Raw genomic sequence first — 56,049 nt, forward strand, 5'->3', positions numbered from 1 at the left:
TCTCAGCGGCGGTGTCGTGGGATATGTAGAAGAGACAAGCGAGGCACACCAGAACGAGCTGTGCACTGCGCGCCTGGTGGGGGTGCTGCGTAGCGAGCCGGGAGGTCCTGCCCCCCCCTCCTGCGGACCCGGTGCCGGTCGTCGTACGTCGGCGCCGGGCCCGCCGCGGCGAATTCCGGCCAGTGCGCGGCGACCGGGGCGGCGAGGCCCGCGAGGCCCCGGCCGGCGAGGACGGGTGGCGTCGAGCGGTCGCCGTTGTTCGCTCACCGGACGCTGACCAGGGCCGTCCGCTCCCGGGGCCGGACGGGGGCGCCGTCCGGCCGACCGCCCCGAAGGCAGACCACGGAACCGCCGATAGGTACGGCGACCGCCGCGCCCGGTTCCCCGTACTCCCGGAAATTCGCCGGAAAGTTCTCCAGGAACTTCAGCGGACTCCAGCTTCGAGCCTGAGACTCCAGCGGCCCGGCACACCGGTGAGCGTGACCGTGGAGAGCGGCCCGACGTCCACACTCCAGTACGACGACGGCGGGGCCTTGAGCGCGTAGACGAGCGCGGCCCGGACGACCGCCGGTTCGGCGACGGCGACGATGGCGCCCTCGCATGCGGGGCGGGTGTCCAGCCAGCCCCCTATCCGCGAAATGAACGCGAGCAGCGGTTCACCGCCGTGCGGGGCGGAGCGCGGGTCCGCGAACCAGGCGTCGACCGCCGCGGGCTCGCATGCCGTGACGTCGGCGAGGGTGCAGCCGCGCCAGCGGCCCATGTCGCAGTCGCGCAGGGCGGGTTGGACGAGCGGGGCGAAGCCGAGCGCGTCGCCGGTCGCGCGGCTGCGCGGGGTCGGCGAGCAGTAGCGCAGCTCGGCGGCGCCCAGAGGCATGAGGGCGGGCGCGGCGAGCCGGACCTCGTACAGACCGGTGTGGTCCAGCGGCCGGTCGTCGTCGAACCGCTCGGCGAACACGGCGGAGCTGCGTGCCGCGGCGACCAACGAGACTCTGGAAGTCATGGCGGTGATCGTGGATCCGAACACCCTTCCGGTCAAGAGGGCCTTCACGAGTCCTGCCGTCCCGTCCCGGCCCGGGGCGGATCCCGCGGCGCCTGCCCCCGATTGGCTTGAAGCGGCCTTCTCAGGGACCGCGCGGGCAGCCCGGGTCAGGGCCGGAGGCCGCCCCCGGAACCGGTCAGGACTTCGTCGCAGGCGGTGCGCAGCCGACGGATCCCCTCGGCGATCTCGGCCGACCCGGCGACCGCGGAGTAGCTCAACCGGATCTGCGGGGCCGGGGGTTCCGCGCAGAAGTACGGGCGGCCGGGTGCGATGGCGACACCCGCGCGCAGGGCGGCCGAGACCACCGCGGACTCGTCCGTACCGGCCTCCGCTTCGGGCAGGCGCAACCACAGACTGCCGCCGCCGACGGGGATGTGCGGGACCGTGAGGGCGGGCAGTTCCAGGCTCAGGGCCGTCGTCATGGCGGTGCGGCGGTTCCTCAGCCCGGTCGACACCGACCGCAGATGGCGGCCCCAGGCCGGGGATCCGACGAGTTCGAGCGCGGACTCCTGGAGCGGCCGGGGAACGAAGAAGCTGTCGACGACCTGGATGGCCCGCAGCCGGCCCAGTACCGGCCCGCGGGCGGCGAGCGCCCCCACCCGCAGGCTCGGCGAGGCGATCTTGGTGAGGGAGCAGACGTGGACGACCACCCCGTCCGGATCGTCGGCCGCCAGGGGTGCGGGCAGCGGCCCGGCGTCGTCGTGGACCAGCCGGCGCGCGAAGTCGTCCTCGATGACGAAGGCGCCCGCCGCACGGGCGATCCGGACGACCTCGGCGCGGCGTTCGGGGGCGAGGACCGCGCCGGTCGGGTTCTGGAAGAGCGGCTGGCAGACGAAGACGCGGGCGCCGGTCGCGCGGAAGGCCGCGTCGAGCAGCTCCGGCCGTACGCCGTCGGCATCCATGGGCACCGGCACGGGCCGCAGTCCGGCGGCACGGGCGACCGCCAGCATGCCGGGGTAGGTGGGTGACTCGACCAGCAGCGGGGCGCCGGGCGGGGCGAGGGCGCGCAGTGCGGTGGCCAGGGCGCTCTGGCCGCCCGCGGTGATCAGCACGTCGGCGGCGGTGAACGCGGGCCCGATCTCCCGGGCGAACCAGGACCGCAGTTCGGTCAGGCCGTCGGTGGGTGGCCGGCCCCAGGCACCGGGGCGGCGGCCGGCCCGCGCGAGGGCGGCGGCGAGCGCCCGCTCCGGTTGGAGCGAGGGGTGGAGGTAGCCGCCGTTCAGCTCGATGACGCCGGGCGGCGGTGCGGCGAGCGTGACCAGGACCCCGGAGGCGTCGACGGTGCGCGGCACCACTTCAGGGCCGCCGTCGCCGCTGAGGGAGACCTCCTGCCAGGAGGTGTCGCCCGGCGGGGGCACATCGGCGCGGGGTTGCGCCCGGAAGGCCCCGGAGCCGGGCCTGGTGACCACCAGACCCTCGGCGACGAGCTGGGCGATGGCCCGGGAGACGGTGACGGGGCTGACCCGGAAGCGCTCCACGAGGGCTCGACTCGATGGCAGCTTTCCACCGGGTGAGTAGCGGTTCACCTCACTCCGGAGCGATCCGACGAGGTCGGCGACACTGCTACGCTCTTGCATGAGAGCCAAGGATAGCGCTACCAACAACGGCACGATAGCGGTCGGATCCTCCGTCGGCATCGACAGCGGGGCCGGCAGTGCGGCCGGGAGCGGGACGGGCCACGGCACCGGCCGCGAGGGGAACCGCGGCGCCGTTCTCGCCGGGCTCGGTGTCCTCGCCTTCTCCCTGACCTTTCCTTCCACGGCCTGGGGCCTGGAGAGCTTCGGCCCCTGGTCGCTGGTGGCGCTGCGCACCCTGCTCGCCGCGGTGATCGCGGGCAGTGCGCTGCTGCTGGGACGCGTCGCGCTGCCGGACCGACGGCACCGGGCCGGGCTCGTCGTCGTCGCCGCGGGTGTGGTGATCGGCTTCCCGCTGCTGACCACGCTGGCGCTGCAGACCTCGACGACCTCGCACGCAGCCGTGGTCGTGGGGCTGCTGCCGCTGACCACCGCGGTGTTCTCCTCGCTGCGTACGGGAGCGCGACCGCCCCGCGCCTTCTGGGTCGCGGCGCTGGCCGGCGCCGCCGTGGTGATCGTGTTCACCGTGCAACAGAGCGGGGGTGAGCTGTCCGGCGGCGATCTGTACCTGTTCGGCGCGCTGCTGGTGTGCGCGGCGGGGTACACGGAGGGCGGCAGGCTGGCCCGGGTCATGCCGGGCTGGCAGGTGGTCGGCTGGGCGCTGGTGCTCTGTCTGCCGCTCGCGGTGGCGGGAGCGGCGGTCGCGTTGCCGGCCGAGCCGGTGCGGCTGACCGCGCACGGGGTGATCGGTCTGATCTGGGTGGCGGCCGGCTCGACCTTCCTCGGCCTGTACGTCTGGTACCGCGGGATGGCGGAGATCGGGGTGCCGCGGGCCAGCCAGCTCCAGCTCGCGCAGCCGTTGCTGACCCTGGTCTGGTCGTTCTTCCTGCTCGGCGAGACGGTCTCGGCCGCGGCGCCGGCGGCGGCACTCGCGGTGCTCGTCTGCATCGCGGCCACCCAGCGGGCGGGGCGTGCCCGGCGTCCGCGGTGAGGACCCGCCCGCTCCACCGGGCGAAGTCGCCTTTCGGTCATAGACTTGTCGACATGGACCGCCATCCGTGAGGAGGTCAGTCCCGATGGAGGCACACACGGGCGACCGGCTGGTGACGCACGGCAGGACCGTGGGCCAGCACGACAAGGTCGCAGAGATCGTCGAAGTGCTCGGGGCCGGGGGTGCTCCCCCGTACCGCGTGCGCTCCGACGACGGACACGAACACCTGATTGCACCCGGTCCCGACAGCGTCGTACAGCACACCGACATCCGGAAACAGCCCCCGACTCCGTAGCGGCCTCCGGCGGACGGCACTGCTCTTCGCCTCCGGGCCGCGGGCGGGCCGGCCGGTTCCCGGCAGCCCGCCCCCGACACCTCTCGCGCCCACTCCGCGTTCTTGACCCGGCGGGGTGGGCGCACCTTTCCGTGTCAGCGCGGTGGGCGCACCCGGTTGCGATAGTGGTCGCCCACCACCCGGTCCATGGCCCCGATCCGGTCCGTGACCACGTCCTTCCCGGAGAAGTAGACGTGACCGCGCACCTGGTCGTACCCGGCGGCGAAGTCGAGGTGCCGGGAGAGTTCGGCCGGGTCCTGCCAGGCGGCGGGCTGGGCGGGGTCACCGGCCTTGTAGAGCGCCTCCCCCACGAACAGGTCGACGCCCGTGCCGCGCACGGCCTCGCTCCACCAGGGCACGAGCTTGGCGTAGTCGGCGGCGGCGAAGCCGATGTTCCAGTAGACCTGCGGGCAGATGTAGTCGATCCAGCCCTTCCTGACCCAGCCGCGGGTGTCGGCGTACAGATCGTCGTAGGTCTGCACCCCCGCCTTGGTGTCGGAGCCGAGCGGGTCGGTCGCGGCGTTGCGCCACACCCCGAACGGGCTGATCCCGAACTGGACGTTCTTCTTGATCTTCTTGATCCGCTCGGCGGTCTCGCGCACCAGCTTGTCGGTGTTGTCGCGCCGCCAGGCGGCCTTGTCCGGGAAACCCGCGCCGTACTTGGCGTACGCGGCGTCGTCGTCGAAGACCTGCCCGGCCACCGGGTACGGGTAGAAGTAGTCGTCCCAGTGCACGGCGTCGATGTCGTAGCGGCGGACCGCGTCCAGCATCGCGTCCTGGACGAAGCGGCGGACCTCGGGGATCCCGGGGTTGTAGTAGAGCTTCCCGCCGTACGGCAGGACCCAGTCGGGGTGCAGTCGGGCCGGGTGGGTGGCGGCCAGCCGGGACGGGTCGGTGTGGTTGGCGACCCGGTACGGGTTGAACCAGGCGTGCAGCTCCAGGCCGCGACGGTGCGCCTCGCTCACCGCGGTGCCCAGCGGATCCCAGCCGGGGTCCTTGCCCTGGACGCCGGTGAGGTACTGGGACCACGGTTCGTAGGGCGAGGGCCACAGCGCGTCGGCGGTCGGCCGGACCTGGAGGATCACGGTGTTCAGCCGCCGGGCCACGGCCTCGTCGAGGTACGCGATCAGCTCGGCCCGCTGGGCGGCCGGCGTCAGGCCGGGCGCCGAGGGCCAGTCGACGTTGGCGACGGTGGCGACCCAGATGCCGCGCAGTTCGCGCCGTGCCACATGGCGAGCACCCGGGCGCGCCGGTGTGCCGGTCCGCCCGGCACCGGTCCGCCGGGGCGGAACCGCGGCCGCGTCACCGGCCGCGGTGACGGTGCTCACCACCCCCGCAACCACCCCGGCCGCACCCGCCACAAAGCCTCTTCGGGCCATTTGCCGCATTTCGCTGCACCTGCCGTCTCTCTGTCCACATCCGTCACCCCGGTATCCGGGCGTAACGCAGAGCATGCCCGCCCCGGCCCACGATGACCCGTAGGTCGCGGAGTAACGTCGGGGGGTCGGGGCGGGCACCGGAATCAGACGGGAACCTGCGACACGCAGAACAGCGAAAGGCACGAGGTGACGGACTCTATGGCCGACATTGCACGCGTCGGAGTGGTGGGCTGTGGCCAGATGGGCGCGGGCATCGCGGAGGTGTGCGCCCGCAGCGGTCTCGAGGTCATGGTGGCCGAGACCACCGGCGAGGCGTTGGAGATCGGCCGCACCCGGCTGCACAACTCCCTCTCGAAGGCCGCCGAGCGCGGCAAGATCACTCCCGAGGAGCGCGACGAGACACTCGCTCGGCTGAGCTTCACCACGGACCTGGGCGAATTCGCCGACCGCGATCTCGTCATCGAGGCCGTCGTGGAGAACGAGCAGGTCAAGACCGAGATCTTCCAGGTGCTCGACCAGGTAGTGACCCGGCAGGACGCGATCCTCGCCTCGAACACCTCCTCCATCCCGCTGGTGAAGCTGGCCGTGGCGACCTCCCGCCCGGACAGGGTCATCGGTATCCACTTCTTCAACCCCGCGCCGGTGCAGAAGCTCGTCGAGCTGATCCCCGCGCTGACGACGTCCGACGAGACGGTGAAGCGCGCCGAGGCCCTGGTGCAGGACGTGCTCGGCAAGCACCCGATCCGCGCCCAGGACCGCTCCGGCTTCGTCGTCAACGCGCTGCTGATTCCGTATCTGCTCTCCGCGATCCGGATGTTCGAGTCGGGGATCGCCAGCCGTGAGGACATCGACAACGGCATGGAGCTCGGCTGCGCCCACCCCATGGGCCCGCTCAAGCTCTCCGATCTGATCGGTCTCGACACGGTGGCCTCGGTCGCCGACTCGATGTACGCGGAGTTCAAGGAGCCGCTGTACGCCGCTCCCCCGCTGCTCCAGCGCATGGTGGACGCGGGCCGGCTCGGCCGCAAGACCGGCTCGGGCTTCTACCCGTACTCCTGATCCTTCCTTCGTGCCCGTACGGGGCCGGTCCGGGCGATCCCCGGACCGGCCCCGTACGCGGTTCGCGGTGCCTCACCCCAGCCGTAAGTGGCGGAGCATCATCAGCCCGGCGGCCATGCCGGCGGCCGGGACCTCGCCGCGGGCGATCATCTCGGGCACCAGCTTGAGCGGTATCCACTCGCGGCGTGAGGACTCGAAGGCGTCGCTGGGCGCGCCGGTCCAGGCGGCCTCCTCGGACCAGTAGAGGTGGTGCCGGGCATCGGTGAGGCCGTTCGACGGCTCCACGGTCAGCAGCGGGTGCAGCGGCCCGGGGCGCCAGCCGGTCTCCTCCTCCATCTCCCGGGCGGCGGCGGCCGCGATGTCCTCGCCGTCCTCGACGACGCCCGCGGCGAGCTCCCAGCCCCAGCTGTCCGTGATGAACCGGTGCCGCCAGAGCAGGAGCACCTCATCGGCCTCGTTGACGGCGGTGGCCGCCGCGACGGGGCGGAGCCGGATGAGGTAGTGGTCGAGATGGCGGCCGTCAGGGATGACCACGTCCGCCAGATTGACCCGGAACCAGCGGTTCTCGTACACAGTTTGTTCGTTCAGATTCGCCCATTGCACGTTTCTGCCACCTTCCGACAAGTAGGTGGCAACATCGCAGCAGGAGCGGGACCGGAACGGAACGCACCGGTCCTCCCGGGTACGCACTCACAGCGGTACGCGCAACGCTCCGTCGATCAGTTCTGCGGCCCGCCCCGCGTCGGCGCAGCCGCTCGCGACCAGATCCTCGCGCACGGCACGCAGCCGGTCGCGCAGCCGCCGCGACTCCATGCCCCTGGCCCGCTCCGCCATCTCCGCGGCCGTGGCCGCCGCCCGGTCCGCCTCGCCCTGGCGCAGCTCGACATGGGTCAGCATGGCCAGCCGGTGCACCCGGCCCCGGTCGTGCGCCGGGATCCGTACGGCCTTCACCGCGTGTTCCCTGGCCGCCGGCAGATCGCCGATGCCGAGCAGGGCCTCGGCCACCTGCACATCGACCAGGCCCGGCTGGACGTACCCCGTCTCGTCCGGTTCATGGCCCGGTCTGATGCGCTCGGCCTCCGACTCGGCGCGCCGGATGCACTCCCGGGCGCCGCCCGCGTCGCCGAGGCGGGCGTACGCCTTGGCCTGCATCGCGTACAGGTCGGCGGCGAGCGCGGGGCTGATGTGGCCTCCGGCGGCCCGCAGCGCCGCCTGGGCGAAGGCCACGGACTGCCGGTAGTCGGCGAGGAGGAGCGACTGGTTGACCAGCAGCGCGATCACATAGCCGCCGAACCCCCTGTCCCCGCTCGCCTTGGCCAGCCGCAGCGCCTGGTGGAAGTAGCGCTGGGCGAGCCCGTGCGCGTCGGAGTCGTAGGCGCAGATCCCCGCGACCGCCACCAGACCGCCCGCCGCCCGGTGCAGCCGGCGGCCCATCGCGTCGCTGTAGCCGCCGCGCAGCAACGGGGCGGTCTCGGCGTTGAGGAAGCCGACGATGCGGGATCGGGTCGCGATTCCGCCTGCCCGGCGGTACATCAGTTCGTAGTGGGCACGGGCCGCGCGCAGGGTCACTATGTCGGCCATGCAGACGCGGGTCGGTCCACCGCGCGAGACATCGGCGTCCTCCGGCGGGTTCTCCCACTCCCAGACGGGCATCACCGCCGCGGTGCCGGTGACGGCGGCCGGGACGAGGGTCTGCGGGCGCTGCCCTTCGTCGGAGCGCCACAGCGCGGTGGCCCGCTCGACGAAGCCGGTGAGCGAGGAGGCGGGCACGGGCGAGCCGGTGCCCGGGGTGGCCATGCCGATGTCGTCCAGCGAGAGGGGCCTGCTCAGCCGGTCGCCGAGCACTTCACAGATCAGGTCGGGCACCTGGCCTCGCGGACGCTGCCCCTTCAACCAGCGGGCCACCGCGGTGTGTTCGTACCGCAGGCACAGCCCGCGGGAGCGGCCGGCCCGGTTGATGTGCGCGGCAAGGCCCGCCCGGGAGACACCCGCCTCCTCGATCAGGGCAGCCAGCAGAATGTTGGGCTCCGTTGCCCCCATGCGCCCCTCCGGTGGTTCGGCACGCCGAGGCGTGTCGCACCAGTGGAGCACGATTCGCACGGGGTGTGAACGCAATGCCCGAACCGTCCCGCTGCGCACCCTGTTGCACCGGCGCGCGGATCGGTTGAATCAGTCGTCTCGCAAGAGGCGGACGGGTCGTCTGCTCCCCCTCGTACAGCACGACGACCCGCACCCGCGCCGTCCGCTCTGCCGACCTGCCCGACACTCCGTGGCAGCGCGGACGGCGCCGGATCGCACGACCCACTGCCCACGGATCGGAGGGTGGCTGCGGGGTCGGCTCGGAGCCGGGTTCACCCGGGCCGCGCCGGGGCCCGGGTGCGGTCCTCGCCGCTCGGCGAGCATGCGGGAGGGGCGCACCCGGTCACCGGATGCGCCCCTCCTCGCCGTGTTCCCGCGAAACGCTATGCGCCCCGCAGCACCGCGCCCGTCCGCTCCGCGGCGAGGGCCACCGCCGCGTCGCGCGCGGCCGAAGCCTCGTCGACGGTCAGCGTGCGGTCCGCCGCACGGAAGCGCAGCGCGTACGCCAGGGACTTGCGGCCCGCACCGATCTGCTCACCGGTGAAGACATCGAACAGCCGCACCGATTCGAGCAGTTCGCCCGCGCCCTCGCGCAGCGCCCGCTCCACATCGGCGGCCGGTACGTTCTCCGCGACGATCAGCGCGACGTCCTGGGTCGCCACCGGGAAGGTGGAGATCCGGGGCGCCTGGAGCGGACCGTCGACGGCCTGCTCCAGGACGTCGAGCTCGACCTCCATGGCACAGGTGCGCTCGGGCAGATGGAGGTCCTTGACGACCCGCGGGTGCAGCTCACCGGCGTGCCCGAAGAGGGTCTCCTCGCCGTTCACCGTGACGTACAGCGCGGCGCACCGGCCCGGGTGCCACGGCGCGTGCCGGTCGCTGCGGACGGTCACCTCGACACCGGCCTCACGGGCGATCGTGCGGGCGGCCTCGACGGAGTCCGCCCAGTCGGCCAGGCGGCCCTTGCCCCACCAGCCGGCCTGCTCGCGGGCGCCCGCGAGGACGACTGCGGCGCGGCGCGGCTGACGCGGCAGCGAGGCGTCGAGCCCGGCGATCTCCTCGTCGGTGGGACGGCGGTCGACGGGCAGCCGGACGGCCCTGGTCTCGGTGCCGGTCGGCCTGAAGACCAGGCCGGTCTCGAAGAGCGCGAGGTCGTGGCTGCCGCGGCCGTCGTTGCGCCGCAGTGCGCCGAGCAGGCCCGGCAGCAGCGTGGTGCGCAGCGCCGGCTCCTCGTCGGAGAGCGGGTTGACGAGCTTGACGGTACGGCGGCGGGCGTCGTCGGCGTCGAGCCCGAGCTGGTCGAGGACGGCGTCGCCGATGAACGGGTAGTTCAGCGCCTCGACGTAGCCGGCTCCGGCGAGCGCCCGGCCGACCCTGCGGTACAGCCGCTGGTGGTCGGTGAGCCCGCGGCCGGACGGCGGGGTCGGGAGCGTGGACGGGAGGTTCTCGTAACCCTCCAGCCGGATGACCTCTTCGGCGAGGTCGTTCGGCTCGCCGAGGTCGGGGCGCCAGGACGGCACGGTGACGATCAGCTCGTCCTGCCCGTAGACGTCGCAGCCGACCTCCTGGAGGCGGCGTACGACGGTCTCGCGGCCGTACGCGACACCGGCCACCCGGTCGGGGTGGTTCGCGGGCATCGCGATGGTGCGGGGCGCGGACGGTGCGCTGACCTCGGTGACCCCGGCCTCGGCGGTGCCGCCGGCGAGCAACACCAGCAGGTCGACGGTGCGCTGCGCGGCGGCTGCCGCGGCCTGCGGGTCGACGCCGCGCTCGAAGCGCTTGGAGGCCTCGGAGGACAGCTTGTGGCGGCGCGCGGTCCGGGCGATCGAGATCGCGTCGAAGTGCGCCGCCTCGATGACGACCTCGGTGGTGTGCGTGCCTTCGGCGGCGTCCGCGATCTCCGTGTTGGCACCGCCCATGACGCCCGCCAGGCCGATCGGCCCGCGGTTGTCGGTGATGACGAGGTCGGCGGCGTCCAGGACGCGGACCGTGCCGTCCAGCGTGGTGAGCTTCTCGCCCTGCTCGGCGCGGCGCACCCCGATCGGGCCGTCGATCCGGGTCCGGTCGTAGGCGTGCAGCGGCTGGCCGAGTTCGAGCATCACGTAGTTGGTGACGTCGACGGCGAGCGAGATCGGCCGCATCCCGGCCTTCTGGAGCCGGCGCTGCATCCAGATCGGGGACCGGGCCTCGGGCTGCAGACCGACGACGGTGCGCGCGGTGAAGCGGTCGCAGCCGAACGGGTCGGAGACCTTGACCGGGTAGCCGTACGCGTTCGGCGCGGGCACGTCCAGGAGCGCCGGGTCGCGCAGCGGCAGGCCGTACGCGATGGCGGTCTCGCGGGCGACGCCGCGCATGGAGAGGCAGTAGCCGCGGTCGGGCGTGACGGCGATGTCGAGGACCTCGTCGACGAGCTGGAGCAGCTCGATCGCGTCGGTACCGGCCTCGTGCTCCGGCGGCAGCACGATGATGCCGTGCGTGCCGTCGTCGCCCATGCCCAGCTCGTCGGTGGAGCAGATCATGCCGTGCGAGGTCCTGCCGTACGTCTTGCGTGCGGCGATCGCGAAGTCACCGGGCAGCACGGCGCCCGGGAGGACCACGACGACCTTGTCGCCGACGGCGAAGTTACGGGCGCCGCAGACGATTTCCTGCGGCTCGCCGGTGCCGTTGGCGTCGCCGACGTCGACTGTGCAGAAGCGGATGGGCTTCTTGAAGCCCTCCAGCTCCTCGATGGTCAGCACCTGTCCGACGACCAGCGGGCCCTTGAGGCCGGCGCCGATCTGCTCGACGGTCTCGACCTCCAGACCCACGTCGACGAGCTTGGCCTGTACGTCACGGCCGGTCTCCGTCGCCGGCAGGTCGACGTACTCCCGCAGCCAGGAAAGCGGGACGCGCATCAGATCTCCATCCCGAACGGCCGGGTGAACCGGACGTCACCCTCGACCATGTCTCGCATGTCTTCTACGTTGTGGCGGAACATCAGCATCCGTTCGATGCCGAACCCGAAGGCGAATCCGCTGTACTTCTGGGGGTCGACGCCGCAGGCGATGAGCACCTTGGGGTTGACCATGCCGCAGCCGCCGAGCTCGATCCAGCCCTCGCTGCCACAGGTGCGGCAGGGGCGGTCCGGGTTACCGACGGACGCGCCGCGGCAGACGAAGCAGACCATGTCCATCTCGGCGGACGGCTCGGTGAACGGGAAGAAGTTCGGCCGCAGCCGGGTCTTCATGTCCGGGCCGAAGAGCGCCTGGACCATGTGGTCGAGGGTGCCCTTGAGGTCGGCCATGGTGAGGCCCTCGTCGACGGCCAGCAGCTCGATCTGGTGGAAGACCGGGGTGTGCGTGGCGTCGAGCTCGTCGGTGCGGTAGACGCGGCCGGGGCAGACGACGTAGACCGGCGGCTCGCGGTCGAGCAGGGAGCGGGCCTGGACCGGCGAGGTGTGGGTACGCAGCACGACACCGGACTCGTCGTTCCTGGCACCGTCGGCGCCCTGGACGAAGAAGGTGTCCTGCATCTGCCGGGCCGGGTGGTCGGGCACGAAGTTCAGGGCGTCGAAGTTGAACCACTCCGCCTCGACCTCGGGGCCCTCGGCGACCTCGTAGCCCATGGCGACGAAGACGTCCGCGACGCGCTCCATGATGGTCGTCAGCGGGTGGCGGGCACCTGCCGGGGTGCGGTCGTAGGGCAGCGTGACGTCCACCGCCTCCTCGACCAGCACACGGGCGTCCCGCTCGGCCTCCAGCTCCGCCTGACGGGCGGCGAGGGCCTTGGAGACGGCGCCGCGGGCCTGGCCCACGCGCTTGCCGGCCTCGGCCTTGGCCTGCGGCGGCAGTGCGCCGATCTCGCGGTTGGCGAGCGACAGCGGCGAGGTACCACCGGTGTGCGCGGTCTTCGCCTGGGCGAGCGCGTCGAGGTCACCGGCGGCGGCGAAGGCGGCGAACGCCTCGTCCCGCATGCGCTCGATCTCTTCCGGTTTCAGTGCCTCGACCTCGACTGGGTCGTACGACTTGTTCGGTGCCGACATCTCTTCCCGTGCTTCCGATTGGCTGATACTGCGCTTACCGGGGAATGCCCCGGACCCCCATGGCCCCGATCGACGACTGGAGGACGCAAAGGTGCCAAAGGTCGAGTCTAAGGGCCACAGGATGTGTGGGAGGCCCGTGGGCCGCTCAGACCAGGTAGGCCGGCGCGCTCACGGGCAGAATAAATCGGAACTCCGCGCCGCCGCCGGGACCGCGGCCGACCGTGATCGTGCCGCCGTGCGCCTCGACGATGCCCTTGACGATGTAGAGGCCCAGGCCCGTACCGCCGCGCTTGCTTCCCCGCCAGAAGCGGGTGAAGACACGGCCCATCGACTCCTCGGGGATGCCGGGGCCCTCGTCGCTCACGGTGACGGCCGTTCCCTTCTCGTCGCTCTTCGCGGGTGCGGGTGCGACTTCAATGGTGACGGTTCCCTCGCCGTGGCGCACCGCGTTTTCCAGCAGGTTGCCCAGCACCTGGTCGACCTTGTCCGGGTCGGCCCAGACCGCGGGGAGCGGCTGGCAGGTGCGGACGAGGAAGCGGTCGGGGGTCTGGCCGCTCGCGGTGAGGGCCTGGATGTGACGTTCGACGGCGGCGGAGAGGTCCACGGGCTGGCGCCGCAGCTCCAGGCGTCCTGAGTCGATCCGGGAGATGTCGAGCAGCTCGGCGATGAGCCGGGTGACGCGGCCCGCGTCGGCGTCGACCGTCTCCAGCATCAGGCGCTTCTGGTCGTCGGTGAACCGCTCCCATTTGGCGAGGAGGGTCGCGGTGAAGCCCTTGACGGAGGTCAGCGGGGAGCGCAGCTCATGGGCGACCGTCGCGATCAGCTCGGCGTGGCTGCGCTCGTTGCGGCGGCGGGCCTCGGTGCCGCGCAGCGAGATCACCACGCGGCGCACCGGGCCGGTCGGGTGCTCGCGCACGTAGCGGGCGGAGACCAGGACCTCCCGGCCGCCGGGCAGCAGCAGATTGCGCTCGGGCTGGCCGACCCGGGTGGCGAGGCCGCCGTAGGGATCGGTCAAGGTCCACCAGCGGCGGCCCTTGAGGTCCTCCAACGGCAGCGCGTGCTCCAGGGAGCGGCCGAGGGCGGCGGCCCGGGGCACCGCGGTGATCCGGGCGGCGGCGGAGTTGAAGCAGATGACCCGACCGGTCTCGTCGGCGACGACCAGTCCGTCGGGCAGGTCGTCGGGATCGACACTCATGTCGACGGCACCGAGCTCCCCGCTCCCGTCCGGTCCACCGACCGTGCCGGAGGGTTCACGGGCGCGCACGACGGCCGCATGTGTCTCGCGCGGCCTGCTCATGCCGACAGCCATATCCCGTACCCCACCTCTCGAACCGGTGCAGTGGGCCCCCGAGTTCGCCACCCTACTAGTCGTCGGTGACGGAGCGACACCCTGCGGTGGCGCGGGGCCGCGGTCACCTCGGGCGCTGGGCCCTCGCGGAGGCGTACAGGCAGACGGCCGCCGCCGTCGCGAGGTTGAGGCTCTCCGCCTTGCCGTGGATGGGAACGCGTACGACGGCGTCGGCCAGCGCCCGGGTCTCCTCCGGCAGGCCCCAGGCCTCGTTGCCGAAGACCCAGGCGGTCGGACCGCCCATGGTGCCCGCGTCGAGCTCGTCGTCGAGGTCGTCGTCGCCCGCGCCGTCGGCGGCCAGGATCCGTACGCCCGCCGCCCGCAGCCCCCGCACGGCCTGCTCGACCGGGACGCCGACGGCGACCGGGAGGTGGAAGAGCGAACCGACCGAGGCCCGGACCGACTTGGGGTTGTAGAGGTCCACCGAGGCATCGGTGAGCACGACGGCGTCGGCGCCCGCCGCGTCGGCGCAGCGCAGCACCGTACCGGCGTTGCCGGGGTCGCGTACGTGGGCGAGGACGGCGACGAGCTTCGGCTTCGCGGCGAGGATCGCGTCGAACGGGGTGTCGAGGAAGCGGCAGACGCCGATCAGGCCCTGCGGGGTGACGGTCTGCGACACATCGGCGAGCACTTCGCCGTCGGCGAGGTGCACCCGGGCGCCGGCCGCGTGGGCGGCGGCGACGATGTCGGCGTACCGCTCGGCCGCCTCGACGGTGGCGAACAGCTCGATCAGTGTCGGCTCGCCGTCGCTGCCGCGGTGCTCGGCGGCCTCGCGCACGGCCTGCGGCCCCTCGGCGATGAACCTGCGCTCCTTGCCGCGGAAGTTGCGCTTGGCCAGCCGCCGGGCGGCGGTGACGCGCGGCGATCGCGGGGAGATCAGTTCGGGGGTGCCCATGGTCGGCGGCGAGCCTCTCTGCGTACGGAGGTGACGGACGTACGGAACATGTCGTGCAACGCACCGGACCCGCAGACGGCGAGCGCCTGCGGGTCCGGCTCAGAAGACAGGAAGTGCGACCTGGATCAGGCGGCCTTCGGGGCGTTGACGTCGCTCGGGAGGGCCTTCTGGGCAACCTCGACGAGGGCGGCGAACGCGTTGCTGTCGTTGACCGCGAGCTCGGCCAGGATCTTGCGGTCCACCTCGATGTTGGCGGCCTTCAGACCCTGGATGAGGCGGTTGTACGTCATGCCGTTCTGGCGGGCAGCGGCGTTGATGCGCTGGATCCACAGCTGACGGAAGTCGCCCTTGCGCTTCTTGCGGTCGTTGTAGTTGTAGACGAGGGAGTGGGTGACCTGCTCCTTCGCCTTGCGGTACAGGCGGGAGCGCTGGCCCCGGTAACCGCTGGCCTGCTCGAGGATTGCCCGGCGCTTCTTGTGAGCGTTTACTGCCCGCTTGACGCGTGCCACTTTTTAACTCCTTGTAGCGGGGCCGTGGTTGGACTCACACGGCCCGGAAACGAATTGGTCCCGGTCTGAGTCGAGTGCGCCGCCCACGGGTTCACCGCGGGCCGCGGACTCACTTGCCGAGAAGCTTCTTGATCTTCTTGGCGTCGGACGGAGCCACTACGACCGTGCCGGTCAGCGAGCGGGTCTTCTTGGACGACTTGTGCTCAAGAAGGTGGCGCTTGCCTGCACGCTCACGGAGCACCTTGCCGGAGCCGGTGATCTTGAAGCGCTTGCTGGCACCGCTGTGCGTCTTGTTCTTCGGCATCGCGCCGTTCTCTCCTCGTCAGTGGCGCCCCTCGCGGTGCGGGCACCGGGCAGCAGGGGCGTCAGATCTTGGTGGGAATTCCGGGGAGACCCGGGGCCGCCTGGATGGCGGCCCCCTGAGGTCACGCCTCGGAAGGTGTCTCGGCCGGAGCCTCGGGCTGCGCTTCAGCAGCCTCGTCCGCGGCCTCGGCGTCGGGGGTGGAACCCTGACGCCCCGCCTTGCGGGCGGCCTGGGCCTCGCGGGCCTCGGCCATGGCTTCGGTCTTCTTCTTGTGCGGGCCCAGAACCATGATCATGTTCCGGCCGTCCTGCTTCGGGTTGGACTCGATGAAGCCGAGTTCCTCCACGTCCGAAGCCAGACGCTGGAGCAGTCGGAAGCCCAGCTCCGGGCGGGACTGCTCACGACCACGGAACATGATCGTGATCTTGACCTTGTCGCCCTGCTTGAGGAACCGGACGACGTGACCCTTCTTGGTGTCATAGTCGTGCGGGTCGATCTTCGGCCGGAGCTTCATCTCCTTGATGACCGTGTGCGCCTGGTTCTTGCGCGCCTCACGGGCCTTCATGGCCGACTCGTACTTGAACTTCCCGTAGTCCATGAGCTTGCACACGGGCGGACGGGCGGTCGCCGCCACCTCGACCAGGTCGAGGTCGTACTCCTGTGCGAGTTCCAGGGCCTTGGCAAGCGGAACAATCCCGACCTGCTCGCCGCTGGGACCGACAAGTCGCACCTCGGGAACGCGAATCCGGTCGTTGATGCGGGGCTCGGCGCTGATGGATCCTCCTCGGTAGCACCACGCGGCCGCCTGGCGGGCAGCCACGTAACGTCTGTTTCGTGAGACCAACCGCACCAGTGCAATAAAAATGCCCCGGACGGGACACAGGCGGGGCTCCTGGAACAACCGGAACCACCGCGGTCAACCGCGGGGCGCATCGGGCGGTCCCATCGTCCGTACGGAACGATGGTCACCGCCTGACCGGATGACCCGCCGTCCTGAAGGACAGCCAGGTGGGAGATCGGAGCCTCCACTTGTGGGCCGGGCACATAGCTGCCCAGCCGGTCGTTACACAAGGTTAGCAGCTCCCCCGGGCGTATGCTAACCGGCTGTCCCCGCACCGCTCCCGCGGGCGGGGCGGCATCGGCGTGGGCCTATCGTATGGCGCATGAGTGACGCGACCCCCACCAGTGATTCCCCCGGCTTCGACGACATGGCCCGCGACATCGCGGAGGTGCCCGCGGTCGAGGTGATCGTGACGGTCGCGGTCAATCTGATGAGCGCCGCCGCCGTGAAGCTCGGGCTGACCGAGGACGGCGACGAGCACAAGGACCTCGACGAGGCCCGCAAGCTGGTGCACGCGCTGGCCGGTCTGCTGGACGGCAGCGCCACCGAGATCAGCTCCTTCCACGCGGCCCCGCTGCGGGACGGCCTGAAGTCGCTGCAGCTCGCGTTCCGCGAGGCGTCGCTGGTACCGGACGAGCCCGGTCAGGGCCCCGGCGAGAAGTACACCGGCCCGGTCTTCGGCTGAGAGGCTGTCGGGTGACCTCCGATCGGAAAGCGGACGCGGTCTGGTGCGTGCGATTCCAAGGCGCCGGGATGTCCTCTTAGCGGAGCTACTAGGATATTTCGGCAACGCGGGAAGCGTGCGTGCCAGACCGTGGCTGCCCGATTGGAGGTCACCCGACAGCCTCTGAGCCCCACCCGTCTGTTCCGTTCCCACGAGCGTGAGAGCCCCCCGCCCCGTCCCGGGCAGGGGGCTCTCGGCGTTCAGCGCGTGAACAGGGGCTCACCGGGCGCGGCGGCGTCGGCCGGCAGCAGTGCCAGGTCGAGGCCGCGTACCAGGCGGGCGCGCAGGACCTCGTCGGCTGCCAGCAGCTCCGCGACCCGGCGGGCCGCTTCGCCCTGGTCCGCGCCGGGTGCGAGGACCAGGGCGAGGGTGCCGTCGGCCCGGCCGGGGCCGAGGTGGGCCCGGAGCACCGCGGGCTCGGCGGCGACCGCGGTCCGTACCGCCGAGGTGACCGCGGGGTCGTCCAGCGGGTCGGCGCTGGTGCGGCCCTCGGCGAGGGCGAGCAGTGCGGAGCCGGTCAGCTCGAACGCGACCGGGCCTGCGAGATCGAGGACGACCGTGTCCGCCTTCTCGTGCGCGGCGGCCTGCAGCGCCTGGTGCAGGGGTACGGCGACGGGGCGTGCCTGCGGATCCCAGAGGGCCAGCGAGGCGGTCGAGGTGAAGGCGGGCAGGGCGCGGCGGTCCCCCGCCTGGAGGGTGGGGACGGCCATGTCGCTGGTCTTCTCGCGGCGCAGCCCGTTCTCGTCCTCCTCCACCTCCCCCAGTACCGCGACGACCGGGACCAGGAGCCGGGTGCCCTTGAGGGCTTCGAGTACCGGGCCGACGGCCTTGCGGTCCTCGGCCCAGGCGGCCAGCGCCTCGGTCAGTGCCGGGTCGGCCGTGCCGTCGTCGTCGGAGTATCCGGGGTCCGGAATGTTCTTCTGCGCCACAGGGCGAGCCTAGTGCCTGGGTTTTCCCGCCCTGCCGACAGGTCGGCGTCGGCCGGTCTCCGCGGCCGGGTCCGTATCGTCGGTCCCGGTGACGACGGGTGACGAAGAGCGAGGAGCCGCCGGTGGATCTCGACACGGCACTGGCCGCGGCGGTGGAGCCGCTGCCGCCTTACGCGGGTGGCGCGAGGGTGTCGGTCGCCGTGCTGGACACCGGGAACGGGGCTCGGGCGGTCTACGGGGACGGCGCGTTCGACACCGCCAGCGTCGTCAAGGTCGACATGGTCGCGGCACTGCTGCTCATCGCCCAGGACGAGCGGCGCGCGCTCACCGCCGTCGAGCGCGACCGTGCCACCGCCGTGATCGAGCGGAGCGACAACGCCTCCGCCACCGCGCTGTTGCGGGCCATCGGCGGTCCGGCGGCGCTCGACGCGGCCAATGCGCGCCTGGGCCTGACCGGGACGACGGCGGCGCACGCCTGGGGACTGACCCGGACCACGGCGGCTGACCGGCTGACGCTGCTGCGCGCGGTGTTCGGCACGGATTCGGAGCTGGGCGAGGACTCGCGTGCGTATCTGCGGGCGCTGATGGAGCGGGTCGAGGCCGGTCAGCGGTGGGGTGTGTCGGCGGCGGGCAGCGACTGTGCCCTGAAGAACGGGTGGATGCCACGGACGACGACCGGGCTGTGGGACATCAACAGCATCGGGCGGGTCCGGACCGGCGCGCGCACCTGTCTGCTGGCGGTGCTCTCGGACGGGCACGGGACGAAGGAGTCGGGGATCGCGCTGGTCGAGTCGGTGGCGAGGGCCGCGGTGGGTGTGCTCGGCGCCGCGCGGTGAGCCGGCGCCTTTCGTTCGGGTGAGGCCGGACCAGGGACCGGACCCCGCTCCCTGATCCGGACGAGAGCCCCTGGGGCCGCGTTCAGCCCCGTACGGCGGCCGGACCTCGGCCCCTGCCGCGCCAGAGCACCACGGCCAGGGCGAGCAGCACCGCTCCGAGGCCGCCCGCGCCTGCGGCGAGCCAGCCCGCCGGGCTGCTTTCGTGGCGCTCGGGGGTGGGGCCGGCGCCGAAGTACCGCTTCCGGTAGCCGGTCCCGGCGGATTCGGCACGCAGACCGGCGGGGCGGAGCGCGGCTCCGGCCTCGATCGCCGCGGCGGGGTCGACGATGCCGTACCCCCGGGCGTCGTCGCGGCCGACTGCCGGGGCGCTGCGGGCCGTGTCCGTGAGGAGCTTCTTGATCTGGGCGGGCGTCAGTCCGGGGTGCGCGGCGCGGACCAGCGCGACCGCGCCCGAGACGAACGCGGAGGCGGCGGAGGTGCCCCACTCCACGTAGTACTGGTGGTCGGGCGCGGCGACGACGATGTCGACCCCGGGGGCGCTGACGGTGGCGTACCAGCGGCGGGTGGAGAACGCGGCGTGGGTGCCGTACCGGTCGACGGCGGCGACCGCGATCACGCCGGGGTAGGCGGCGGGGTACGAGATGTGGTCGCCCTTCTCGCCGCCGTTGCCCGCGGAGGCCACGACGACGGCCCCCTTCTTCAGCGCGTACTGGATGGCGGCGTCCTCGCCGGGCTCGGGGTGCGCGGACTTGCTGTCGTCGCCGAGCGAGAGGTTGATGACATCGGCGCCGTGGTCGGCGGCCCAGCGGATGCCGTCGGCGAGGGCCGTGCCGCGTGACTCCCGGGCCTTGGCACGGGCCGGGTCGGAGGCTTCGAGGATCACCCGCACCGGGAGGATCTTCACCTCGGGCGCGATGCCGAGCACACCGTCGCCGCGCCCCGCCCCATGGCCTTGACCAGCGATGATACCCGCCATCGCGGTGCCGTGCCGGGCCCAGGAGCGGTCACCGCGGCGGGCCCCGAAGCCGATCATGTCCTTGCCGGGCAGTACCTGGCCGGCCAGATCGGGAAGGCTGCCGTCGACCCCGGTGTCGACGACGGCGACGGTGACTCCCCTGCCCTTGGTGGTCCGCCACGCCTTGTCGGTGTGGAGCGTCTGGAGGCCCCACTGCTGGTCCCGGATGGCGTCGGCCCCGGCCGGTGCCGCGGGCAGGAGCGTGAACGCGGTGGCGGCGCAGACCGCGCCCAGGGCACGGTGACGGCGGCTGCGGCGGCTCATTCCGGCTTCTCCGTGAGGTCGGTGACGGTCCGGCGCAGTCCGCGCTCGATCCGGTCGGCGATGCCCTTGGCCTCGTGGCCGAGCCCGGCCTGGGCGGCGGCCGTCGTGGCGTCCGCGGCCATGGCCCGGTCGACGGGCTGCGGGTCGGTGACGGTCCGTCCGTCGGCGAAGCCGGACACGGCGAAGACGACGACGGGCACCTCGGTCAGTACGTGGACGGTCCAGCTGGCGCGCTGCCGGTCGCCGAACCCGGCGGCGACCGTGCCCTTGGCGGGGTAGGTGCGGGGCATCAGGTCGGTGCGCCGGCCGAGGTGCTGGCCGGTGAAGCGGGTGCTCAGCGCCTTCATCGCCGCCGGGTCGCCCTCGGTGAAGATCACCCCGACCGTGGTGACGCTGCTGCTGGTGGCGTCGGTGTAGGTGGCACGGAGCAGGCGCTCGCAGCCGACCGGGCCGAGGGTCCTGGCCAGCAGCGGGTCCAGGGCCGCCCGGCAGCCGCCGTCCGGGGCGACGGCGATCCGGGTCCAGATCCGGTCGGCGCCGCCGGGGCCCGCTCCGTCACCGGTCAGCGTGCGGGGGAAGAGGGTGTCCACGGGGACGCTGTGCCAGGCGGAGCGGCCCACGGTGTAGGCGCTGTGGGCGGCGGCGTCGGCCGAGGAGTCGCTGGTGAGCCAGGCGCCGGTGGCCGCGCCGCCGATCAGTCCGAGCCCGAGCACGACACAGGCCGCGGCGGTCGCGGTCCTGGCGGGGTGACGGGTACGGATCGGGCGCAGCCGGGTGGTGGTCTCGGCGGGCGTCTCGGGGTGGGGACCTCGGTACGGCTGCGGCTGCGGCTGCCGGTACGGGTGCGGGACGTGGGCCGGCCCGGCCGGTGGCGGGGCCGCTCCAGGGCGCGGGGTGAGGTCCACGGCACCGACGGGCCGGCGGCGGGTCGCCGCGGGTGGCTGTTCGGGGCGCGGCGGGGCGGTGGCGGGTGGGGCGGTGGCGGGCACGGCGGGGGCCGGGGGCACGGGCCGGAGCCGCGCCGTGGTCTCCACGGGCGGGGCGGCCGCCGCGGGCGGCGGTGTGCTCGGGCGCGTCGGATCGGGTGTGCCCACGGAAGCCGGAGGGGGGTCCTGCGCCGGGGGCGCCGACGGCGGGATCGTGGGGCGGGGCGGGACAGGAGCGTGCTGCGCCTCGGTACTCATCCGCCCCCCTGGTCCCATTCCGTACCGTGCGCGGATCGACGTCACAGGCAGGTCCGTTGGTTGCCGCGTGCCGTCACTCTACGGGGTGGAACGCCCCTGGCGGGAGCGGGCCGCCCGGCCCCGGACGATCTGCGCGGATCATCCCCCTACCCAGCGGTACGGACGTCTGGCAAGCTGCCGCCATGACTGCCCGTGCCGCTGACCGGACCCGGTACAACCGGGCCACCGCCCACCTGGACGCCCCGATCGCCATCGTCGATCTCGACGCGTTCGACGCCAATGCCGACGATCTCGTCCGCCGGGCGGCCGGGAAGCCGATCCGGGTGGCGAGCAAGTCGGTGCGCTGCCGGGCCCTGCTGGAGCGGGTGCTGGCGCGGCCCGGTTTCGCCGGGATCATGTCGTTCACGCTGGCGGAGTCGCTGTGGCTGGCGCGGGCCGGGTTCGAGGACGTGCTGCTGGCCTATCCGTCGGCCGACCGGGCCGCCTTCGCGGAGCTGGCCGCCGATCCGAAGCTGGCCGCGGCGGTGACGGTGATGGTCGACGACCACGCGCAGTTGGAGCTGATCGACGCGGCGCGGGCGGGTGGCCGCGAGGAGATACGGGTCTGCCTGGAGCTGGACACCTCGCTCCGGCTGCTCGGCGGCCGGGTCAGGGTCGGCGCCCTGCGTTCACCGCTGCGCTCCCCCGCCCAACTGGCGGAACTGGCACGCTCGGTGGCCCGGCGGCCGGGTTTCCGGCTGGTGGGTCTGATGGCGTACGAGGGTCATATCGCCGGGGTCGGGGATTCGGTCGCGGGCCGGCCGCTGCGCTCCCGGGCGGTCCGGCTGATGCAGGCCGCGGGCCGCAGGGAACTGGCCGTCCGGCGGGCCGAGGTGGTGCGCGCGGTACGGGCGGTGGCGCCGGACCTGGAGTTCGTGAACGGCGGCGGCACGGGCAGTGTGCAGCACACCGCGGCCGAACGCGCGGTGACCGAGATCGCGGCCGGGTCGGGGCTCTACGTGCCGAGGCTGTTCGACAACTACACGTCGTTCACGGCCCGTCCGGCGGCATTGTTCGCCCATCCCGTGGTGCGCCGGCCGGGTGTGGGCGTGGTGACGGTCCTCGGTGGCGGCTATCCGGCGTCCGGCCCCGCGGGCCCGGACCGGCTGCCCGTCCCGTATCTGCCGGAGGGACTGCGCTACGACCCGCAGGAGGGGCCCGGCGAGGTGCAGACCCCGCTGCTCGGCGCCCCGGCCGACGATCTGCTGATCGGTGACAAGGTGTGGTTCCGGCACGCGAAGGCCGGTGAACTGTGCGAACGCTTCGACGAGTTGCAGCTGATCGAGGGCGACCGGGTGACCGCGGCCGTGCCGACGTACCGGGGCGAGGGCCGTACGTTCCTCTGAGGGGCTGTCTGAGCGGGGCGGCCCGTGTCAGGGCGCGATCGAGCTGCCCACGCCACCGCTCGTCGCGCTGTCGCCGATCCGCCGGATCCCCTTGGTGATGGTGTCCATGAGCGAGAGCGGCGGTCCGTCGGGGCCCGCGTCGAAGGCGTAGCGGACGATGATCAGCGATTCACTGCCGATCGTGGACGGAAAGACGAGCGACTGCACATAACCGCCGGGCCCCTTGGCCGTGTCGACGCGCCAGCGGACCTGGTAGCCGGCGCGCCCGGCGACGCTCACGGTCGCGGAGTCGAGCTGCTTGTGGGACGTGATGCCGCCGTGGATCCGCTCGCCGACGGTGTTCTTCTCGTAGGCGCTGTCGGCGGCGGTGGCGATGTCCTGCTTGGCGAGCTCCTCGGCGGAGGTGATGTCCGTGGCGCTCGCGATGCGGCTGGTCACCGTGCCGTGGTAGCAGAAGGCGGAGGAGCTGCCGGGGCAGTCGTAGGAGTCGACGGTGCGCATGGTGAGGACCGCTTCGACGGTCCTGCCGGGTTTCTCCCAGCCGTCGGGGATCGGCAGGGTGATGCCGTTGAGCTGGTCGACGAGGATTTTCGGGTCGTCCTCGGCCGGTGAGTCACCGGGCGACGGGGTGTCCGTCGCGGCGGTGGCCGGCGGAGCGGAGCTGCTCGGTCCGGCCTCGGGCCGCGTACCGCTTTCGTCCCTGCCCAGTAGGACGGCTCCGGTGACGGCCGCGCCGACGACGACCAGCCCGGCAACGGCGAGCGCGACGATCCGGGTGCCGCCCCCGCCCCCGGCGGTGCCGTCGCCGGATGCGGCGGCGACCGGCTCGGGCGGACCGAACTCCTGGGACGCCTGGGCGGCCGGACGGGTGTGCGCGGTCCACGCCGTGCCGTCCCACCAGCGGTCGGTGCCCGGTGTCGCGGCGTCCGGGTACCAGCCGGGCGGTGTCGCGTTGCTCATCCCCCCACTCTAGGGTTCGCTCACCGGCCCTGACCCGCCGATTGCCGGAAGACTTAAGGTGTGGGGGTCAACCATTGATGGTCGACCTTGACCGGGAAGGGGAGCGGGGCGTGGCCGGGGAAAGCGAGTTCATCGACCGCCTGATGCCCGTGCTGCGGCCGGTCCGGGCGGGGAACGGCTTCGAGGAGGCGCTGGAGCAGATCCTCCAGGTGATCAGGCTCGGGCTGGTGCCGGGCGGCGGGCGGCTGCCGGCCGAGCGCGACCTCTCCGAGCTGCTGGGGATCAGCCGGGTCACCCTGCGCGAGGTGCTGAAGGTCCTGCAGGACCAGGGCCTGGTGGAGAGCAGGCGCGGCCGGTACGGCGGCACGTTCGTGCTGCGGCGCACCGGAAGCCCCGGCGAGGACGAGCTGCGCCGGAGGATCGCGTCCGTCGACATCGAGGACGTGCTGCGCTTCCGCGAGGTGCTGGAGGCCGGGGCGGCCGAACTGTGCGCCGTGCAGGGACTCGACGGCGAGGGCGCGGACCGGCTGCGCGCCGCCCTGACAACGACTCACGAGGCCCCGCTGCAGGACTACCGCAGGCGCGACACCCTGTTCCACCTGACCCTGGCCGAGCTCTCCGGGTCCGCGTCGCTCACCACGCAGTACGCGGCCGTCCGGGCCACCCTGAACGACCTGCTGGACTGCATACCGCTGCTCGTACGGAACCTGGAGCATTCGCAGCACCAGCACACCAGCCTCGTCGAGGCGGTCCTCGACGGTGACGGGGAGGCCGCGCGCGCGGTGATGCGCGAGCACTGCGCCGGTACGGCCGCGCTGTTGCGCGGCTTCCTGGCCTGAGCGGGGAGCGCACGGAGGTCTCAAAGGTCTGTTTCATCACCATTGGCGCCTGGTGTCTGACAGGGCTCCCTCAAGGAGCGCCGTGCCCGAGTCTCCCCCGCAGCCAGCGCAGCGCCGCCGCACCCTGGGCACGCTGGAAGGCCCGGAGCGTCGGCAGGCCGGGCGGGGCCGGCTTCAGCGAAGCCGATACGAAGTAGCCGGTCAGCGCGGCGAGTACGGCCGTCACTCCCGCCGGGTCGGCGTCCCGGCCCAGCGGGTGGGCGGTGAAGGCGGTCTCCGGATCGGGGCCGCCCTGCGCCGCCACGCACGGCAGCATCACCAGCAGGTCGAACCAGGGCGCGGCCCTCAGCGCGTGGGACCAGTCGACGAAGACCACCCGGTCGTCCGTGAGCAGGATGTTGTCGGCCCGCAGGTCGCTGTGGGCGAGGCTGTCCCCGGTGGCCGGTCCCTCCCAGCCCGACTCCAGCTCCGCGAGCCGGCCGAGGTGGCGCGCCGCCCACGGGGCGAGCCGACCCGGGTCCCCCTCGGCGAGCAGGGTCCGCCAGCCGGTGAACATCTTGGCCTCGCGGACGGCCGCGGGGGGCGCGTCGAACGGCGCCGGGGTCAGGGCGGTGCCCAGCTCACCGACCGCCGCCAGGACCCGGTGCAGCTCGGCGGGTTCCCAGGGGATGCGGGGCTGGCGGCCGTCGATGTCCTGGAGCACGAGGGCGACCCGGGTGCCGTCGTCGTACGAACCGAGCAGCCGGGGCGCGGGGGTGTCGGGCGGGAGTGCCGCGGTGTGCCGGGCCTCGGCGCGGTGCAGGTCCGGGCTCCCGGGGTTCGTCTCGGCGCTCACCGCCTTGACGAACGCGCGCCGCCCGTCCGCGAGCCGGACGCGGGCGGCGACGCCCGGCGAGAACCCACCACTCTGGCTCCGCGCCTCGACGACGCGGGCGCCGAGGATGTCCTCGACGGCGCTCCGGACGGACGCGGGGAGGTCGGCCCAGTGGTGCCGGACGCCGGTGGCGGGTGGAGCGATCACATCCATCCGCGCATCCTTCGCCACGGAGCCGGGTGCCCGCCAGCGGTTTTGCCGGGGCACGCGGGCCCCGGCATGGTCCGGACGAGAGGCCTGGGATTACGGGACAGCCCCCAGAGGCTGTCGGGTGACCTCGGACCGGGCGGCCACGCCCTGGCACGCACGCTTCCCGCGTTGCCGAAATGCCCCTAGTAGCTCCGCTACGAGGACATCCCGGCGCCTTGGAACCGCACGCACCAGACCGCGTCCGCTTTCCGATCCGAGGTCACCCGACAGCCTCTCAGCCGTCCCGCGCCGTCAGTGACAGGAGGTCGCGGGCCGGCCCGGTCGGGCGGTGGCCGGAGGGCCAGACCGCGCGCAGCTGGCGTCGCAGGCGTACTCCGGCGACCGGGACCTTGACCAGGCGCCGCGAGGACAGCTCCTCGCCGAGCGCCAGTTCGCTCAGGACGCACGGTCCGGCGCCGCTCTCCGCCGCTCCCTTCACCGCGGTCGTGGAGGAGAGTTCGAGCAGCGGCTGGGCGAGGCCGCCGTGCACGGCGAGGGCCGCGTCCAGGACCTGGCGGGTGCCGGAGCCGTGTTCGCGCAGGATCAGCGGGGTGGCGGCCAGTTCCTGTGGGGTGAGGGGCGTGAGGCGGCGGGCCCAGGCGTGGGACGGGGCGACCACGACGACGAGGCGGTCGTGGGCGATGACCGTGCCGTCGAGCCCTTCCGGTACGGACAGGCCCTCCACGAAACCGAGGTCGGCGTCGCCGACCAGCAGCCGGCCCGCGACCGCCGCCGAGTTCCCGGCGAGCAGCGAGACCGCCGTGTCCGGCCGTTCGGCGCGCAGCGCTATCAGCCAGCCGGGCAGCAGGTATTCGGCGATGGTCATGGAGGCGGCGACCCGCAGCCTGGAGTCCCGTCGGTCGCGCAGCGCCTGCGCGCCCGCGTCGAACGCCTCGGCCGCCTCGACGATCCTGCGTGCCCAGTCGGTGACCAGCGCGCCCGCGTCGGTGAGCCGGGAGCCGCGCGGTGAGCGGTCCAGCAGGGCTACGCCGAGCTGCCGTTCCATGGAGCGGATGCGGCTGCTGGCGGCGGGCTGGGTGACGCCGACATCCCGGGCGGCGCGCCCCAGGCTGCCGTGCCGGGCGACGGCGAGCAGGAGTTCCAGCGCTCCGAGGTCGGGAACCCGGTGGGAGAGAGGGACATGCGCTTCACCGGCCATAAAGCCACCTTATGACCTCATAGATGCGGACTCCCTGGTGGGGTCCGTCCCTCGCCGAGAAAATCGTGGCATGGCCATCTTTCCGCAGACGCGGCAGTCCCCAGCCCCGATTCCGGCCGCCGTGCGGCTGCCTTCCCTGCGGTACCTGGGCCCCAACTGGTACGCGGCCGTCATGGGCACCTCGATCGTCGCGAGCGCGGGTGTCGCGCTGCCCGTGCACGTCCCCGGACTGCGGGCCGCCTGCACGGTGGTGTGGGTGCTGGCGGCGGTCGCGCTGGCCGCGGTGCTCGTGGCCCGTACCGGGCACTGGATCGCCCATCGCGACCAGGCCCGCAGCCATCTGCTCGACCCGGCCGTGGCCCCGTTCTACGGCTGTCTTTCGATGGCCCTGCTGGCCGTCGGCGGCTCGTCGATGGTGGTCGGCCGGGATGTCATAGGACACGGGGCCGCACTCGCTCTGGACGTGGTGCTGTACACGGCGGGAACGCTGATCGGGCTGGCCGCCGCGGTCGCGATCCCGTATCTGATGGTCGTACGCCACCGGATCGAACCCGGCACCGCGTCGCCGGTGTGGCTGCTGCCGCTGGTGGCCCCGATGGTCTCCGCGGCCCTCGGTCCGCTGCTGGTGCCGGAGCTGCCGGCCGGTCAGTGGCGGGAGGCGCTGCTGCTGGCCTGCTACGCGATGTTCGGTCTGAGTCTGCTGGCCACGCTGGTCATGCTGCCGTTGATCTTCGCCCGGCTCGTCCACCAGGGGCCGCTGCCGCTCGCGCTGACGCCCACGCTCTTCCTGGTACTCGGTCCGCTGGGGCAGTCGACGACCGCGGTCAACCAGCTCGCCGACGTGGCGCCGGACGCCATCCGGGCGCCGTACGCCTCGGGGTTCGGGGTGTTCGCCGTGCTGTACGGGGTGCCGGTGATGGGTTTCGCGCTGCTGTGGCTGGCGCTGGCCGTGGCACTGGTGGTGCGGGCCGCACGGAACGGCATGACCTTCGGCATGACGTGGTGGGGCTTCACCTTCCCGGTCGGTACGTGTGTCACGGGTGCCGCGGGCCTGGCCCGGCACACCGGTCTCACGGCGTACACCTGGCTGGCCGTCGCGCTGTACGTGCTGCTGGTGGCGGCATGGGCCGTGGCCGGGGTGCGGACGCTGCGCGGGCTGTTCAGCGGAGCGCTGCTCGCAGCACCGCAGGCGCCCGCACCAGTGACGGCCCGTACCACGTGAGGAACCGCCCGTCGACGAGCGCGGCGGGCAGGGCGGGGAAGGCCTCGGGGCCGTCGTCCGCGGTGAAGCGGTACGGCTCGTCGGGCAGCACCACCAGGTCGGCGCCCGCCGCGTTGAGTGCGTCGAGCGGGATACGGGGGTAGCGCTCGGTGTGGTCCGCGTAGACGTTCTCGACGCCGAGCCTGGCCAGCAGGTCCCCGGCGAAGGTGTCGCGGCCCAGCACCATCCAGGGCCTGCGCCAGACGGGCACCACCGCACGGCGCGGGGCGCGGGGCGGCGGGAGCGCGGCCCAGGCGGCCTCGGCCTCGTCCAGCCAGCGCGGCCTGGGCCGGCCGCAGGCGGCCAGGACGCGTTCGAGCTCCTCGAAGGCCTGGTCGAGGGTGCGGATCCCGGTGACCAGCACCTCGGTCCCGGCGGCCCGGAGTGCCGCGAGGTCGGCCTCGCGGTTCTCCTCCTCGTTGGCGACGACGAGATCGGGCCGGAGCGCGAGCACCGCGGCCACGTCGGGATTCTTGGTCCCGCCGATCCGGGCGGCGGCCAGGCCGGCCGGGTGGGTGCACCAGTCGGTGACCCCGACCAGCAGTCCGGGCGCGGTGACCGCGACCGCCTCGGTGAGCGAGGGGACCAGGGAGACGACTCGCACGACGGGCCCCTCTCAGCGGCGCGGGTCGTAGGTGGCGTCGATGTGCTCGGCGACCGCGACGACCAGCAGTCGCGTACCGGGCACCGTGGCCCGCCAGCGGTGCCGCACCCCGCCGGACAGGAAGAGGGTGTCGCCCTGCTCCAGCCGGTACGCCTGTCCCTCGGCCTCCACCTCGGCGGCGCCCTGCGCCACGTACATCACCTCGTCGTTGCGGTGCTGGAACTCGCGCCCGAGGTCCAGTTCCCCGGTGAACTCCAGGGCGCTGAGCTGATGGCGTCCGCGCACCACCCTGCGTACCCCGTCGCCCTCGCCCGCGCGCACCACGGCGACGGCGCGCGCCGAGTCCGCGGCGGCGCGCAGCCGGGCCGTGGTGGTCTCCAGGGCTTCGGCGACCCGGTCCAGGGACCGGGCGCTGGGCCGGGCCCGCTCGTTCTCGATCTGGCTGAGGAACGGCACGGACAGACCACTGCGGTCGGCGACCGCGGCCAGTGTGAGCCCCAGGGTTCTGCGCCTTCGGCGGACCGCGGCGCCCACGCGGAGTGCTTCCTTCTCGTCCATGTCCGGCTCCCTCCCGACTCGTCATCCTTCCGGCTGCCAGCACATTACGCATACGGTTGCGCAAGGTCGGCCGGATGGTGAACGTCCGGGAACCCGGAAAGGGCGGGCCCGCCGTCGGCGGTGCCCACCCTTCCAGGTGCCTCAGGGCCTGCGGGAGGCCCTACTGCGGAGCCATCTTGTCCACGATGCCCGGATTTGTCTCCATCCAGGCCTTCACGGCCTCTTCCTCGTGCCCCGCGCCGCGCTTCTGGATCTGGTTCTCCAGTCCGGCGAGCTGGCCCTCGCTCAGCTTGAAGTTCTTGAACCACTTCGTCAGCTGCGGGTAGTTCTTCGGGAAGTCCTTGGCCGCGATGGTGTGCAGCCGGTCGCCGTCGCCGAAGGCCTTCTCGGGGTCCTTCAGCTTGGTCATGCCGTACTCGCTGTACGCCCAGTGCGGGGTCCAGAGCAGCACCGCGATGGGCTCCTTCTTGGCGTACGCGCGCTTCAGCTCGGCGAGCATGCCGGGCGTCGAGGAGTCGACGACCTTGTACTCCTTGTCCAGGCCGTAGGTCGGCAGGACGTTCTTCTTGAGGTTCTCCATCGTGGCGGTGCCGGGCTCGATGCCGACGATCCGGCCCTTGAACTGCGAGGCCTTGCCCTTGAGGTCGGCGAGGGACTTGACGTCCTTCACGTAGGAGGGCACCGCGACCTCGATCGATGTCTGGCCGTACCACGATCCGAGGTCGCTCAGCTGCGAGCCGTACTTCTCCCAGTAGTTCTTCTGGGTGTACGGCAGCCAGCCGTCGAACTGCACGTCGATCTGGCCGCGCGACATCGCGGTGTACATCGGACCGACCTCGAACTGCTTGAGGTTGATCTTGTAGCCGCGCTCCTCCAGGACGGCCTTCCACAGATATGTGGCGGCGATGTCCTCCTCCCAGGGGAACCAGGCCATCTCGACGGCGCGGTCGCGCTCGTCCTTGCCGTTCACACCCTTGGCCGCGTCGGCCCCGGCGACCGGGGTCCACTTGTCGGCGACGCCCGGATTGGCCTTCAGCCAGGTGCGGACCGCCTCCTGCTCCTTGCCGGAGCCGGACTTCTGGATCTGCGCCTCAAGGCTGGTGAGCTGGTTCTCGCTCATCTTGAAGTTCTTGAGCCAGCTGCCGACCTCGGGGTTGTCGGCGGAGAAGCCCTTGCGGGCCAGGGTGTGGATGCCGTCGCCCTTGCCCCAGAGGTTCTTGGGGTCCTTGAGCTTGGTGAGCTCGAACTGGTTGTACGCCCAGTGCGGCGACCAGAGCGGAACGACGATCGGTTCCTTCTTGGCGTACGAGCGCTTCAGCTCGGCCAGCATCGACGGCGTGGAGCCGTCGACGACCTTGTACTCCTTGTCCAGGCCGTAGCCCGGCAGGATCTTGTCCTTGAGCAGGCCCATCTCGCCGGCGCTCGGCTCGATGCCGACGATCCGGCCCTTGAACTGAGAGCCCTTGCCCTTGAGGTCGTCCAGCGACCGGACGTCCTTCATGTACGAGGGGACGGCCAGCTCCAGCGAGGTGGGGCCGTACCAGGAGCCCATGTCCTCCAGGCGGTCCTTGTACGTCTTCCAGTAGCTGGCGTGGGTGACCGGGAGCCAGGAGTCGGTCTCGAAGTCGATCTGGCCGTTGGCCATACCGGTGTAGAGCGCGCCGGCCTCGTACTGCTTGACGTCGACCTCGAAGCCACGCCGCTCCAGCATCTCCTTCCAGAGATAGGTGGAGGCGATGCCCTCGTCCCACGGGATGTAACCCATGCTGATCTTCTTGCCCGCGCCGATGTCCGAACCGTCGGCGGTGCTCCGCGTCTTGTCCGACCCGGAGGAGCCGAAGATGCCCAGGGCACCCGCGACGAGCGCGAGGACGACGACGCCGGAGATCGCGACGACGGGCTGCGGGCGGTGGTTCCAGATCTTGAATCCGCCGGCCATCGCCTGCGCCCTGGCGAGCGCGCGGCGGGCGAGCGGGGAGACCTCGCGGCCGAGCGCGCCGGTCATCCGGTCCAGGTACATCGCCACGATGACGATGGAGATGCCCGCCTCGAAGCCGAGACCGACGTCCACGTTGCCGATGGCGCGGTAGACGGCGCCGCCGAGGCCGCCGCCGCCGACCATGCCGGCGATGACCACCATGGACAGGCCCAGCATGATGACCTGGTTGATGCCCGCCATGATCGTGGGCAGCGCGAGCGGCAGCTGGACCCGCAGCAGGGTGTTGCGCTTGGTGGTGCCGAACGCCTCGGCCGCCTCGACGAGCTCGCCGTCGACCTGGCGGATGCCGAGCTCGGTCATCCGGACGCCCGGGGGCAGCGAGAAGATGATGGTGGCGATGATGCCGGGCACCACGCCGACGCCGAAGAAGATGACGCCGGGGATCAGATAGACCATGGCGGGCATGGTCTGCATGAAGTCCAGGACCGGCCGGGTCACCGCGCTGACGGTCTTGGAGCGGGACGCCCAGATGCCCAGCGGTACGGCCAGCACCAGCGCGATGATGGTGGCGACGAGCACCAGGGTGAGGGTGTCCATCGCCTCGTCCCACAGCTCGACGGAGTCGATGACGGCGAAGCCGACGAAGGCGAGCACACCGGCGAGCAGACCGCGCAGCCACCAGGCGATGACCGCGACGATGCCCGCGAAGAGCAGCGGGGCGGGGGCGGAGAGTACGGCGGCTATGCCGTCGAACATATTGCTGACGATCGAGCTGATCGCGTCGAACAGCCAGGCCAGATGGGTCTGCAGCCAGTCGACGGCGGAGTCGACCCAGTCGCCGAGAGGGAGCCTAAACACTGGCCACCTTCTTCGTGCCGGCCGCGCCGGGCTCGACGTCCTGCGGGAGCTCGGTGGGGGTCATCGGCTCACCGAGCACGGCGAGCAGCCGTGCGCGGGGTACGACACCGACGAGCTTGCCCCCGGCGTCGGTCACGGCGACCGCGACTCCGCTCTGCGAGCAGGGCGTGAAGAGTTCGATGATCGGCGTGGACTCGGTGACGGTGGCCGGGGCGGCCGCGAGCACATCGGCCGCGGTGCGCAGTTCCTTGCCGTCGTCCGTGCTGGTGCCCATGACGGTGTGCGGTTCGGCCATGATGGCGCCCGCGGTCAGCACCCGGGTCCGGTCGACGTCCTGGGTGAAGGAGGCGACGTAGTCGTTGGCCGGGGTGACGAGGATGTCCTCGGCGGTGCCGAGCTGGACGATCTTCCCGTCGCGCATCACGGCGATGCGGTCGCCGAGGCGCATGGCCTCGTTGAGGTCGTGAGTGATGAAGACGATGGTCTTCTTCAGCCGCTTCTGCAGTTCGAGCAGCTGGTCCTGCATGTCGCGGCGGATCAGCGGGTCGAGTGCGCTGAAGGACTCGTCCATCAGCAGCAGGTCGGCGTCGGTGGCCAGGGCGCGGGCCAGGCCGACACGCTGCTGCATGCCGCCGGACAGCTCGTCGGGCCAGGACTTCTCCCAGCCGGCGAGGCCGGTCAGCTCCAGCGCCTCGGCGGCGCGCTTCTCGCGCTCGGCGCGCGGCACACCCTGGACTTCCAGGCCGTATCCGGCGTTCTCCAGCACACTGCGGTGGGGGAAGAGCGCGAAGTGCTGGAACACCATGCTGATCTTGGAGGACCGGACATGGCGCAGTTCGGCGGGGCTCAGGGCGGTCAGGTCCTGGCCGTCGAAGAGCACGCGTCCGGCTGTGGGCTCCAGAAGGCCGTTGAGCATGCGCAGCAACGTCGACTTTCCGGACCCGGACAGACCCATCACGACGAAGATCTGTCCCGGTTCGACGGTGAACGAGGCGTCGATCACCGCTGCGGTCGTTCCGTCGGCGCGCAGCTCGTCGCGGTCGGCACCGCTTTCGAGCTTCTGCACGGCTTGATCGGGTCGTCTGCCGAACACTTTGTACAAGCGTTCAGCTTGCAGCCTTGACACATACACCTCGCGGGTTGAACCGAAAAACGGTCTGCCACCCCCTCCGGCAGACCGTGGAGCGGCGCGGATTCGGTCCGCATGGCACGTGCACTGGTTGAAACCGGTACGTGATCCGCTCCGGCTGCGCGCCTGCCCCCGCTTACACAACCCAAACACAAGAGTGATCCAGGTCACATGTGAACGGATGATTGCCGCCACCCGTCCCCCGGCCCTCTGCATCCCTGACGGACGGTGTCAGCGACGGCCGGTGTCAGCGGTGTGCGGCATCATCGGGGTGTGACGCGACGCCTGATGCTCCTCGACACCGCCTCCCTCTACTACCGCGCCTACTTCGGGGTCCCCGATTCGGTGCGCGCGCCGGACGGGACACCGGTCAACGCCGTGCGCGGCCTGCTCGACTTCATCGGGCGCCTGGTACAGGACCACCGGCCGGACGACCTGGTCGCCTGCATGGACGCGGACTGGCGGCCCCACTGGCGGGTCGAGCTGATCCCCTCGTACAAAGCGCACCGGGTCGCGGTGGAGACCGCCGAGGGACTGCCCGACGAGGAGGAGACCCCGGACACCCTGGCCCCTCAGGTGCCGGTCATCGAGGACGTGCTCGACGCGCTCGGTATCGCCCGGGTCGGCGTCGCGGGCTACGAGGCGGACGATGTGATCGGCACGCTCAGCGGCCTGGCCACCGGCCCCGTGGACATCGTCACCGGCGACCGGGACCTCTACCAACTGGTCGACGACGCCCGCGGGGTGCGGGTGCTCTACCCGCTGAAGGGCGTCGGCTCGCTCCAGCTGACGGACGAGGCGTGGCTGCGGGAGAAGTACGGGGTGGACGGCTCCGGATACGTCGATCTGGCCCTGCTGCGCGGCGACCCGAGCGACGGACTGCCGGGCGTCCCCGGCATCGGCGAGAAGACCGCGGCGAAGCTGCTGGACGCCTTCGGCGACCTGGCCGGGATCATGGCCGCCGTCGACGACCCGAAGGCCAAGCTGACACCGTCGCAGCGCAAACGGCTCGACGAGGCGCGGGACTACGTGGCCGTCGCGCCGAAGGTGGTCCGGGTCGCCGGTGACGTACCCCTGCCGGAATTCGACCCCACGCTGCCCGCCGGGCCGCGCGATCCCGCCGCCCTCGAAGCTCTCGCGAAGCGGTGGGGACTGGGCGGTGCGCTCCAGCGCCTGCTCTCCACTCTGCGCGACTGAGATGCTAGCTTAGGTAAGCCTAAGCACATCGGAGCAGGGAGAACCTCGTGGCAGAACGACCGGCACGGCAGGCACCCAAGGCGCAGGGGGCCCAGGTGGTGCGCACCGAGCAGATAACCCCGCACATGGTCCGCGTGGTGCTCGGCGGCGAGGGCCTCGCCGGCTTCGGGCTCTCCGGGTTCACCGACCACTACGTCAAGCTCTGCTTCGCCCCCGAGGGCGCCGACTACGCGCACCCCTTCGACATGGCCCGCATCCGCGAGGAGCAGCCGCGGGAGCTGTGGCCCACGACCCGTACGTACACGGTGCGTTCCTGGGACCCGGTCGCCCGCGAGCTGGCGATCGACTTCGTGGTCCACGGCGACGAGGGCCTCGCCGGGCCCTGGGCGATGCGGGCGGCGCCGGGCGAGCAGGTGACCTTCCTGGGCCCGGGGGGCGGTTACGGCCCGGACACCTCGGCGGACTGGCACCTCCTGGTAGGCGACGAGAGCGCGTTGCCGGCCATCGCGGCGGCCCTGGAGCAGATGCCGGCGGGCGCGCTGGTGCACGCGTTCGTCGAGGTGGCGGACGCGGCGGAGCAGCAGAAGATCGTGACGCCCGACGGCGTCGAGGTGACCTGGCTGCACCGCGGGGAGCGCCCGGTCGGCGAGGCGCTGACCGCCGCCGTGAAGGAGCTGGAGTTCCCCGCGGGCGAGGTCCAGGCGTTCGTCCACGGCGAGGCGGGCTTCGTGAAGGAGATCCGCCGCCATCTGCGCCTGGACCGCGGGATCCCGCTCCCCCGGCTGTCCATCTCCGGCTACTGGCGGCTCGGCCAGAACGACGACGCCTGGCGCTCGGTCAAACGCGAGTGGAACGCACAGGTGGAGCGCGAGCAGGAGAGCGCCGCTTAACACCGGATCGCACCCGTACGCCCCGGCCGCCGGCCGGGGCGTACCCGCGTCCGGGGCACCGGGTCACCCACCGGCGCCCCGCACCTGCGCCCCGTCGCCATCCGGACCGCCCGCGTCGTCGCCGCCCGCGCCGCCCCCGTCGCCCCCCTCGTACGCACGCGCGGACGCGTCCACGTGCGCGAGCCGTCGCAGCGCGCCGAACATCGCCTCCCCCAGCACCGTGCCCACCACCACGCTCTCCACCAGGTCCTCGCGCGCCACCCGCCGTCCCACGTAGTCGAGGTCGGCCCGCGCGACCGGTTCGGCGGCGGCCGCGTAGTCGTCGAGCAGCTCGACGAACCCCCCGTGCCCGGCCCGACGCAGCGCGACGATCACCTCGGCCAGGGACTCGCCCGCCGGGCCGTGCGCCTCGGCCCGCCAGCCGCGCCGCTCCAGCAGCTCCGCCACCTCTTCACGGGCGTCCTCCAGCTCGGGCCCCGGCCCGTCCCCGTGCACCGGGGCGAGGCGCTTCGCCGCGGCGCCCAGCACCTTGTGCACCGGCTGCGCCGGATCCTCGACCACCCGCAGCACATCGCCGATGGCGGCCAGCGAGAGCCCGCCGACATCCAGCAGGGCGCGGATCAGCCGCAGCCTGCGCTCATGGCCCGAGTCGTAACTCGCCTGGTTCGGGCTGGTCAACTGCCCTGCGGGCAGCAGCCCTTCACGTACGTAGAACTTGATCGTCGGTACCGGAACCCCGGACCTGTTACTCAACTCGCCGATGCGCACCGCGGTTCTTCCTTCCGCCCTTGCCAATCCCCCGACCCATCATAGATAGTTCCGCTATCGGATAGCGGAAAGTACTGCTATCTATAATCCCTGAGGGGTTCTCATGTCTTCCTGGCGTTCCTGGCATCGGCCATTAGTCCTCTTCACCGCGGCGATGGCCGTCATGACGGTCGTCTCGGCCATCGGCCTCATAGTCGACGACCGGGTCCTGGTGGGCGCGGCGATATGGTTCAAACCGTTCAAATTCGCGGCCTCGTTCGCCGTGTACGCACTCGCCCTCGCCTGGATGCTGACGCTGGTCACCCGTGGCCGACGGATCGGCTGGTGGGCCGGGACCGTGGTCGCGCTGTCCAGCCTGGTCGAGATGGCGATCATCACCGGGCAGGTGGTCCGCGGGAAACGGAGCCACTTCAACCACGCCACCCCGTTCGACGAGACGCTGTTCAGCGCGATGGCCGTCACCGTCGTCATCCTGTGGACCAGCACGCTGATCATCGCGATCCTGCTGCTGCGCGCCCGTATCGCCGACCGCGCCTCCGCCTGGGCGATCCGCTCCGGCGTGCTGCTCGCCCTGGTGGGCGCCGGATTCGGTTTCCTGATGACCCGGCCCACCCCCGAGCAGCGGGCGGCCGGGAACCTGGACACCGCCGATGTGATCGGCGCGCACTCCGTCGGCGTACCGGACGGCGGCCCGTCGATGCCGCTGACCGGCTGGTCCACGACCGGCGGCGATCTGCGCATCCCGCACTTCATCGGGATGCACGCGCTCCAGCTGCTGCCGCTCTTCCTGCTCGCACTGGTCTCCCTGGCCCCACGCTTCCCGCGGCTGCGCGACCCGCGGGTCCGGCTGCGGCTGGTGCTGGTGGTCTCGGCGGCATACGCGGCGGTCGTCGCGCTGGTCACCTGGCAGGCGCTGCGCGGCCAGCCGCTGATCCACCCGGACGGGGCGACGCTCGGTGCCGCCGCGCTGATCACGGTCGCGAGCGCCACCGCCGCCTTCGGGGCGCTGAGGCCGGCTCCCGTACGACGGCGGACCGGCCCGGATTCCGACTCCTGCCCCGACGCAGACCCTGGCACCTCTTCCGCTTCCGCTTCCGCCCGGAAGGAGCTCGCATCATGACCGGTGCACTCTTCGAGATCTCGTTCTTCCTGGCAGCCCCGTTCTGGCTGCTGATGATCCTGGCGCCCGGCTGGCGCCCCACGGCGCGCATCGCCGCCTCGCCGCTCACCGTTCTGCCGGTGCTGGCGCTCTACCTGATCATGGCCGTGCCCGTCTTCCCCGAGCTCTGGGACGCGGTGCGCAGCCCCGACATCGACACCTTCCGCGATCTGATGGCGCTGGCGAACGGGGCGGGGGCGATCTGGGCGCAGGTGATCGCCTGGGATCTGCTGCTGGGCCAGTGGATGTTCCTGGAAGGGCGTCGGCTGGGCATCTCCCCGCTGGTGATGGGGCCGTTGCTGGTGCTGACGATCCTGCTCTCGCCGTTCGGGCTGCTGGTCTTCCTCGCGCTGAGGGCGGTACTGAAGTCGAGGACCCGGCCCGGGGATTCGGTCCCGGACCGGGTCGGCGGTACGACGCTGTCGTAGGTGCGCCCGTCAGACGGACTTCTGGTACGAGCGGAACGTACGGGTCGACAGCCCGACCGCCACCACCGCGAGGACCAGAAGGGCTCCCCCGCGGCTGAGCACCACACCCCGGTCCGGGTCGGCACTCAGCGCCGAACGGCCCGCCACCATCGCCCAGTTGACCGGGTTGTAGTCGGCGATGTGCCGCATCCAGGACAGCATCCGGCTCGGGGCCATGAAGGAGGAGGAGAGGAAGGTCAGCGGCAGCAGCAGAAAGGTGTTGATGCCGATGATCGACTCCCGCCGGCGGACCAGCATGCCCAGGGCGTTGGAGAGCGCGCCGAAGACCGTACCGAGCAGCACCGAGGCGACGACCAGGATCAGCAGTCCGCCCGCGCCGCCCGGGTAGGTGGCCCCGGCGGCCCGGCCGAGCAGCACGATGATGACGGACTGCGCGGCCATGCTGATGCCGTTCTGCACGACATTGGCGTTCATCAGCGCGTTGCGGCTGACCGGTGTCGTCAGGAAACGGTTGAGCGTGCCCCGCTCGATCTCCTCCAGGGTGCCCATCCCGGCCCACATGCTCGATCCGAGCGCGCTCATCACCACGATGCCCGGGATCAGGTAGTCGAGATACGACGTGGTGCCGAAGCCGCCGAGCTCGACGACCTTCTTGAAGAGGTTGCCGAACAGGAACAGCCAGATCACCGGCTGGATCAGGGAGATCACCAGAAAGACCGGCTGCCGGATGATCGCCATGAGCTGACGCTGGGTCATGTACCAGGTCTGGGCGGGTGTTCGGCTGCTCATCGGGTGCCTCCGGCGGGGGTCAGGGCAGGGGTGTTCCCGGCGTCCGCGGCTTCGGCCTCGGCGAAGCGGCGTCCGGCGTAGCGAAGATAGACGTCGTCGAGGGAGGGGCGGGCCACGGTCGCGGCGGCGACCGCCGCGCCGGCCCGCTCCAGGGCGGTGAGCAGGACGGGGACGGCCGCGGCGCCGTCCTCGGCACGTACGCTCACCCGGCGGCCGTCGACCAGTACCTCGTGCACACCGGGCAGTCCGGTCAGCGCGGCGGTGGTCACCCCGGTGTCTCCCTCGGTGCGCAGCTCCATGTGGACGGCGTCGCCCCGGAGTTCACCCTTGAGTTCGTCGGGGGTGCCCTCGACGACGATCCGGCCGCGGTCGACGATCGCGATCCGCTCGGCGAGCCGGTCGGCCTCCTCCAGGTAGTGCGTGGTCAGGACGATGGTCAGCCCCTCGTCGCCGGCCAGCCGGGCGATCTCGTCCCACATCGCCGTACGGGCCTCGGGGTCGAGTCCGGTGGTGGGTTCGTCGAGAAAGAGCACCTCGGGACGGTGGACCAGGCCGAGCGCCACGTCGAGGCGCCGCTGCATTCCCCGGAGTACCCCTTGACCTGGCGGTTCCCCGCGTCGGCGAGGTCGAAGCGGTCCAGCAGCTCATCGGCGCGACGCCGGACGGCCGCGCCCCGCATCCCGTACAGCCTGCCCTGGAGCAGGAGGTTCTCCCGGCCGGTGGCGACCGGGTCGGCGCCGGACTTCTGGGCGACGACGCCGATGGCGCGGCGGACCCGGTCGGGGTGGCGCAGCACGTCGTGTCCGGCGACGGTCGCGGTGCCGGAGTCGGGGCGGGCCAGGGTGGTCAGGATCTTGACGGTGGTGGACTTGCCGGCGCCATTGGGGCCGAGCAGTCCGAAGACCGTACCGGCCTCGATGGTGAGGTCCATGCCGCCCAGCGCGGTGAGTCGCCGGGATAGGTCTTGATCAGATTTCGCGCCGCTACTGCGGGCGCACGGGTGCTCATGACAGAGCTCTCCTGTGGTCGGCGGGGTGCTCGGGTACACCGAGCACTCGGGCATGCCGAGCCGATCCGCGTGAAGAGCGCCGGACTATCCTTGGTGTGCCGCACCTCGATCGCCCGGCTCGCCTCCACGGCGTGACCGGTTCGGGGTTCGAGACCCCGGCGGTCGCTGCTCCAACAGCTCCCGCCGGGGTCTTTCCCTGTCTGGTTCCTGCGTCTAGGGCGCGTTTGAGAAGTAGCGTCGTCCGCCCGGAGGGCGGGTCTCGCGGGGTCTGGCGCGTGCGATCGCAAGGCGCCGGGGTGCCCTCGCAGCGGAGCTACCAGGGCATTTCGGCAACGCGGAGAGCGTGCGTGTCAGACCCCGCGAGACAGACGGGACTCCTCAAACACGCCCTAGACGTTCCGCCCCGGGTCCAGGACGATCTCCTGCTCGTCCAGGTCCTGCCAGTCCTGCGGGACTTCACCGGTCTCGTGGAAGGACTTCCACTCCTCGATCCCGCTGATCGTCCCGTCGGTGAGTTCGGTGCGGAAGTTCTTGATCCACTCCAACTGTGCGTCGATCATGTGCAGTTGGTATTCGGTCTCGATGACGAAGACGCGGGGCAGTTTCTCCCCCAGCTGGCCGAGGACACCCCGCAGGGCCGCCGCCTGGATCGCCAGCGCCGCCCCCCGGGTCTCCATCAGCTCCGCCACGCCCTGCGGCGGCAGCACCGGCAGCAGCGACAGCGCCGTCTCGAAGACCGGGTATTCGGCGGCGGGGACGGCGAGCAGATCGGAGAGCCAGTCCAGCATCTCCGCACGCCCGGCCTCGGTGATGCCGTAGAGCGTGCGCTCGGGGCGGTTGCCCTGTCGCTGGACGCCGGCCACCTCCACGTACCCGTGCTTCTCCAGGTTCTGGACGACGGTGTAGAGCGAGCCGAAATTGATCTTGACGCTGTGTTCCTTGCCGCGTCGCCGAAGCGTCTGGGCGATCTCGTACGGGTGCATGGAGCGCTCGGCGAGCAGCACCATGACCGTCAGCGCCAGCGGATTGCCGAGCTTGCGCCGCTTGGTCACCGTCTCCACCGCCCCTACTTCGCCGTCGAATACTCGCGAGCGAACATATCGCGTTCACCCAGACGCATCAACCACGCTGTATCGCGAATTCCCGACCGAGTGGAAGGATCTCACCCACTGACCGTTTTGTACCGCTATCGCCTCCGGGGCGCCGCCGGAGAGCCGAGGCGCCGCCAGGGAGGCAGCCCGCGTGAAAGAAGCCGATGCGCAACGCCACGGAACCTCACGGGCCGAGGGGGCGCGCGGAGCCCGCACCGCCCTCGCCGCGCTCGGCGGACTGATCGCCGGGTTCTGCGCCCTGGCCGTCGCCCAGCTGGTCTCGGCTCTCGTGCGGCCCGAGGCGGGGCCGGTCACGGCCGTGGGCGGGGCGGTCATCGACCGCTCTCCCCCGGCCCTGAAGGAGTTCGCCGTACGGCATTTCGGTACCGGCGACAAGCTGGTGCTGCAGCTGGGCATCGTGGTGCTGCTGGCGGTCTTCGCCATGGCGGTCGGAGTGCTGGCGCTGCACCACCGCCGGACCGGATCGGCGGCCGTCCTGGTCTTCGGCGCGGTCGGGGCAGTGGCCGCGGTGGGGCGGCCGGAGGGCAGCGCGCCCGACGCGCTGCCGTCGGTGGTGGGTGCCGCGGTGGGCGCCGGGGTGCTCTTCCTCCTGGCCGGCCGGCTCACGACGGCTCCCCGTCCGCCGCGCGCGACGGACGGGGCGTACGGCGCCTACGACCGCCGCGGCTTCGTCATCACGGCGACCGTGGCGACGGCGGTCTCGGCCGGCGCGGGACTCCTGGGGCGGCGGCTCACCTCCTCCGTCCAGGCCGGGGCCACCGCCTCACGTCATGACCTGGTCCTGCCCGTACCCGATTCCGCCGCCCCGGCGGTCCCGGCCGGCGCCGATCTGCGGATCCGGGGGCTGAGCCCCTTCATCACACCGGCCAAGGACTTCTACCGGGTGGACACGGCCCTGGTCGTGCCCCGTCTCGACGCGGCCGGGTGGCGGCTGAGAATCCACGGCGCGGGTGTCGCCCGGCCCGTCACGGTCGGCCTACACGACCTGCTGCGCCGGGAGACCATCGAGCGGGACATCACGCTGGCCTGCGTCTCCAACGAGGTCGGCGGCCCGTACGTGGGCAATGCCAGGTGGATCGGGGTACGGCTGGCCGATCTGCTGCACGAGGCCGGGGTGCGGCCGCCGTCGGCAGGCGGGCCCGCCGACCAGCTCGTGGCGCGATCCGTCGACGGCATGACGATCGGCACACCGGTCGAGACGGTCATGGACGGGCGCGACGCGATGCTGGCCTTCGGCATGAACGGCGAGCCGCTGCCCTTCGCGCACGGCTTCCCGGTCCGGATGGTCGTCCCCGGTCTGTACGGATACGTGTCGGCCTGCAAATGGATCGAGGACATCGAGCTGACGACGTTCGACGCGTACGACGCCTACTGGGTCAGGCGGAGCTGGGCCCAGCAGGCACCGGTCAAGACCGAGTCCCGGATCGACACCCCCCGCGCCCTCGCGTCCCCGAAGCCCGGCACCGTGCCGGTGGCCGGGGTCGCCTGGGCGCAGCACCGCGGCATCTCCCGGGTGGAGGTCCGGGTGGACGGCGGTCCGTGGCACCCGGCCCGGCTGGCGGCCCAGGACAGCAGGGACACCTGGCGCCAGTGGGTCTGGAAGTGGCCGGCCACGCCGGGCCGCCACACCCTCGAAGTCCGGGCGACGGACGGCACCGGCGCCACCCAGACCGGGCAACGGACCGGCACCGTGCCCGACGGCGCGACCGGCTGGCACTCGGTGGTGGTCGACGTCTCCTGAGCCGGGGCACACCCCCACGGCGTACGGGAGGCGAGCGTCGTCCGTACGCTGACCGGATGAATCCTCCGGAGCAGGTGGAACGGCAGGACCGGGTGGCGGGCGCCGTCGTCGGTTCGGCGGCGGGTGACGCGCTGGGCGCGCCGTTCGAGTTCGGCCCCGCCGGGGTGTACACGGCCCGCTTCCCGGACGGCGTCGGCACGATGTGCGGGGGCGGCGGCTGGGATCCGGGTGAGGCCACGGACGACACGCAGATGGCCGTCCTGGTCGCGGAATCCCTGCTGGAGCGGGGCGGCCTCGACCTTCCCGACATGTTCGGCCGGTTCTGCCGGTGGGCGGCCGGCGATCCGAAGGACATCGGGCTGCAGACCGAGAACGTCCTGACGAGCGGGGAGGCGTGGGACCTCGCGGCGGCGCTGCACTTCCAGGTCGACGGGCGTGCGGCGGGCAACGGTTCGCTGATGCGGGCGGCCACGTCCGCCGTGTACTTCGCCGCGGAGGGCCGGGCGGCGACCATGGACGCCGCCCGCCGGATCGCCGCGCTGACCCATGGCGACCGGGCCGCCTGGGAAGGCACCGCCGTGCTCCACGAGCTGATCCGGGTGGCACTGGACGGCCACGATCCGCTCTCCGCCGTCCCGGGCGCGCTGGACGGCGTGCACGAGGACCACCGGGAGCGCTGGGCCACCGTCCTCGCGCCGGACTGGCACCCGGAGGCGGCGACGGAGTTCAACGGTGCGGTCTGGCCGTGCCTGGGCACCGCGCTGTGGGCGCTGCGCACCACGGATACGTACGAGAACGCCCTGGCGGCGGCGATCGACGTGGGCGGGGACACCGACACGGTCGCCGCCGTGACCGGCGGTCTGGCGGGCGCGGTGTACGGCTTCGGCGCGATCCCGGCGCGCTGGACGGAGCCGTTGCACGTGCCGCTGCCGGGGTACGGGGACCGGGTGCTGCGGACGCCCGGTCTGGTGTCCCTGGCGTGGCGGCTGGACGGTGCCTCCCCGTGTGCGGTTCCCGCGGAGCCTCATGTGGTCCCTGCGGAGTCTCACGCAGTGCCTGCGGAGCCTCGTGCGCTTCCCTCGGATTTTCGCGAGTCCTGAATCTACACATAAGGGCGGCATAAGCGCAGAATGGCATAGCAGGCTACTTATCGCACAGAAGTGGCGGGTTGGCCTGCAGGAGCGAAGGAGACGAACCCCATGTCAAACCTCTCGCACACCGGCCGTGACATGGCCAGTCACCCCGATGTTTCCGAAATGCGTGATCGCTATGCCCGCATGCTCGGTGGCCGCGATGTGGCCCTGGTGGACGCACCGGTGTTCCTCGTCGGTCTCTACTGCGCCATCTCGCCGTGGGTGCTGCACTTCACGGCAAGTCAGCCCACCCTCGCGACGCACAACCTGATCATGGGTATCGCGATCGCCGCGCTGGGCCTCGGGTTCACCGTCATGCCGGAGCGCATGTACGGCCTGAGCTGGGCCATCTGCGCCATGGGAGCCTGGACGATCATCTCGACGTGGATCGTCGGCAGCAGCCCCGGCCTCGGCATCGTCCTCAACAACGTCATCATCGGCGGTCTGACCGTGCTGCTGGGACTGGCCTGCGCCGCCGTGTCCATGAAGAGCGGCAAGCGCGCGGCCTGAGGAAGGGATCGCCCGAAAGGGATCGCTCGGCCGGGATCACTCGGCGAAAGGGACTGCCCGGCCGGCCCGCGGGGAGCGGACCGGCCGGGCGCCGGTGTGGTCCGGCCCGTGGGTCAGCTCTGCCGGAACGGCAGATAGTCCACGTCGTACCCGAAGTACCGCGGCCCGGCGAGCGCCAGGCCGCCCGGGGTGGTCCAGCGCGGGTCGCAGGGGGCCGCGAGGACGCTGACGCGCAGGCCGTAGCGCAGGCCCTCCGTGGTCACCGGGGCGCCGGTGTCGGTGTCCAGCACGCAGATGAGGTCGGGCGTGGTGGCGACCGTCTCGCCGTCGCGGGTGGCCAGCAGATGCTCGTTCTGGAAGCCGAGTTCCAGCACCCGTCCCGCGTCGTCGCCGATGCCTCGATCCGGGCGCTGCCCCGGGTGAAGCCGCCCCTGGGTGCGGCGGCTCACGTCGATCACCTTGCCGGTCAGCAGATGCGTGCCGGACAGCATGGTGCGGGCCGCGCCCACCGGGTCGTTGTGCGCGGCGTGCGCCTCGCGCACGGCGGAGCCGAGACGCTCGGCGAGCGTCAGCGTGGCGGGGACGAGCCCGTCGGCGAGCTGGTCGCCCCGCATCACGGTGTCGGCGCTGGAGATCTGGCAGCCGAGCTCCACGCAGACCGCCCGCGCGATGCGCTCGGCGGCGTGGTTGGAGACGGCGTCGACGATGATGCTGTTGCCCTTGTCGTCGGCGAGCGCCATCGGGGTGTTGGCCACCCCGATCAGACCGGGCAGCACCATCTGCGCCTCGGGAGAGGCGCGGCCCATGGCGTCGCCGTCGACCAGCGGCAGCCCCGCCTCGGCGGCGCAGGCGATGGGCAGCATGGAGTTGACGCCGCCGACCTCGATCGGCGCGATGTGGGTGGCGGCCCGGCCGATGTGCTTCGGGTCGGCGGCGGCTCCAGCTCCGGTTCGGCGGTCGCGGTGGCCCTGGGCATCGTGGATCTCGCGCTGGGTACGGACACGGCGGGCTCCGGCCGTGTTCCCGCCGCGTTCAACGGCGTCTTCGGGCTGAAGCCGACCCGCGGTCTCGTCCCGACGGACGGGGTGGTCCCCGCCTGCGCGAGCCTGGACTGCGTGACCGTCTTCGCCCGTACGCTCCCCGAGGCCGAACAGGCGATGGCCCTGATGGCCATCCGGGCCCCGCGGCCCGACCGCTCCCGTGTTCCGGGCCCCTGGCGGATCGCAGTCCCGTCCACCGGGCAGCTCGGCGAGCTCGACCCGGGCTGGGCGGCGGCGTACGAGTCGACGGCCGCCGGGCTCCGTGCGGCGGGCGCGCTGCTCCGGCCGATCGATCCGACACCGTTCACCGAGGCCGGTGCGCTGCTGTACGGCGGTGCGTTCGTCGCCGAGCGCTACACGGCGGTCGGTGCGTTCATCGACGGCGCGCCCACCGCGACCGACCTCGATCCCACGGTGGCCCGGATCATCACCGCGGCCCGCGACATCCCGGCGCACCGGCTCTTCGCCGATCAGGCCCGGCTGGCCGGCCTCCGTGCCGACGCGACGGCCGCACTGGGCGACGCGGACGCCCTCCTGCTGCCCACCGCGCCGGGGCATCCCACGTTCGCCGAGGTGGCCGCGGACCCGGTGGGCGCCAATACCCGTCTCGGCCGGTTCACCAGCTCCACCAACCTGTTCGGCCTGTGCGCGGTGGCGGCCCCCGCCGGTGAGGTGGACGGCCGGCCGTTCGGCGTGATGCTGATCGGCCCGGCGGACACCGACGAACGCCTGGCCCGGATCGCGGCCCTGCTGGGCCGGGTCCCGGCCATTGGTCCCGGAAACGGTTGACTGGTCACCAGCACACCTGTTCCACTGGACAGATGCGCCCTCAGCTGCGGCTGGTCACCCGTGACCACATCGACTTCGGTCGAGTGTGGTCCGCCTCGTGTTGCCGCTGACCGTTCCCGCGTCAGCACTTCACACCACCGGTTTTCCGCAGCACGAGATGAGGCTTCGCCATGCCCGTCGAGTTTCTCGGCATCGCAGCAACGAACGAAGGTTCCGAAGCGACACCCCGCTCCGGGGCGTCCTTCGACAAGGAGTACACGCTCAAGCTGGCCCGCGCGCACGAGGACCACGGCTGGGACCGGGTCCTGTTCGCCTACGGCTCCGGCTCCCCCGATCCGTCTCCGGCCGCCGCCTACGTCGCGGCCCGCACCGAAAAGCTCCAGATCCTGGTGGCGCACCGCCCCAACGTCTCGTACCCGACGTTCGCGGCCAAGACCTTCGCGACCCTGGACCGGATCAGCGACGGCCGCCTCGCCGTGCACTTCATCACCGGAGGCAATGACCACGAGCAGCAGCGCGAGGGCGACTTCCTGACCAAGGACGAGCGGTACGCACGCACCCGTGAGGCCATCCAGATCATCAAGAAGGCCTGGACGTCGCACGAGCCCTTCGATCACGAGGGCACGCACTACCGCTTCAACGACTTCGTCAGCGACACCTTCCCCGTGCAACAACCGCATCCACAGGTCTCGTTCGGGGGTTCCTCGCCTGCGGCGTACGCGGCAGGGGGCGCCGAGGCCGACATCTACTGCCTGTGGGGCGAGCCGCTGGCACAGACCGCGGAGCAGATCGCCTCGGTGAAGGAGGCCGCGAAGGCGGCGGGCCGCACGGACGTACCGAGGATCCAGGTCGCCTTCCGCCCGATCATCGCGCCCACCGAGGACCTGGCCTGGGAGAAGGCCCACCGCACCCTGGCCCGGATCAAGGCCCGCAAGGCCGGCGCGCCACTGAGCCGCCGTCACCCGCTGACCAACCCGGAGAACGCCGGCTCCCGACGACTCCTCGCGGTGGCAGCCGAGAGCGAGCGCCACGACCGCGCCCTGTGGACACCGACCGCGGCGGAGACAGGGGGCGCCGGCAATTCGACGGCCCTGGTCGGAACGCCGGAGACAGTGGCACAGGCGTTGCTGGACTACTACGACCTCGGCGTAGAAATCCTCTCGGCCCGCGGCTACGACCTGCTGGACGACGCCATCGACTTCGGCCGGCATGTCATCCCGATAGTCCGCGAGGAAGTAGCCAAACGAGAAGCAGCCCACCCGGCCGCGTAACACCGGAAGGCCGCCGGACGGGCCGACTACAACCAGCCCGTCCGGCGCGCACGTTCAGCCCCTCCGGCGATTGAGGAGCGGGGGTCCGGGGGCGGAGCCCCCGGATACGGGAAGGGGCGGGCAGGGGAACAGGCCCGCCGCAGGCGCACCCCGCACCGCAACACCCCACCGCACCCCGCACCCCGCACCACCGCGGAACCCTCACCCCACAGAGCTGTACGCCACAACCCCCCGCAACACCGCATCCACCGCCTTGTGCGCATTCCGCGCCACAGAACTCCCGTCCCGCGGCGCCGCAGCCGCAATCTGCCCCAGCACGTCGATCACCTGCTTGCACCACCGCACGAAGTCCCCGGCCGGCATCTCCGCCTCGCCCAGCACCTCATCCAGCGTCCGCCCCGACGCCCACATGTAGACCGCCCAGGCAAAGCCCAGATCGGGTTCGCGCTGCCCGACACCCTCCGCCTGGTTGATCTTGAAGTCCTCTTCCAGGGCGTCGAGCCGGCCCCAGATCCGCACCATTTCACCCATCGCGGTCTTCGCGGGCCCCGATGGCAGCTTCGGCGCCACCGCGTCATCGGCCTGCCGCGCCTCGTACACCAACGCCGAGACGCACGCCGCGAGTTCGGCAGGGTTCAGCCCCTCCCACACACCCGCCCGCAGGCATTCGCTCGCCAGCAGATCGAGCTCGCCGTAGAGCCGCGCCAGGCGGCGCCCGTGCTCGGTGACCTCATTGCCCCGCAGATAGTCGAGCTCGGTGAGCAGCGCGACGATCCGGTCGAAGGTGCGGGCGATCGTGTTCGTCCGCCCCTCGATCCGCCGCTCCAACTGCCTCGTGTCGCGCTGCAACCGGTGATACCGCTCGGCCCAACGCGCATGGTCCTCGCGCTCGGCGCACCCGTGGCAGGGGTGCGCGCGCAACTCCGCCCGGTAGCGGGCGATCTCCCGGTCGTCGGCCGCGGCGGACCGCCCCTTGCGGTGCCGCTCGGGCACTATGTGCCCGGCCTTGGTCCGCAGCGCGGAGGCCAGGTCGCGGCGCGACTGCGGGGAGCGCGGGTTGAACGACTTCGGCACCCGCATCCGCTCCAGCGCCTCCACCGGAACCGGGAAGTCGATCGAGGCGAGCCGCTTGACCTGCCGCTCGGCCGTGAGCACCAACGGCCGCGGCCCGTCGTGGTATTCGAGCCCGCGGTGGCCGTGCCCGTTGGTCCGCCCGGCGGGCAGTCCGGGGTCGAGGACCAGTGCCAGCCCGGCGAACTTGCCGGTGGGCACATGGATGACATCGCCGGGCTTGAGCTTCTCCAGGGACGCCGCGGCCTCGGCCCGCCGCTGCGTCGCGCCCTGCTTGGCGAGCTCGGTCTCCCGGTCCTTGAGGTCGCGGCGCAGCCGCGCGTACTCCTCGAAGTCACCGAGGTGGCAGGTCATGCCCTCCCGGTAGCCCTCCAGCCCCTCTTCGTTCTTCTGGACCTGCCGGGAGATACCGACCACCGACCGGTCCGCCTGGAACTGCGCGAAGGAGGTCTCCAGCAGCTCGCGCGAACGGTGCCGCCCGAACTGCTGCACCAGGTTGACGGCCATGTTGTAGGAGGGCCGGAAGCTGGACCGCAGCGGGTACGTACGCGTGCCCGCGAGTCCGGCCAGTGCCCCCGGATCCATGCCGCGCTGCCACAGCACCACCGCGTGGCCCTCGACATCGATGCCGCGCCGCCCGGCCCGCCCGGTCAGCTGGGTGTACTCGCCGGGAGTGATGTCGGCGTGCTGCTCGCCGTTCCACTTGACGAGCTTCTCCAACACCACCGAGCGCGCGGGCATGTTGATGCCGAGGGCGAGGGTCTCCGTGGCGAAGACGGCCTTGACGAGCCCGCGTACGAACAGCTCCTCGACGACTTCCTTGAACGTCGGGAGCATGCCCGCGTGGTGCGCGGCGATGCCCCGCTCCAGCCCTTCGAGCCATTCGTAATAGCCCAGGACATGGAGGTCCTCGCCGGGAATGGACGCGGTCCGCTCCTCGACGATCTCGCGGACCAGGCGTCGCTTGTCCTCGTCGTTGAGCCGCAGTCCGGCGTGCAGGCACTGCTGCACGGCGGCCTCGCAGCCGGCCCGGCTGAAGATGAACGTGATGGCGGGGAGCAGCCCTTCGGCATCCAGCCGGTCGATGACCTCGGGCCTGGCCGGGGTCCAGATCCGGCTGCGCTGACGCCGCTCGCGCTCACGATCCGCCTCGCGGACCATCTTGCCGCGGCGGCGCTCACGCGGGTTGTACCCGCGCTGGTTCTCCATCCGGGCGAGCCGGACGAGGTCGGGGTTGACCTCGCGGCGTCCGGCACCGCGGCCGCCGTGGTCGGTCTCCTCCTCGAAGAGGTCGTACATCCGGCGGCCTGCCAGCACATGCTGCCAGAGCGGCACGGGGCGGTGCTCGGAGACGATCACCTGGGTGTCACCGCGGACGGTGTCCAGCCAGTCGCCGAACTCCTCGGCGTTCGACACGGTCGCCGACAGCGACACGAGGGTCACGGAGTCCGGGAGGTGAATGATCACTTCCTCCCAGACGGCACCCCGGAAGCGGTCGGAGAGGTAATGCACCTCGTCCATCACCACGTGGCCGAGGCCCCGCAGCGTCTGCGAGCCCGCGTACAGCATGTTCCGCAGCACCTCTGTGGTCATGACGACCACCGGGGCATCGGCGTTGACGCTGTTGTCGCCGGTCAGCAGGCCGACCTTCTCCGGTCCGTAGCGCTTGACCAGATCGGCGAACTTCTGGTTGGACAGGGCCTTGATGGGGGTGGTGTAGAAGCACTTGCGGCCCTGTTCGAGGGCGAGGTGCACGGCGAATTCGCCGACGATCGTCTTGCCCGAGCCGGTCGGGGCCGCGACGAGCACCCCCTTGCCGGCCTCCAGGGCCTCGCAGGCCTCGATCTGGTAGGGGTCCAGATCGAATTCGTACAGCTCGCGGAAGGGCGCGAGTGCGGTGGCCTGCTCGGCGGCGCGGATCCGAGAAGCCTGGTATCGCTCAGCTGGTGAGAGGTCCTCTGTCATCTTGCTTACGAGCCTACCCGCCACCTCTGACAGCAGGCGCGATCTTTAAATCCCGGTGGGAGCAGGGGGTGCGAGCACTCTCACCGCGCCCGGCACGCAGTCCGCGGTCAGTGGCAGCGACCCGAGTTGTTCACCGTCCGCGTACGCAGTGACACCGGCTGCGGCCAGCTCGATCGAGGAGACCCGGTGCACGGTGACCTTGGGGTGTCCGAGGTGCGTTCCCTTGTAGACGCGGGGGAAGACCTTCAACAGAGTGGTGCGGCTGCAGTCCCCGACGACGGTCACGTCGAAGAGCCCGTCGTCCATGACGGCGTCGGCGCAGATCCGCATGCCGCCGCCGTACGTCGATCCGTTGCCGACGGCGATGAGCGTCGCCTCGATCTCCCGGACCGGTCCGCCGTCCAGCCTGATGCGGTACGGAATGGGCTTGAACGCGGCGAGTTCGGCGAGGATCGCGAGATCGTACTTGAACCTTCCGCCGACCCACCGCATCCGGTTCCCGCGGTCATTGACCCGGGAGTCGAAGCCGGAGGCCAGCACCGACCCGAACCACCGCTCACCGACCCGGCCCAGGTCGATCTCGCGGACGGCACCGCCCTTGAGCGCCTCGGCGGCCAGCCGTCCGGCGGCGGCGGGGTCCCGTATCGGCAGCCCGAGCGCGCGGGCGAAGTCGTTGCCGGTGCCGACGGCCACGACCCCGAGCGGGGTCATCGTTCCCGCGACCGCCTGCAGGGCGAGGGACATCATGCCGTCCCCGCCGACGGCTATCAGGGCACCGGTCCCGGCCGCGACGGCCGCACGGGCCCGCCGCAGGGCGTCGTCGGCATCCTCACCGAGAACCGTACGCACGGAGAATCCTGCGTCCCGCAACGCGGAAGCGGCCGGCTGCGCGGCGTGCGCGCCCCGGCCGCTTCCTGCGGTGGGATTGACGAAGAGGGTGATCTCGCTGGTCACCCCGGGACCCTACAAGGTCAGGTGATGTCGTCGTAACCGTTGACCCGGTCATGGTCCGAGCTCTCCCGGGTGGGCAACGACCGGCTGGACGAGACCGATTCGATCTCACCGACGTCCTCGGGAGTGAGGTCCAGCTCCGAGGCCTCGTCGTCGGCGGGCCCGGCTGCCACGATCTGTGCCCTGCGGCGGTCGTTGAGGAGCGAGATCGCCGTGGCCACGAAGTAGAGCACCCAGATCGGTCCGGCGAGCCCCAGCATGCTGACCGGGTCGGTGCTGGGCGTGGCCACCGCCGCGAAGACCGTGATGCCCATGATCATGCCCCGCCACCAGCCGAGCATCCGCTTGCCGGTGATGACCCCGCCGAAGTTCAGCATGACGAGCAGCAGCGGCAGTTCGAACGAGAGCCCGAAGACGACCACCATGCGTGTGATCAGATCGAGCAGCTCGTCCAGCGGCAGCTGGTTGTCCAGGTCGGCCGGCGAGAACTCCAGAAGCACCCGCGCCATCGTGGGCAGCGTCTTGTACGCGAAGAAGCCACCGGCGAGGAAGAGCGGGAATCCCGCGCCGACGAAGGCGAGCGAGTACTTCTTCTCGTGCTTGTGCAGGCCCGGGGCGACGAAGGCCCACAACTGATAGAGCCAGACCGGCGAGGAAAGGACGACACCGGCCATCAAGGAGACCTTGAGGGCGAGTGTGAACGGCGTGAGCAGACCGTTCAGGACGATACGCGCGCAGGTAGCGTCCTCCTGCTTGGCGAGCTCGGCGAAGCTCGACGTGCAACCGACCGACTTCAGCACCGGGTCGGTGAAGAACTCGATGATCCCCTTGTAGTAGAACGCAGCCACGATCGTGACGACGACGATCCCGAGCAGACCCTTGGCCAACCGGTTACGCAGCTCACGCAGGTGCTCCACCAGGGGCATGCGACCCTCTGGGTCCGTCTCCTGCTTGCGGGCAGACTTGAGCAACCCACGTCCTCATCTCGTGCAGCAGGCCGTCACCGATCGCGGCGCCTGCGTCGGCCCGTTTCTTGTCAGCGCTTGGTCGAGTCGGTCGGCTCCGCGACCGGACGCGAACTGCTCACGTCGCCGGGGGCGGCCTTGATGGTGCGCGGGGCGGCCTGGTCCTGGGCGGCGTCGTTGGCGGCCGGCTCGGCCGGGGTCGCCGACGGGCTGCCCTCGGACTTCATGGCCTTGGCCTCGCTCTTGAGGATGCGGGCCGACTTGCCGAGCGAGCGAGCCATGTCAGGAAGCTTCTTCGCGCCGAACAGCAGAACAATGACGACGAGGATCAGGATGATCTCGGGAGCGCCGAGCCTTCCGAACATATGCGTGTACCTTCTCACCGAGGCAGCAGGGGTGGGGCGGATGGAACCTCGGACAGACGTCCGATCTTCTTACCGTCAGCGATCGTATCCCGCAGGAGTAAACGCAGGGCAATACCCATGCATCCTTGCGATTACGGCCCATGCCTCGCTCTCAGGGCCGCCTTCAGCAGCGTACCCTCCGAACCCGCGAAACAGGAGGCCGCGCCTGCCCTGATCCATCTGCCCTGCTCACAGCCGTGTACGGACAGATGGGGCGTCAACGTCTAGCGCAGTGCCTCGCCGGTCGCGGCAAGGTTCGTCGCCGCCCTTTCGAGGTCCTCCGCGGCCCGGTTGATGCGCTGGGTGGTCCGCGTCACCTGATGCCCGAGCCGCTGGGCCTCGATGAAGACCTTGACGGCCAGCACGCCGAGAACGGCGATCCCGAGAAATCCCAGGGCGATGGCGAGCATGGGCCAGAACATGCGCAGAGCCTCGATGTGTCTAGGTGTCCGACTGCGTGGGCGTTTTCTAGAGGCTGGTGGTGTGGAGGCGCAGCGTCCGCACCCCGCCCCGGCTGAGGAGCTCGACTATCCGCTCCCCCGCGGGCTTGCGGACGGCCGCACGGCACTGCGGGCAGGTGAAGGAGTAGAACGTCGAACGGCGGCTCGCCCCCACCACGAGGCGAATGGCGGCCGCGGCCAGCTCGAACCGCTCGCGGCAGTCCGGGCAAGCGGCCTTGAACCGCACGGACTCGGGCACCACCACGGTCGGAACACCTGACACCACAGACATATTGCTCATATCTCCCTCAGGTTTCCGCTCAGACCGGTTCGTCGTACGCGGCGAGCGCCGCACGGGCCGCCTGCTGTGCGCTCTGCGCCAGCTCCGGCGGGGAGACGATTCGGCCTTCGCCGCCCAGTCGCAGCGCGAGCCTGCGCAGCGAGGCCGGGTCGGGGGTGCGCAGGGCGATCCGCAGCCCGCCGTCGGGCAGCTCCTGCGCGCTGTCGTGCGGGTAGTACTCGGCGACCCAGCGTCCGCCGGGGCCCACCTCGACGACGACTTCCGGGTCCTCGGCGGCCGGCTGGACGAGCCCCTCGGACAGATCCCGCAGCTCCAGCTCGGGCGGCGCGGCGGGCTCGTCCAGCAGCCGGATCTCGGCGACCCGGTCGAGCCGGAACGTACGCCGGTCCTCGGACGACCTGCACCAGGCCTCCATGTAGGTGTGCCCCACGGCGAACAGCCGGATCGGGTCCACCTCGCGCTCGGTGAGCTCGTCACGCGCGGGCGAGTAGTAGCGCAGCCAGAGCCTGCGCCGCTCGGAGATCGCCCGGTCGACATCGGCGAAGACACCGCCCTCGGACTCGAAGGTGACCGAGAGCCGCGAGCTCGCCGCCCCCACCTCACCGGCCGCGGTCTCCAGCTTCGCGGTGGCCCGCAGCAGCGCCTGCCGGTCGCTCTCGCGCAGTCCCGGCAGCGTGGCCACGGCACGGGCGGCGACCAGGAGGGCCGTCGCCTCGTCGGCCGCGAGCCGCAGGGGCTCGGCGACGTCGTCCGGGTTGTGCCACCAGATGCGGTCGCCGTCGGTGTCGATGTCCAGCAGGTCCCCGCCGCGGAAGCTCGTACCGCACATGGGCAGCACATCGAGGTCCGAGATCAGTTCGTCCTCGGTGATCCCGAAGGCGCGCGCGACGTCCTGGACATGGGCGCCGGGGCGCTCACGCAGATACGTCACCAGGGAGAGCATCCGGCGGGTCTGGTCGATCGCGTTCGTCGCCATGAATACGGTCCTCCCCCTCAGTCCTTGGCCACGGCGCGCAGCCGGTCCACCACATCGGCCCGCAGGTCGGCGGGTTCCTGTACGACGACGTCCGGACCGAATTCGACGAGCCAGGCGTCCAGGCCGTGTCCGTACGGAATCTCCAACTCGTCCCACCCGTTCCCGAGTTCCCGGACCGACACGGCGCGCGAGCGCAGCGGGTAGCCGGCCCCGGTGCGCAGCCTGATCAGCGCGGTCCTGGTGGCCGTCTCCCCCGCCCAGCTCTCGACGGTCTCGCGCACGGTCACGACGTCGGGCACCTCGGTGGTGAACGTCCCGGCCCGGGAGCGGACCCGGCCGGTGATCCGGGAGAGCCGGAACACCCGCTCCGCGCCGCGGTCCCGGTCCCAGCCGGCCAGATACCAGTGTCCGCGCCAGCACTCCAGGGTCCACGGCTCGACCTGGCGCTGTTCGGGCTTGGCGGCGTTGCCCTTGCGGTAGTCGAAGGTCACCGGGCGGCGGTCGCGGCAGGCCAGCATCAGCGGCTCGAACGCCGCCTCATGGACGGGGATGCGCGGTTCGAGGGCGCTGTGCACCTCGTACGCGTCCTCGGCCTCCGGCATGCCGGCGGCCCGCAGCTTCTGCAGCGCGCCGCTGGCCGCGCCTGCCAGCCGCGCCTGCTGCCAGACCTTGGCGGCCAGCCCGAGCGCGGCGGCCTCCTCGGCGTCCAGCGTGATAGGGGGCAGCCGGTTGCTGTCGCGGCGGGCGAGATATCCCGTGTCGCCGTCCAGGTTCTCCACGGTCTCGATGATCAGGCCGAGCTCGCGCAGGTCGTCCTTGTCGCGCTCGAACATCCGGTTGAAGGCGTCGTCGGAGCCCGCTTCCAGATAGGCCTCGATGGAACCGCGCAGCTCGCGCTTGCTGAGCGGACGGCGGGTCCCCAGCAGACACAGCGCCAGGTTCATCAGCCGCTCGGCCTTGGCAATCGCCATCGACGCCCTTTCTGTTTCGCTCTACGACCGTCGACCGTACCGCTACGCGGTGTCGGGACAAAAGCGAGGGCCCGCGCCTCGCGGCACGGGCCCTCGTATCGCACGGGTGCGGATCAGACGGCGACCAGGTCGCAGACGAAGATCAGCGTCTCGCCGGGCGCGATGCGGCCGCCACCGGCGCCGCGGTCGCCGTACGCGAGGTGCGCGGGAATGGTCAGCTGGCGACGGCCGCCGACCTTCATGCCCTGCACACCCTGGTCCCAGCCGGCGATGACCTGGCCGGCACCGAGCTGGAACTGCAGCGGGGTGCCACGGTTCCAGGAGGCGTCGAACTCCTCGCCGCTGGAGAAGGCCACGCCCACGTAGTGGACGGAGACGGTGGCGCCCGCCTTGGCGACCGCGCCGTCGCCTTCCCAGATGTCCTTGATCTCCAGCTCGGCCGGCGGCTCGCCACCCGGGAAGTCGATCTCGGGCTTCTCGATGCTCACTGACTTGCTCCTCTTGATGATGAACTGGGCAACCGGGACAGTCTTACATCTTTGCCAGGAGGTCCACGGCGAAGACCAGCGTGGACTTGGCGGGGATGGTCTGCTGCGCCTTGTCACCGAAGCCCTGGTCCGGCGGGATGACGAGCAGCACCCGGCTGCCGATCTTCTTGCCGACCAGACCGTTCTTCAGCCCCTTCAGGGTCACCTGGGCGAGCGGGAAGGTCTGCGTCTTGCCCGCGCTGTAGGTGCTGTCGAACGTCTTGCCGCCCTTCCACAGCAGTCCGACGTAGTTCACGACGACGCTGTCGGTGTCCTTCACGACCTCGCCCTTGGACTCCAGGACGTAATTGGAGACGAGCTTCGTCGGCGGGTCGCTCTTGGTCGGGACGGTGACCTTGGGGGCCTTGCCGTCCGTGTTGGTGCCGACCTTCGGCAGGTCGATGTTGTCCTGGGCGACCTCGGTGCCCTTGGCGGAGGCCGGGATCTGCGTCGCCTTCAGGACGTCGACGACGAAGACGAGCGTGGCGTTGGGCTTGATGTCGCCCTGGCCCTGGGCGCCGTAACCGAGGTCCGGCGGAATGACCAGTTGGACCCTGCTGCC

Annotated in this window: 52 protein-coding genes and 2 pseudogenes (1 of these 54 cut by a window edge); 17 read left to right on the plus strand and 37 right to left on the minus strand. The window is 71.6% G+C overall.

The genetic code is table 11. The features are described from left to right. Positions 1–424: 424 nt before the first annotated feature. Positions 425–1,000 carry a histidine phosphatase family protein gene (locus tag ACFVX4_RS10960; protein WP_389974406.1) on the minus strand — a complete coding sequence of 192 codons (576 nt, stop codon included), beginning with the start codon at positions 998–1,000 and terminating at the stop codon, positions 425–427. A gap of 146 nt (positions 1,001–1,146) precedes the next feature. Beyond that, complete coding sequence (locus ACFVX4_RS10965) at positions 1,147–2,616, minus strand: PLP-dependent aminotransferase family protein (RefSeq protein WP_389974408.1); 1,470 nt, start codon at positions 2,614–2,616, stop codon at positions 1,147–1,149. On the opposite strand from ACFVX4_RS10965, the gene ACFVX4_RS10970 reads away from it, so the two are divergent. Further along, positions 2,615–3,604 carry a DMT family transporter gene (locus tag ACFVX4_RS10970; protein WP_389974411.1) on the plus strand — a complete coding sequence of 330 codons (990 nt, stop codon included), beginning with the start codon at positions 2,615–2,617 and terminating at the stop codon, positions 3,602–3,604. The genes ACFVX4_RS10965 and ACFVX4_RS10970 overlap by 2 nt on opposite strands. Before the next feature lie 85 nt (positions 3,605–3,689). Then, a complete protein-coding gene (locus tag ACFVX4_RS10975) occupies positions 3,690–3,899 on the plus strand; it encodes a DUF1918 domain-containing protein (RefSeq protein ID WP_389974414.1) in 210 nt (69 codons plus the stop codon). A 134-nt stretch (positions 3,900–4,033) separates the two neighbouring features. On the opposite strand, the gene ACFVX4_RS10980 is transcribed toward ACFVX4_RS10975, so the two are convergent. Then, the gene (locus ACFVX4_RS10980) at positions 4,034–5,299 is read right to left on the minus strand and encodes a glycoside hydrolase family 10 protein (protein ID WP_389974841.1); all 1,266 of its coding nucleotides are present in this window, start codon (positions 5,297–5,299) and stop codon (positions 4,034–4,036) included. Between the two features lie 216 nt (positions 5,300–5,515). Here ACFVX4_RS10980 and ACFVX4_RS10985 point away from each other — a divergent pair, with 216 nt between their 5' ends. Further along, complete coding sequence (locus ACFVX4_RS10985) at positions 5,516–6,376, plus strand: 3-hydroxybutyryl-CoA dehydrogenase (RefSeq protein ID WP_389974417.1); 861 nt, start codon at positions 5,516–5,518, stop codon at positions 6,374–6,376. 72 nt (positions 6,377–6,448) lie between these two features. Here ACFVX4_RS10985 and ACFVX4_RS10990 read toward each other — a convergent pair whose 3' ends face one another. From ACFVX4_RS10990 to infC, 9 genes are all read right to left on the minus strand, one after another. Continuing rightward, positions 6,449–6,979, minus strand: coding sequence for an NUDIX domain-containing protein (locus ACFVX4_RS10990; protein ID WP_385326568.1), 531 nt, complete (start codon positions 6,977–6,979; stop codon positions 6,449–6,451). A gap of 87 nt (positions 6,980–7,066) precedes the next feature. Then, positions 7,067–8,416, minus strand: coding sequence for a transcriptional regulator (locus ACFVX4_RS10995; protein ID WP_389974420.1), 1,350 nt, complete (start codon positions 8,414–8,416; stop codon positions 7,067–7,069). Between the two features lie 422 nt (positions 8,417–8,838). After that, the gene (gene pheT, locus ACFVX4_RS11000; RefSeq protein WP_389974423.1) at positions 8,839–11,349 is read right to left on the minus strand and encodes a phenylalanine--tRNA ligase subunit beta; all 2,511 of its coding nucleotides are present in this window, start codon (positions 11,347–11,349) and stop codon (positions 8,839–8,841) included. After that, entirely contained in the window at positions 11,349–12,476 is a 1,128-nt protein-coding gene (gene pheS / locus ACFVX4_RS11005) for a phenylalanine--tRNA ligase subunit alpha (protein ID WP_389974426.1), read from the minus strand. The genes pheT and pheS overlap by 1 nt, the downstream gene beginning before the upstream one ends. 145 nt (positions 12,477–12,621) lie before the next feature. Next, a complete protein-coding gene (locus tag ACFVX4_RS11010; protein WP_389974429.1) occupies positions 12,622–13,785 on the minus strand; it encodes an ATP-binding protein in 1,164 nt (387 codons plus the stop codon). 103 nt (positions 13,786–13,888) lie between these two features. After that, positions 13,889–14,719 carry a TrmH family RNA methyltransferase gene (locus ACFVX4_RS11015; RefSeq protein WP_389974432.1) on the minus strand — a complete coding sequence of 277 codons (831 nt, stop codon included), beginning with the start codon at positions 14,717–14,719 and terminating at the stop codon, positions 13,889–13,891. 125 nt (positions 14,720–14,844) lie between these two features. Beyond that, positions 14,845–15,228, minus strand: a complete 384-nt coding sequence (rplT, locus tag ACFVX4_RS11020; protein WP_072484442.1) for a 50S ribosomal protein L20 — start codon at positions 15,226–15,228, stop codon at positions 14,845–14,847. A gap of 109 nt (positions 15,229–15,337) precedes the next feature. Continuing rightward, positions 15,338–15,532, minus strand: coding sequence for a 50S ribosomal protein L35 (rpmI, locus tag ACFVX4_RS11025; RefSeq protein WP_072484441.1), 195 nt, complete (start codon positions 15,530–15,532; stop codon positions 15,338–15,340). A gap of 121 nt (positions 15,533–15,653) precedes the next feature. Next, complete coding sequence (infC, locus tag ACFVX4_RS11030; protein WP_389974435.1) at positions 15,654–16,352, minus strand: translation initiation factor IF-3; 699 nt, start codon at positions 16,350–16,352, stop codon at positions 15,654–15,656. A 343-nt stretch (positions 16,353–16,695) separates the two neighbouring features. Here infC and ACFVX4_RS11035 point away from each other — a divergent pair, with 343 nt between their 5' ends. Continuing rightward, positions 16,696–17,058, plus strand: a complete 363-nt coding sequence (locus ACFVX4_RS11035; RefSeq protein ID WP_266421723.1) for a DUF1844 domain-containing protein — start codon at positions 16,696–16,698, stop codon at positions 17,056–17,058. Positions 17,059–17,297: 239 nt separating this feature from the next. Here ACFVX4_RS11035 and ACFVX4_RS11040 read toward each other — a convergent pair whose 3' ends face one another. Next, the gene (locus tag ACFVX4_RS11040; protein ID WP_389974438.1) at positions 17,298–18,026 is read right to left on the minus strand and encodes an SseB family protein; all 729 of its coding nucleotides are present in this window, start codon (positions 18,024–18,026) and stop codon (positions 17,298–17,300) included. A 122-nt stretch (positions 18,027–18,148) separates the two neighbouring features. Between ACFVX4_RS11040 and ACFVX4_RS11045 the strand changes: the two genes are divergently transcribed. Then, on the plus strand, positions 18,149–18,862 hold the full coding sequence (locus tag ACFVX4_RS11045) for a serine hydrolase (protein ID WP_389974441.1): 714 nt from the start codon (positions 18,149–18,151) through the stop codon (positions 18,860–18,862). A gap of 82 nt (positions 18,863–18,944) precedes the next feature. Here ACFVX4_RS11045 and mycP read toward each other — a convergent pair whose 3' ends face one another. After that, complete coding sequence (gene mycP / locus ACFVX4_RS11050; RefSeq protein WP_389974444.1) at positions 18,945–20,141, minus strand: type VII secretion-associated serine protease mycosin; 1,197 nt, start codon at positions 20,139–20,141, stop codon at positions 18,945–18,947. Further along, entirely contained in the window at positions 20,138–21,046 is a 909-nt protein-coding gene (locus tag ACFVX4_RS11055) for a hypothetical protein (protein ID WP_389974844.1), read from the minus strand. Before ACFVX4_RS11055 ends, mycP begins: the two co-directional genes overlap by 4 nt. 461 nt (positions 21,047–21,507) lie before the next feature. Here ACFVX4_RS11055 and ACFVX4_RS11060 point away from each other — a divergent pair, with 461 nt between their 5' ends. Then, positions 21,508–22,710, plus strand: a complete 1,203-nt coding sequence (locus ACFVX4_RS11060) for an amino acid deaminase/aldolase (RefSeq protein ID WP_389974447.1) — start codon at positions 21,508–21,510, stop codon at positions 22,708–22,710. Positions 22,711–22,737: 27 nt separating this feature from the next. On the opposite strand, the gene ACFVX4_RS11065 is transcribed toward ACFVX4_RS11060, so the two are convergent. Continuing rightward, entirely contained in the window at positions 22,738–23,670 is a 933-nt protein-coding gene (locus ACFVX4_RS11065) for a DUF2510 domain-containing protein (protein WP_389974450.1), read from the minus strand. Positions 23,671–23,813: 143 nt separating this feature from the next. Here ACFVX4_RS11065 and ACFVX4_RS11070 point away from each other — a divergent pair, with 143 nt between their 5' ends. Further along, positions 23,814–24,509 carry a FadR/GntR family transcriptional regulator gene (locus ACFVX4_RS11070; protein ID WP_389974847.1) on the plus strand — a complete coding sequence of 232 codons (696 nt, stop codon included), beginning with the start codon at positions 23,814–23,816 and terminating at the stop codon, positions 24,507–24,509. Positions 24,510–24,579: 70 nt separating this feature from the next. Here the strand turns inward: ACFVX4_RS11070 and ACFVX4_RS11075 are convergent, their stop codons facing one another. Beyond that, on the minus strand, positions 24,580–25,536 hold the full coding sequence (locus tag ACFVX4_RS11075; RefSeq protein WP_389974452.1) for an aminoglycoside phosphotransferase family protein: 957 nt from the start codon (positions 25,534–25,536) through the stop codon (positions 24,580–24,582). 271 nt (positions 25,537–25,807) lie between these two features. Further along, on the minus strand, positions 25,808–26,731 hold the full coding sequence (locus ACFVX4_RS11080) for a LysR family transcriptional regulator (RefSeq protein WP_266421705.1): 924 nt from the start codon (positions 26,729–26,731) through the stop codon (positions 25,808–25,810). A gap of 70 nt (positions 26,732–26,801) precedes the next feature. Here ACFVX4_RS11080 and ACFVX4_RS11085 point away from each other — a divergent pair, with 70 nt between their 5' ends. After that, positions 26,802–27,953 (plus strand): TDT family transporter, encoded by a 1,152-nt coding sequence (locus ACFVX4_RS11085; RefSeq protein ID WP_389974455.1) that lies wholly within the window; start codon positions 26,802–26,804, stop codon positions 27,951–27,953. Here the strand turns inward: ACFVX4_RS11085 and ACFVX4_RS11090 are convergent. From ACFVX4_RS11090 to ACFVX4_RS11105, 4 genes are all read right to left on the minus strand, one after another. Further along, positions 27,892–28,596: a helical backbone metal receptor gene (locus ACFVX4_RS11090; protein ID WP_389974458.1), complete on the minus strand. Its 705-nt coding sequence runs from the start codon at positions 28,594–28,596 to the stop codon at positions 27,892–27,894. The two genes, ACFVX4_RS11085 and ACFVX4_RS11090, sit on opposite strands and share 62 nt — an antisense overlap. Positions 28,597–28,608: 12 nt before the next feature. Then, the gene (locus tag ACFVX4_RS11095) at positions 28,609–29,154 is read right to left on the minus strand and encodes a helix-turn-helix domain-containing protein (RefSeq protein WP_266421699.1); all 546 of its coding nucleotides are present in this window, start codon (positions 29,152–29,154) and stop codon (positions 28,609–28,611) included. Positions 29,155–29,314: 160 nt separating this feature from the next. Continuing rightward, a complete protein-coding gene (locus tag ACFVX4_RS11100; RefSeq protein ID WP_389974461.1) occupies positions 29,315–31,951 on the minus strand; it encodes an ABC transporter permease/substrate binding protein in 2,637 nt (878 codons plus the stop codon). Next, positions 31,944–33,017 (minus strand): glycine betaine/L-proline ABC transporter ATP-binding protein, encoded by a 1,074-nt coding sequence (locus tag ACFVX4_RS11105; protein ID WP_389974464.1) that lies wholly within the window; start codon positions 33,015–33,017, stop codon positions 31,944–31,946. Before ACFVX4_RS11105 ends, ACFVX4_RS11100 begins: the two co-directional genes overlap by 8 nt. A gap of 351 nt (positions 33,018–33,368) precedes the next feature. Here ACFVX4_RS11105 and ACFVX4_RS11110 point away from each other — a divergent pair, with 351 nt between their 5' ends. Then, entirely contained in the window at positions 33,369–34,277 is a 909-nt protein-coding gene (locus ACFVX4_RS11110; RefSeq protein WP_389974850.1) for a 5'-3' exonuclease H3TH domain-containing protein, read from the plus strand. A 47-nt stretch (positions 34,278–34,324) separates the two neighbouring features. Further along, positions 34,325–35,167, plus strand: a complete 843-nt coding sequence (locus ACFVX4_RS11115; protein WP_389974467.1) for a siderophore-interacting protein — start codon at positions 34,325–34,327, stop codon at positions 35,165–35,167. Positions 35,168–35,230: 63 nt separating this feature from the next. Here ACFVX4_RS11115 and ACFVX4_RS11120 read toward each other — a convergent pair whose 3' ends face one another. Then, entirely contained in the window at positions 35,231–35,935 is a 705-nt protein-coding gene (locus ACFVX4_RS11120) for a MerR family transcriptional regulator (RefSeq protein WP_389974469.1), read from the minus strand. Between the two features lie 103 nt (positions 35,936–36,038). Between ACFVX4_RS11120 and ACFVX4_RS11125 the strand changes: the two genes are divergently transcribed. Both ACFVX4_RS11125 and ACFVX4_RS11130 read left to right on the plus strand, forming a co-directional pair. Further along, on the plus strand, positions 36,039–37,055 hold the full coding sequence (locus ACFVX4_RS11125) for a hypothetical protein (RefSeq protein WP_389974471.1): 1,017 nt from the start codon (positions 36,039–36,041) through the stop codon (positions 37,053–37,055). Further along, complete coding sequence (locus ACFVX4_RS11130; protein WP_389974473.1) at positions 37,052–37,522, plus strand: ABA4-like family protein; 471 nt, start codon at positions 37,052–37,054, stop codon at positions 37,520–37,522. The genes ACFVX4_RS11125 and ACFVX4_RS11130 overlap by 4 nt, the downstream gene beginning before the upstream one ends. Positions 37,523–37,531: 9 nt before the next feature. Here the strand turns inward: ACFVX4_RS11130 and ACFVX4_RS11135 are convergent, their stop codons facing one another. The 3 genes and pseudogenes from ACFVX4_RS11135 to ACFVX4_RS11145 all read right to left on the minus strand — a co-directional run bounded on the left by ACFVX4_RS11135 (position 37,532) and on the right by ACFVX4_RS11145 (position 40,372). Beyond that, positions 37,532–38,311, minus strand: a complete 780-nt coding sequence (locus ACFVX4_RS11135) for an ABC transporter permease (protein ID WP_389974475.1) — start codon at positions 38,309–38,311, stop codon at positions 37,532–37,534. Beyond that, positions 38,308–39,319, minus strand: a pseudogene (locus tag ACFVX4_RS11140) (ATP-binding cassette domain-containing protein). Before ACFVX4_RS11140 ends, ACFVX4_RS11135 begins: the two are co-directional and overlap by 4 nt. Positions 39,320–39,709: 390 nt before the next feature. After that, positions 39,710–40,372 carry a PadR family transcriptional regulator gene (locus ACFVX4_RS11145; RefSeq protein ID WP_389974853.1) on the minus strand — a complete coding sequence of 221 codons (663 nt, stop codon included), beginning with the start codon at positions 40,370–40,372 and terminating at the stop codon, positions 39,710–39,712. A gap of 190 nt (positions 40,373–40,562) precedes the next feature. Between ACFVX4_RS11145 and ACFVX4_RS11150 the strand changes: the two genes are divergently transcribed. From ACFVX4_RS11150 to ACFVX4_RS11160, 3 genes are all read left to right on the plus strand, one after another. Continuing rightward, the gene (locus tag ACFVX4_RS11150; RefSeq protein WP_389974478.1) at positions 40,563–42,173 is read left to right on the plus strand and encodes a molybdopterin-dependent oxidoreductase; all 1,611 of its coding nucleotides are present in this window, start codon (positions 40,563–40,565) and stop codon (positions 42,171–42,173) included. Positions 42,174–42,229: 56 nt separating this feature from the next. Further along, on the plus strand, positions 42,230–43,273 hold the full coding sequence (locus tag ACFVX4_RS11155; protein WP_389974481.1) for an ADP-ribosylglycohydrolase family protein: 1,044 nt from the start codon (positions 42,230–42,232) through the stop codon (positions 43,271–43,273). A gap of 99 nt (positions 43,274–43,372) precedes the next feature. Then, on the plus strand, positions 43,373–43,816 hold the full coding sequence (locus ACFVX4_RS11160) for an SPW repeat protein (protein WP_389974484.1): 444 nt from the start codon (positions 43,373–43,375) through the stop codon (positions 43,814–43,816). A 113-nt stretch (positions 43,817–43,929) separates the two neighbouring features. Here ACFVX4_RS11160 and ACFVX4_RS11165 read toward each other — a convergent pair whose 3' ends face one another. Continuing rightward, on the minus strand, positions 43,930–44,799 hold the full coding sequence (locus ACFVX4_RS11165) for a DUF917 domain-containing protein (RefSeq protein ID WP_389974856.1): 870 nt from the start codon (positions 44,797–44,799) through the stop codon (positions 43,930–43,932). Between ACFVX4_RS11165 and ACFVX4_RS11170 the strand changes: the two are divergent. Continuing rightward, positions 44,731–45,609: pseudogene (locus ACFVX4_RS11170) on the plus strand (amidase family protein); the annotation flags it as partial. The gene ACFVX4_RS11165 and the pseudogene ACFVX4_RS11170 overlap by 69 nt on opposite strands. 206 nt (positions 45,610–45,815) lie before the next feature. After that, positions 45,816–46,916, plus strand: coding sequence for an LLM class flavin-dependent oxidoreductase (locus tag ACFVX4_RS11175; RefSeq protein ID WP_389974487.1), 1,101 nt, complete (start codon positions 45,816–45,818; stop codon positions 46,914–46,916). A 201-nt stretch (positions 46,917–47,117) separates the two neighbouring features. Here ACFVX4_RS11175 and ACFVX4_RS11180 read toward each other — a convergent pair whose 3' ends face one another. The 10 genes from ACFVX4_RS11180 to ACFVX4_RS11225 form a co-directional block, all read right to left on the minus strand. Next, a complete protein-coding gene (locus ACFVX4_RS11180) occupies positions 47,118–49,952 on the minus strand; it encodes a DEAD/DEAH box helicase (protein ID WP_389974490.1) in 2,835 nt (944 codons plus the stop codon). A gap of 45 nt (positions 49,953–49,997) precedes the next feature. Continuing rightward, a complete protein-coding gene (locus tag ACFVX4_RS11185; RefSeq protein ID WP_389974493.1) occupies positions 49,998–50,906 on the minus strand; it encodes a diacylglycerol kinase in 909 nt (302 codons plus the stop codon). 17 nt (positions 50,907–50,923) lie between these two features. Next, entirely contained in the window at positions 50,924–51,874 is a 951-nt protein-coding gene (gene tatC, locus ACFVX4_RS11190; RefSeq protein WP_389974496.1) for a twin-arginine translocase subunit TatC, read from the minus strand. A 65-nt stretch (positions 51,875–51,939) separates the two neighbouring features. After that, positions 51,940–52,233: a Sec-independent protein translocase subunit TatA gene (gene tatA / locus ACFVX4_RS11195; RefSeq protein WP_266421656.1), complete on the minus strand. Its 294-nt coding sequence runs from the start codon at positions 52,231–52,233 to the stop codon at positions 51,940–51,942. Positions 52,234–52,496: 263 nt separating this feature from the next. Next, the gene (locus ACFVX4_RS11200; RefSeq protein WP_389974499.1) at positions 52,497–52,694 is read right to left on the minus strand and encodes a hypothetical protein; all 198 of its coding nucleotides are present in this window, start codon (positions 52,692–52,694) and stop codon (positions 52,497–52,499) included. A gap of 46 nt (positions 52,695–52,740) precedes the next feature. Continuing rightward, the gene (locus ACFVX4_RS11205) at positions 52,741–53,013 is read right to left on the minus strand and encodes a hypothetical protein (protein WP_389974502.1); all 273 of its coding nucleotides are present in this window, start codon (positions 53,011–53,013) and stop codon (positions 52,741–52,743) included. A 19-nt stretch (positions 53,014–53,032) separates the two neighbouring features. Next, positions 53,033–53,989 carry a YafY family protein gene (locus tag ACFVX4_RS11210; protein WP_266421649.1) on the minus strand — a complete coding sequence of 319 codons (957 nt, stop codon included), beginning with the start codon at positions 53,987–53,989 and terminating at the stop codon, positions 53,033–53,035. Positions 53,990–54,006: 17 nt separating this feature from the next. After that, complete coding sequence (locus ACFVX4_RS11215) at positions 54,007–54,960, minus strand: helix-turn-helix transcriptional regulator (RefSeq protein ID WP_389974505.1); 954 nt, start codon at positions 54,958–54,960, stop codon at positions 54,007–54,009. 113 nt (positions 54,961–55,073) lie between these two features. Continuing rightward, positions 55,074–55,448 (minus strand): FKBP-type peptidyl-prolyl cis-trans isomerase, encoded by a 375-nt coding sequence (locus ACFVX4_RS11220; protein ID WP_266421645.1) that lies wholly within the window; start codon positions 55,446–55,448, stop codon positions 55,074–55,076. Positions 55,449–55,491: 43 nt separating this feature from the next. Beyond that, on the minus strand, positions 55,492–56,049 hold the 3' portion of the coding sequence (locus ACFVX4_RS11225) for an FKBP-type peptidyl-prolyl cis-trans isomerase (protein ID WP_389974508.1). 390 nt of this gene lie beyond the right edge of the window; the window shows 558 of its 948 coding nt (coding positions 391–948); its start codon lies off the right edge, out of view — the gene reads right to left on this strand; it ends in the stop codon at positions 55,492–55,494.

Source organism: Streptomyces sp. NPDC058240, from assembly GCF_042882135.1.
Taxonomy (GTDB): domain Bacteria; phylum Actinomycetota; class Actinomycetes; order Streptomycetales; family Streptomycetaceae; genus Streptomyces.

Bases quoted from the DNA above. Each gene is read 5' to 3' on its own strand.
- ACFVX4_RS11155 (WP_389974481.1), top strand. From the start codon at position 42,230: ATGAATCCTCCGGAGCAGGTGGAACGGCAGGACCGGGTGGCGGGCGCC.
- ACFVX4_RS10995 (WP_389974420.1), bottom strand. From the start codon at position 8,416: ATGGGGGCAACGGAGCCCAACATTCTGCTGGCTGCCCTGATCGAGGAG.
- ACFVX4_RS11215 (WP_389974505.1), bottom strand. From the start codon at position 54,960: ATGGCGATTGCCAAGGCCGAGCGGCTGATGAACCTGGCGCTGTGTCTG.
- ACFVX4_RS11085 (WP_389974455.1), top strand. From the start codon at position 26,802: ATGGCCATCTTTCCGCAGACGCGGCAGTCCCCAGCCCCGATTCCGGCC.
- ACFVX4_RS11035 (WP_266421723.1), top strand. From the start codon at position 16,696: ATGAGTGACGCGACCCCCACCAGTGATTCCCCCGGCTTCGACGACATG.
- ACFVX4_RS11135 (WP_389974475.1), bottom strand. From the start codon at position 38,311: ATGAGCAGCCGAACACCCGCCCAGACCTGGTACATGACCCAGCGTCAG.
- pheS (WP_389974426.1), bottom strand. From the start codon at position 12,476: ATGTCGGCACCGAACAAGTCGTACGACCCAGTCGAGGTCGAGGCACTG.
- ACFVX4_RS11180 (WP_389974490.1), bottom strand. From the start codon at position 49,952: ATGACAGAGGACCTCTCACCAGCTGAGCGATACCAGGCTTCTCGGATC.
- mycP (WP_389974444.1), bottom strand. From the start codon at position 20,141: ATGAGCCGCCGCAGCCGCCGTCACCGTGCCCTGGGCGCGGTCTGCGCC.
- ACFVX4_RS10985 (WP_389974417.1), top strand. From the start codon at position 5,516: ATGGCCGACATTGCACGCGTCGGAGTGGTGGGCTGTGGCCAGATGGGC.
- ACFVX4_RS10965 (WP_389974408.1), bottom strand. From the start codon at position 2,616: ATGCAAGAGCGTAGCAGTGTCGCCGACCTCGTCGGATCGCTCCGGAGT.
- ACFVX4_RS11130 (WP_389974473.1), top strand. From the start codon at position 37,052: ATGACCGGTGCACTCTTCGAGATCTCGTTCTTCCTGGCAGCCCCGTTC.
- ACFVX4_RS11065 (WP_389974450.1), bottom strand. From the start codon at position 23,670: ATGAGCAACGCGACACCGCCCGGCTGGTACCCGGACGCCGCGACACCG.
- tatA (WP_266421656.1), bottom strand. From the start codon at position 52,233: ATGTTCGGAAGGCTCGGCGCTCCCGAGATCATCCTGATCCTCGTCGTC.
- ACFVX4_RS11070 (WP_389974847.1), top strand. From the start codon at position 23,814: ATGCCCGTGCTGCGGCCGGTCCGGGCGGGGAACGGCTTCGAGGAGGCG.
- ACFVX4_RS11010 (WP_389974429.1), bottom strand. From the start codon at position 13,785: ATGGCTGTCGGCATGAGCAGGCCGCGCGAGACACATGCGGCCGTCGTG.
- ACFVX4_RS11160 (WP_389974484.1), top strand. From the start codon at position 43,373: ATGTCAAACCTCTCGCACACCGGCCGTGACATGGCCAGTCACCCCGAT.
- pheT (WP_389974423.1), bottom strand. From the start codon at position 11,349: ATGCGCGTCCCGCTTTCCTGGCTGCGGGAGTACGTCGACCTGCCGGCG.
- ACFVX4_RS11015 (WP_389974432.1), bottom strand. From the start codon at position 14,719: ATGGGCACCCCCGAACTGATCTCCCCGCGATCGCCGCGCGTCACCGCC.
- ACFVX4_RS11060 (WP_389974447.1), top strand. From the start codon at position 21,508: ATGACTGCCCGTGCCGCTGACCGGACCCGGTACAACCGGGCCACCGCC.
- ACFVX4_RS11205 (WP_389974502.1), bottom strand. From the start codon at position 53,013: ATGAGCAATATGTCTGTGGTGTCAGGTGTTCCGACCGTGGTGGTGCCC.
- ACFVX4_RS10960 (WP_389974406.1), bottom strand. From the start codon at position 1,000: ATGACTTCCAGAGTCTCGTTGGTCGCCGCGGCACGCAGCTCCGCCGTG.
- ACFVX4_RS11110 (WP_389974850.1), top strand. From the start codon at position 33,369: ATGCTCCTCGACACCGCCTCCCTCTACTACCGCGCCTACTTCGGGGTC.
- ACFVX4_RS11075 (WP_389974452.1), bottom strand. From the start codon at position 25,536: ATGGATGTGATCGCTCCACCCGCCACCGGCGTCCGGCACCACTGGGCC.
- rpmI (WP_072484441.1), bottom strand. From the start codon at position 15,532: ATGCCGAAGAACAAGACGCACAGCGGTGCCAGCAAGCGCTTCAAGATC.
- ACFVX4_RS10970 (WP_389974411.1), top strand. From the start codon at position 2,615: ATGAGAGCCAAGGATAGCGCTACCAACAACGGCACGATAGCGGTCGGA.
- ACFVX4_RS10975 (WP_389974414.1), top strand. From the start codon at position 3,690: ATGGAGGCACACACGGGCGACCGGCTGGTGACGCACGGCAGGACCGTG.
- ACFVX4_RS11175 (WP_389974487.1), top strand. From the start codon at position 45,816: ATGCCCGTCGAGTTTCTCGGCATCGCAGCAACGAACGAAGGTTCCGAA.
- ACFVX4_RS11080 (WP_266421705.1), bottom strand. From the start codon at position 26,731: ATGGCCGGTGAAGCGCATGTCCCTCTCTCCCACCGGGTTCCCGACCTC.
- ACFVX4_RS11200 (WP_389974499.1), bottom strand. From the start codon at position 52,694: ATGTTCTGGCCCATGCTCGCCATCGCCCTGGGATTTCTCGGGATCGCC.
- ACFVX4_RS11210 (WP_266421649.1), bottom strand. From the start codon at position 53,989: ATGGCGACGAACGCGATCGACCAGACCCGCCGGATGCTCTCCCTGGTG.
- ACFVX4_RS11095 (WP_266421699.1), bottom strand. From the start codon at position 29,154: ATGGACGAGAAGGAAGCACTCCGCGTGGGCGCCGCGGTCCGCCGAAGG.
- ACFVX4_RS11125 (WP_389974471.1), top strand. From the start codon at position 36,039: ATGTCTTCCTGGCGTTCCTGGCATCGGCCATTAGTCCTCTTCACCGCG.